This is a genomic window from Variovorax sp. 770b2 (assembly GCF_900115685.1).
Classification (GTDB): domain Bacteria; phylum Pseudomonadota; class Gammaproteobacteria; order Burkholderiales; family Burkholderiaceae_C; genus Variovorax.
Genome location: NZ_FOXJ01000001.1, coordinates 57,128 through 114,798, shown reverse-complemented (window position 1 = coordinate 114,798; position 57,671 = coordinate 57,128). Strand labels below are relative to the sequence as shown.

At 66.9% G+C, this 57,671-nt stretch carries 43 protein-coding genes and 3 tRNA genes (2 of these 46 running past the window's edge); 10 read left to right on the top strand and 36 right to left on the bottom strand.

Features of this window, described 5'->3' with window-relative positions; translation table 11 throughout:
* The 7 genes from BM133_RS00480 to BM133_RS00450 all read right to left on the bottom strand — a co-directional run.
* Nucleotides 1-537: the start of a non-ribosomal peptide synthetase gene (locus BM133_RS00480; RefSeq protein ID WP_093430876.1), read on the bottom strand. 3,558 nt of this gene lie to the left of the window's left edge; the window shows 537 of its 4,095 coding nt (coding positions 1-537); the start codon lies at nucleotides 535-537; its stop codon lies off the left edge, out of view.
* Entirely contained in the window at nucleotides 537-8,417 is a 7,881-nt protein-coding gene (locus tag BM133_RS00475) for a non-ribosomal peptide synthetase (RefSeq protein WP_093430874.1), read from the bottom strand. The genes BM133_RS00480 and BM133_RS00475 overlap by 1 nt, the downstream gene beginning before the upstream one ends.
* Nucleotides 8,418-8,457: 40 nt before the next feature.
* On the bottom strand, nucleotides 8,458-20,241 hold the full coding sequence (locus BM133_RS00470; RefSeq protein ID WP_093430873.1) for a non-ribosomal peptide synthetase: 11,784 nt from the start codon (nucleotides 20,239-20,241) through the stop codon (nucleotides 8,458-8,460).
* Nucleotides 20,242-20,243: 2 nt separating this feature from the next.
* Nucleotides 20,244-20,987 carry a thioesterase II family protein gene (locus tag BM133_RS00465; protein ID WP_093430871.1) on the bottom strand — a complete coding sequence of 248 codons (744 nt, stop codon included), beginning with the start codon at nucleotides 20,985-20,987 and terminating at the stop codon, nucleotides 20,244-20,246.
* Nucleotides 20,987-21,238, bottom strand: a complete 252-nt coding sequence (locus tag BM133_RS00460) for an MbtH family protein (RefSeq protein WP_093430870.1) — start codon at nucleotides 21,236-21,238, stop codon at nucleotides 20,987-20,989. The genes BM133_RS00465 and BM133_RS00460 overlap by 1 nt, the downstream gene beginning before the upstream one ends.
* Nucleotides 21,239-21,439: 201 nt before the next feature.
* Entirely contained in the window at nucleotides 21,440-21,688 is a 249-nt protein-coding gene (locus BM133_RS00455) for a DUF4880 domain-containing protein (RefSeq protein ID WP_093430868.1), read from the bottom strand.
* Between the two features lie 109 nt (nucleotides 21,689-21,797).
* Nucleotides 21,798-22,337 carry a sigma-70 family RNA polymerase sigma factor gene (locus BM133_RS00450; protein WP_093434922.1) on the bottom strand — a complete coding sequence of 180 codons (540 nt, stop codon included), beginning with the start codon at nucleotides 22,335-22,337 and terminating at the stop codon, nucleotides 21,798-21,800.
* 324 nt (nucleotides 22,338-22,661) lie between these two features.
* On the opposite strand from BM133_RS00450, the gene BM133_RS00445 reads away from it, so the two are divergent.
* Together BM133_RS00445 and BM133_RS00440 are read left to right on the top strand one after the other, a co-directional pair.
* A complete protein-coding gene (locus BM133_RS00445) occupies nucleotides 22,662-23,468 on the top strand; it encodes a 4'-phosphopantetheinyl transferase family protein (RefSeq protein ID WP_093430867.1) in 807 nt (268 codons plus the stop codon).
* A complete protein-coding gene (locus tag BM133_RS00440) occupies nucleotides 23,465-24,313 on the top strand; it encodes a plasmid replication/partition related protein (RefSeq protein ID WP_093430865.1) in 849 nt (282 codons plus the stop codon). The genes BM133_RS00445 and BM133_RS00440 overlap by 4 nt, the downstream gene beginning before the upstream one ends.
* A gap of 34 nt (nucleotides 24,314-24,347) precedes the next feature.
* Here the strand turns inward: BM133_RS00440 and BM133_RS00435 are convergent, their stop codons facing one another.
* Nucleotides 24,348-24,932 (bottom strand): BPSL1445 family SYLF domain-containing lipoprotein, encoded by a 585-nt coding sequence (locus BM133_RS00435; RefSeq protein WP_093430864.1) that lies wholly within the window; start codon nucleotides 24,930-24,932, stop codon nucleotides 24,348-24,350.
* A gap of 274 nt (nucleotides 24,933-25,206) precedes the next feature.
* Here BM133_RS00435 and BM133_RS00430 point away from each other — a divergent pair, with 274 nt between their 5' ends.
* Complete coding sequence (locus tag BM133_RS00430; RefSeq protein WP_093430862.1) at nucleotides 25,207-25,893, top strand: DUF418 domain-containing protein; 687 nt, start codon at nucleotides 25,207-25,209, stop codon at nucleotides 25,891-25,893.
* A 16-nt stretch (nucleotides 25,894-25,909) separates the two neighbouring features.
* On the opposite strand, the gene BM133_RS00425 is transcribed toward BM133_RS00430, so the two are convergent.
* Both BM133_RS00425 and BM133_RS00420 read right to left on the bottom strand, forming a co-directional pair.
* On the bottom strand, nucleotides 25,910-27,739 hold the full coding sequence (locus BM133_RS00425; protein WP_093430861.1) for a bifunctional metallophosphatase/5'-nucleotidase: 1,830 nt from the start codon (nucleotides 27,737-27,739) through the stop codon (nucleotides 25,910-25,912).
* 85 nt (nucleotides 27,740-27,824) lie between these two features.
* Nucleotides 27,825-28,202: a hypothetical protein gene (locus BM133_RS00420; protein WP_256219022.1), complete on the bottom strand. Its 378-nt coding sequence runs from the start codon at nucleotides 28,200-28,202 to the stop codon at nucleotides 27,825-27,827.
* A gap of 159 nt (nucleotides 28,203-28,361) precedes the next feature.
* On the opposite strand from BM133_RS00420, the gene BM133_RS00415 reads away from it, so the two are divergent.
* Nucleotides 28,362-29,156: a 2-keto-4-pentenoate hydratase gene (locus tag BM133_RS00415; protein WP_093430857.1), complete on the top strand. Its 795-nt coding sequence runs from the start codon at nucleotides 28,362-28,364 to the stop codon at nucleotides 29,154-29,156.
* 8 nt (nucleotides 29,157-29,164) lie between these two features.
* Entirely contained in the window at nucleotides 29,165-30,052 is an 888-nt protein-coding gene (locus BM133_RS00410) for a LysR family transcriptional regulator (protein ID WP_093430856.1), read from the top strand.
* Between the two features lie 15 nt (nucleotides 30,053-30,067).
* On the opposite strand, the gene BM133_RS00405 is transcribed toward BM133_RS00410, so the two are convergent.
* The 18 genes from BM133_RS00405 to folC all read right to left on the bottom strand — a co-directional run bounded on the left by BM133_RS00405 (nucleotide 30,068) and on the right by folC (nucleotide 47,774).
* The gene (locus tag BM133_RS00405) at nucleotides 30,068-30,979 is read right to left on the bottom strand and encodes an NAD(P)-dependent oxidoreductase (RefSeq protein ID WP_093430854.1); all 912 of its coding nucleotides are present in this window, start codon (nucleotides 30,977-30,979) and stop codon (nucleotides 30,068-30,070) included.
* A gap of 4 nt (nucleotides 30,980-30,983) precedes the next feature.
* The gene (locus BM133_RS00400; protein WP_093430853.1) at nucleotides 30,984-32,435 is read right to left on the bottom strand and encodes an aldehyde dehydrogenase family protein; all 1,452 of its coding nucleotides are present in this window, start codon (nucleotides 32,433-32,435) and stop codon (nucleotides 30,984-30,986) included.
* Nucleotides 32,436-32,457: 22 nt separating this feature from the next.
* Nucleotides 32,458-33,858 carry an amidase gene (locus BM133_RS00395; protein WP_093430851.1) on the bottom strand — a complete coding sequence of 467 codons (1,401 nt, stop codon included), beginning with the start codon at nucleotides 33,856-33,858 and terminating at the stop codon, nucleotides 32,458-32,460.
* Between the two features lie 4 nt (nucleotides 33,859-33,862).
* Entirely contained in the window at nucleotides 33,863-35,356 is a 1,494-nt protein-coding gene (locus tag BM133_RS00390) for an ABC transporter substrate-binding protein (RefSeq protein ID WP_093430850.1), read from the bottom strand.
* A 41-nt stretch (nucleotides 35,357-35,397) separates the two neighbouring features.
* Complete coding sequence (locus BM133_RS00385; protein WP_093430848.1) at nucleotides 35,398-36,210, bottom strand: ATP-binding cassette domain-containing protein; 813 nt, start codon at nucleotides 36,208-36,210, stop codon at nucleotides 35,398-35,400.
* Nucleotides 36,207-37,196 (bottom strand): ABC transporter ATP-binding protein, encoded by a 990-nt coding sequence (locus BM133_RS00380; protein ID WP_093430847.1) that lies wholly within the window; start codon nucleotides 37,194-37,196, stop codon nucleotides 36,207-36,209. Before BM133_RS00380 ends, BM133_RS00385 begins: the two co-directional genes overlap by 4 nt.
* A gap of 3 nt (nucleotides 37,197-37,199) precedes the next feature.
* Nucleotides 37,200-38,084 (bottom strand): ABC transporter permease, encoded by an 885-nt coding sequence (locus BM133_RS00375; protein WP_093430846.1) that lies wholly within the window; start codon nucleotides 38,082-38,084, stop codon nucleotides 37,200-37,202.
* Entirely contained in the window at nucleotides 38,081-39,031 is a 951-nt protein-coding gene (locus BM133_RS00370; RefSeq protein WP_093430845.1) for an ABC transporter permease, read from the bottom strand. The genes BM133_RS00375 and BM133_RS00370 overlap by 4 nt, the downstream gene beginning before the upstream one ends.
* 32 nt (nucleotides 39,032-39,063) lie before the next feature.
* Nucleotides 39,064-40,143, bottom strand: coding sequence for a tartrate dehydrogenase (locus BM133_RS00365; RefSeq protein ID WP_093430844.1), 1,080 nt, complete (start codon nucleotides 40,141-40,143; stop codon nucleotides 39,064-39,066).
* Nucleotides 40,144-40,453: 310 nt separating this feature from the next.
* Nucleotides 40,454-40,530 (bottom strand) — tRNA-Asp (locus tag BM133_RS00360).
* A 69-nt stretch (nucleotides 40,531-40,599) separates the two neighbouring features.
* A tRNA-Glu gene (locus BM133_RS00355) sits at nucleotides 40,600-40,675 on the bottom strand.
* 54 nt (nucleotides 40,676-40,729) lie between these two features.
* Nucleotides 40,730-40,805, bottom strand: a tRNA-Ala gene (locus BM133_RS00350).
* A 72-nt stretch (nucleotides 40,806-40,877) separates the two neighbouring features.
* On the bottom strand, nucleotides 40,878-42,266 hold the full coding sequence (gene gltX / locus BM133_RS00345) for a glutamate--tRNA ligase (protein WP_093430843.1): 1,389 nt from the start codon (nucleotides 42,264-42,266) through the stop codon (nucleotides 40,878-40,880).
* 9 nt (nucleotides 42,267-42,275) lie between these two features.
* A complete protein-coding gene (locus BM133_RS00340; protein ID WP_093430841.1) occupies nucleotides 42,276-43,496 on the bottom strand; it encodes an O-succinylhomoserine sulfhydrylase in 1,221 nt (406 codons plus the stop codon).
* An 8-nt stretch (nucleotides 43,497-43,504) separates the two neighbouring features.
* Nucleotides 43,505-45,007 carry an amidophosphoribosyltransferase gene (gene purF / locus BM133_RS00335; RefSeq protein WP_093430840.1) on the bottom strand — a complete coding sequence of 501 codons (1,503 nt, stop codon included), beginning with the start codon at nucleotides 45,005-45,007 and terminating at the stop codon, nucleotides 43,505-43,507.
* A gap of 12 nt (nucleotides 45,008-45,019) precedes the next feature.
* Nucleotides 45,020-45,505, bottom strand: a complete 486-nt coding sequence (locus tag BM133_RS00330) for a CvpA family protein (protein ID WP_093430838.1) — start codon at nucleotides 45,503-45,505, stop codon at nucleotides 45,020-45,022.
* An 18-nt stretch (nucleotides 45,506-45,523) separates the two neighbouring features.
* On the bottom strand, nucleotides 45,524-46,405 hold the full coding sequence (locus tag BM133_RS00325) for an SPOR domain-containing protein (protein WP_093430837.1): 882 nt from the start codon (nucleotides 46,403-46,405) through the stop codon (nucleotides 45,524-45,526).
* A gap of 61 nt (nucleotides 46,406-46,466) precedes the next feature.
* Nucleotides 46,467-47,774 carry a bifunctional tetrahydrofolate synthase/dihydrofolate synthase gene (gene folC / locus BM133_RS00320; RefSeq protein WP_093430835.1) on the bottom strand — a complete coding sequence of 436 codons (1,308 nt, stop codon included), beginning with the start codon at nucleotides 47,772-47,774 and terminating at the stop codon, nucleotides 46,467-46,469.
* Nucleotides 47,775-48,093: 319 nt separating this feature from the next.
* On the opposite strand from folC, the gene BM133_RS35060 reads away from it, so the two are divergent.
* From BM133_RS35060 to BM133_RS00305, 3 genes are all read left to right on the top strand, one after another.
* The gene (locus tag BM133_RS35060; protein ID WP_177224677.1) at nucleotides 48,094-48,399 is read left to right on the top strand and encodes a hypothetical protein; all 306 of its coding nucleotides are present in this window, start codon (nucleotides 48,094-48,096) and stop codon (nucleotides 48,397-48,399) included.
* Nucleotides 48,396-49,529 (top strand): tyrosine-type recombinase/integrase, encoded by a 1,134-nt coding sequence (locus BM133_RS00310; RefSeq protein WP_177224676.1) that lies wholly within the window; start codon nucleotides 48,396-48,398, stop codon nucleotides 49,527-49,529. Before BM133_RS35060 ends, BM133_RS00310 begins: the two co-directional genes overlap by 4 nt.
* Before the next feature lie 75 nt (nucleotides 49,530-49,604).
* A complete protein-coding gene (locus tag BM133_RS00305; RefSeq protein ID WP_093430832.1) occupies nucleotides 49,605-49,874 on the top strand; it encodes a hypothetical protein in 270 nt (89 codons plus the stop codon).
* Here the strand turns inward: BM133_RS00305 and BM133_RS00300 are convergent.
* From BM133_RS00300 to BM133_RS00270, 7 genes are all read right to left on the bottom strand, one after another.
* The gene (locus tag BM133_RS00300; RefSeq protein ID WP_093430831.1) at nucleotides 49,871-50,071 is read right to left on the bottom strand and encodes a hypothetical protein; all 201 of its coding nucleotides are present in this window, start codon (nucleotides 50,069-50,071) and stop codon (nucleotides 49,871-49,873) included. The two genes, BM133_RS00305 and BM133_RS00300, sit on opposite strands and share 4 nt — an antisense overlap.
* A gap of 561 nt (nucleotides 50,072-50,632) precedes the next feature.
* Entirely contained in the window at nucleotides 50,633-50,965 is a 333-nt protein-coding gene (locus tag BM133_RS00295; RefSeq protein WP_093430829.1) for a hypothetical protein, read from the bottom strand.
* Nucleotides 50,946-51,257, bottom strand: coding sequence for a hypothetical protein (locus BM133_RS00290; protein ID WP_093430827.1), 312 nt, complete (start codon nucleotides 51,255-51,257; stop codon nucleotides 50,946-50,948). Before BM133_RS00290 ends, BM133_RS00295 begins: the two co-directional genes overlap by 20 nt.
* Entirely contained in the window at nucleotides 51,241-53,052 is a 1,812-nt protein-coding gene (locus tag BM133_RS00285; RefSeq protein ID WP_093430825.1) for a hypothetical protein, read from the bottom strand. The genes BM133_RS00290 and BM133_RS00285 overlap by 17 nt, the downstream gene beginning before the upstream one ends.
* A 3-nt stretch (nucleotides 53,053-53,055) precedes the next feature.
* Nucleotides 53,056-54,291 (bottom strand): hypothetical protein, encoded by a 1,236-nt coding sequence (locus BM133_RS00280; protein ID WP_143100043.1) that lies wholly within the window; start codon nucleotides 54,289-54,291, stop codon nucleotides 53,056-53,058.
* A 12-nt stretch (nucleotides 54,292-54,303) separates the two neighbouring features.
* Nucleotides 54,304-54,735: a hypothetical protein gene (locus tag BM133_RS00275; RefSeq protein ID WP_093430821.1), complete on the bottom strand. Its 432-nt coding sequence runs from the start codon at nucleotides 54,733-54,735 to the stop codon at nucleotides 54,304-54,306.
* Nucleotides 54,732-55,277, bottom strand: coding sequence for a hypothetical protein (locus BM133_RS00270; RefSeq protein WP_093430819.1), 546 nt, complete (start codon nucleotides 55,275-55,277; stop codon nucleotides 54,732-54,734). The genes BM133_RS00275 and BM133_RS00270 overlap by 4 nt, the downstream gene beginning before the upstream one ends.
* Nucleotides 55,278-55,441: 164 nt before the next feature.
* Between BM133_RS00270 and BM133_RS00265 the strand changes: the two genes are divergently transcribed.
* A complete protein-coding gene (locus tag BM133_RS00265) occupies nucleotides 55,442-56,359 on the top strand; it encodes an STM4504/CBY_0614 family protein (protein WP_093430817.1) in 918 nt (305 codons plus the stop codon).
* 356 nt (nucleotides 56,360-56,715) lie between these two features.
* On the top strand, nucleotides 56,716-56,874 hold the full coding sequence (locus BM133_RS35055) for a hypothetical protein (protein WP_177224675.1): 159 nt from the start codon (nucleotides 56,716-56,718) through the stop codon (nucleotides 56,872-56,874).
* A gap of 387 nt (nucleotides 56,875-57,261) precedes the next feature.
* Here the strand turns inward: BM133_RS35055 and BM133_RS34385 are convergent, their stop codons facing one another.
* Nucleotides 57,262-57,671: the 3' portion of a hypothetical protein gene (locus BM133_RS34385; protein ID WP_143100042.1), read on the bottom strand. Its footprint extends 31 nt past the window's final position; only the last 410 of its 441 coding nucleotides appear in the window; its start codon lies beyond the right edge, outside the window; its stop codon occupies nucleotides 57,262-57,264.

Here is a 57,671-nt window from a genome sequence, read left to right as displayed (position 1 = left end):
CACCACCAGCACATGCACATCGGCGGCCAGCCGCAGGAGCCCCACGCGCAGCAGCGGGCCGCGCGTGAGGTCGAAGGGCGTGTCGGTCAGGCGCTGCGCCGCGTCGCGCGCGCCATCTTCCGCGGCCTGCGGCGCGAGGCCTGCCAGGTCGATCATCTCGACGTCGAAGTCGATGCGCTCCAGAATCCGCTGCTCGCTCAGCCCCTGCCCATCGGGACGGAACACGGTGTGCAGCGACGCATGGCGCTCCACCAGCGCCGCGAAGCTCGCCTTCAGCGCCGCCACGTCGAGCGCACCGCGCAGCTTCAACGCGCCGTTGATGTGGTACGCCGTGCTCCGGGGGTCCAGTTCCCACAGGAACCACTGGCGCAGCTGCGCGTACGACAGCGCCGCCGCGTCCTGCGCGCCGGCGGCCGGCACGATCGGCAGCCGCGCGAAGTCCACGCCTTGCTTGCGCAACGCATCGAGAAAAATCTTCTGCTTGTCCCGCGGCAGCCTTGCGAAGCGGTCGGCAATGGCCTGTTTTTCGATCTGCATCAATCCTCCAGCTCTGCGAGCAACGCGGCCATCTGCGCGAGATCCGTGGCCTCTTCTTTTTCCACCGTGCGCGACACCGCCTGCAGCGCCTCGGCCAGCGCGGCCAGCGTCGGATGCTCGAAGTACACCTTGAGCGGCACCTGCATCGACGAGAACTGCCTGTGCATGCGCGTCTGCACGCTGAGCACCGACAGCGAATGCCCACCGAGTTCGAAGAAGTCGTCGTGGCGGCCGACCTTCGCGACCTCGAGCACGTCGGCCCACGCGGCTGCGAGTGCGATTTCAATCTCCCCCTGCGGCGCCTCATAGGCCCGCTCGCTGGCCCGCTCGGGTTCGGGCAGCGCCTTGCGGTCCACCTTGCCGTTGGCATTCAGCGGCAAGGTCGGCAGCACCACGAAGGCCCCCGGCACCATGTAGTCGGGCAGCACCTGGCCCAGCCGCACGCGCAGGCCCGGCGTGTCGATCGCCTGGTTTGCCTGCGCCGACAGGTACGCCACCAGCATCGTCGCGCCCGCCTGCTCGCACGCAATGACCGCCGCCTCGCGCACCCCGGGCTGCGCCAGCAGCTGCGCCTCGATCTCCCCCAGCTCGATGCGGAAGCCCCGCACCTTCACCTGGTGGTCGATGCGGCCCAGGTAGTCCAGCTGGCCCTGCGCGTTCCAGCGCACCAGGTCACCGGTGCGGTACAGGCGGCTGCCGTCCTCGGCCGCGATGAAGCGCTCGGCCGTGAGGCCGGCACGGTTCAGATACCCACGCGCCAGGCCTTCGCCCGAGACGTGCAGCTCGCCCGCCACGCCCAGCGGCACGGGGTTCAGCTGGGCATCGAGCACGCGCAGGCCCAGGTCGGGGATCGCAAGGCCCACGGGGCTGCGCTGCGGGCCGATGTCCGCCGTGGTCTCGGTGATGCCGTACATGTTGACCAGTTGGGGCTGCTGGTCGCCGTGGTGTTCGATCCAGCCGCGCAGGCGCTGCGGCTCGAGCGCTTCGCCGCCGAAGATCACGACGCGCAATGCCAGATCCTTTTCCATGGCCTGCGGCAGGCTGGCCAGTTGGCCGAAGGCCGAGGGCGTCTGGTTGAGCACCGTCACACGCTGCGTGCGCAGCAGCTGCAGGAAGTCTTCGGGGGAGCGGCTCACCCAGTAGGGCACCACCACCAGCTTGCCGCCGGTGCACAGCGCCCCGAAGATCTCCCACACCGAGAAGTCGAAGGCGTAGGAGTGGAACATCGTCCACACGTCCTTCGGACCGAAGCTGAACCATGCGTCTGTCTGCGACAGCAGTCGTGTCACGTTGCGGTGGCACAGCTGGGCGCCCTTGGGGCGACCCGTGGAGCCGGAGGTGTAGATCACATACGCGAGGTTGTCGGGGCTCAGTGCCACGCTCGGATTCGTGTCGGACCGATTGCTGAAGTCCGCGGTGTCCAGCGGCAGCACGGCCACGCCAGCGGGCAGCGCGACCGACTCTTGAAGGTGGCTCTGGGTGAGCACCAGCGACAGCCGGCTGTCCTGCACCATGTAGGCGATGCGGTCGGCCGGGTACTCCGGATCGAGCGGCACATAGGCGCCGCCGGCCTTCAGGATGCCCAGCAGCGCCACCACGAGCTCGATGCCGCGCTCCACCGCCACGCCCACGCGGGTCTCGGGACGCACGCCCAGTTCGATCAGGTGATGCGCCAGCCGGTTGGCCCGGCGGTTGAGTTCGCCATAGCCCAGCGTCTGCGCCTCGAAGGACAGCGCGGGCACCTCGGGGTGCAGTGCCGCCTGGCGTTCGATCAGACGGTGCAACAGCGTCGCCTCGTCCGCATCTTCGCGGCCATCGACCTTGGCGCCCCACTGCTGCAACTGCGCCTGCTCCGCATCGTCCAGCAGTTCCAGCGTCCCCAGCGCACGCGACGAATCTGCGACCAAGCCTTCGAGCAACTGATTCATGTGCCGCGCAATGGCCGCGGCCTCGCGCTCGCCGATCACCGACCGGTCGTGGTTGAACTGCAGCACCAGCGCGGGCGAGAGCACCACCTTCACCGTCATCGGATAGTGGGTCTCCTCGTGCTGACCGATCACCTCGACCGTCATGCCGCCCGGCATGTTCTCGCGCAGCGCCTGGTCGGCCGGATAGTTCTCGAACACCACGAGGGTGTCGAACAGCCCCGGCCCCGCCGAACCGGCCCAGCGCTGGATCTCGTAGAGCGGCGTGTGCTCGTGCTCGCGCACGTCCACGTTCTGCGCCTGCAGTTCGCGCAGCCAGGCGCCCACGGCCTGGCCGGGCTGCGGCGTGCAGATCACCGGCAGCGTGTTGATGAACAGGCCCACCAGTTGCTCCACGCCCGCCAGTTCGCCAGGGCGCCCGGACACGGTCGAACCGAAGGCCACCGCGTGCTGCCCGCTGTAGCGCTGCAGCAGCAGCGCCCAAGCGGCCTGCACCAGCGTGTTCATGGTGACGTGCTCGCGCTTGGCGAACGCCACGAGCCGCCCGGTGGCCTCGGCATCGAAGGCATGGCGCAGGGTGTCGTAGCCCGTCCCCGCGATGGCCGGCTTGGGCAATGCATCGACCAGCCGCGTCGGGCCTTCGAGGCGGCTCACCTCGCGGCGCCAGTGGGCTTCGCTGGCCGCGGCGTCCTGGGCCTGCAGCCAGCCGATGTAGTCGCGGTAGCGGCCCGCGAGCGCGGGCAGCGCCTGGCCGCCGTAGTGGCGCAGCACCTCGCCCAGCAGCTGCGAGGTGCTCCAGCCGTCCAGCAGCAGGTGGTGCACGGTCCAGATGAAATGATGGCTGCGCGCACCGGTGCGCACGAGCACGAAGCGCGCGAGCGGCGCCTCCGCCAGCGCGAGGCCGCGCGACTGCTCGGCCTCCGCCAGCGCGGCCATGTCGTCACGTGAGGGGTTCCGCTCGCGCCAGTCTTCTTCGCGCCACGGCAGTTGCGCGTTGCGGTCGATCCATTGCAGCGGATGTCCTTCGCGCTGCAGGAAGCCGGTGCGCAGCACGTCGTGGCGCTTGAACACGGCCTCCCAGGCCGCGCGAAAGCGCGCGGCGTCGAGGTCCTTGAAGTCCAGCCGCAACTGGTTCTGGTAGGCGCCGCCGCCCTGCTCCAGCAGGGTCTGGAACAGCATGCCCGACTGCATCGGCGAGAGCGGATACAGGTCGGCCAGGCGCGCGGCCGGCACCGGCAGCGCGTCGAGCGCCTGCTGGTCGAGCCTGGCGAGCGGAAAGTCCGAGGGTGTCATGCCGAGGGGTCCACCTGCGCAGTGGCGCACCAATGCCTCGAGCTCGTCCCGGAAGCGTCGCGCCCAACCCAGCACCGCTTGGGCGTCGTGGCGCGCGCGGCTGAAGCTCACGCTCAGTCTCAGCTGCCCATCGAACACCTGGCCGTTGACCGAGAACTCGTGCGTGAGCGGTGCGCCGTCGTCCACCTGCGCGCCGCCCTCTTCCCGCGCCGGAATCCACTGCGCGCCTTCTCCCACGTCGTCACGGAAAGCGCCGTCGAACTGGCCCAGGTAGTTGAACACCACCTGCGCCTTCGGCAGCGCCTGCAGCGCCTCGCGCTGCGCGGCATCGCCCGCATGCTTGAACACGCCGTGGCCCAGTCCCTTGTTCGGAACGCGGCGCAGGCTCTCCTTCACGCGCTTGATGGCATCGCCGATCTCGCCCTGCGGCGCGAGCGCCACCGGGAACAGCGCGGTGAACCAGCCGACGGTGCGCGACAGGTCGATGTGCTCGAAGAGGTCCTCGCGGCCATGGCCTTCGAGATCCACCAGGATCTGCGAATGCCCGCCCCATGCGCACAGCGCGCGGCCGAGCGCCGTGAGCAGCAGGTCGTTGGCCTGCGTGCGGTAGGCCGCGGGCGCATCCTTCAGGAAGGCCTCGGTGCTCGCCCGGTCCAGTTGCAGCTCGATGGTCTGCTGGTCCTTGACGGTGTTCGATGCCTGCGGATTCGCGCAGGGCAGCGCCGCCGGCACCTCCGCCAGCGTGCGCCAGTGGTCCAGCTCGCCGGCATGGCCGGCTGCGTAGCCCTGCAACGCCAGGGACCAGTCCTTGTAGCTGCTCGTCTTCTCCGGCAGCACGATGGGCGAACCCGCGAGGCCCTGGCGGTACGCCAGCTGCAGATCTTCGAGCAGCACGCGCCACGACACGCCATCGACCACCAGGTGATGGATCGCCAGCAGCAGCCGCGCCTCGCCGCCCGGCAGCTCGACGGCCAACGCGCGAATCAGCGAGCCATGCCCGATGTCGAGGCTGCACTGCGCCTCGTCGCACAACGCTTCGAGCTGCGCGGCATCGGCTGCGCGGCGCACCCAGAGCACCTCGTCCAGTTCGTTGTCGGACGTGGTTTCGTAGCCCTGCTGCCAGGCGCCCGCCGCGTCCTGGCGAAAGCGCAGGCGCAGGCCGTCGTGATGCTGCACCACGGCCCGCAGCGCCTGGCGCAAGGCCGGCAATTGCAGCGGCTCGCGGCTTTGCAGTAGCACCGACTGGTTCCAGTGGTGGCGCGCGGGCATCGCCATCGCGAAGAATTCACGCTGGAACGGCAGCAGCGGCACGGCGCCTTCCGCCGCACTTGCGGCCGGCCGCTTCACATCGCCCGCCGGCTCGATCGCGCCCGCGAGCAGCGCCACCGTCTGGCGCTCGAAGATCTGCTTGGGCGTGGACTTCCAGCCCGCCAGGCGCAGCCGCGCGACGATCTGCAGGCTCAGGATCGAATCGCCGCCGAGCTCGAAGAAGTTGTCGTTGCGACCGACCTGCGCAAGGCCCAGCACCTCGCACCAGACCTTGGCGAGCGCCGCCTCGGCCACACCTTGCGGCGCCTCGTGGACACGCGCCGCCTCGGCCGTCGGCTCAGGCAGCGCGTGGCGGTCGACCTTGCCGCTCGGGGCGAGCGGCAGCGTGTCGATCACCATGATCACCGCGGGCACCATGTAGTCGGGCAGCGCGCGCGCGAGCCGCTCCTTGAGCACGGCCGCATCCGCGCGCTGGCCGGCCCGGGGCGACACGTAGCCCACCAGCCGCGTGCCGTTCGGCCCGTTGGCGGCGTTCACGGCGACCGCGACGGCCTGGCGCACCTCGGGCTGCGCGAGCAGCAGCGCCTCGATCTCGCCGAGCTCGATGCGAAAGCCCCGCACCTTCACCTGGTGGTCGATGCGGCCCAGGTATTCGAGCTGGCCGTCTTCGCGCCAGCGCACCCAGTCGCCGGTGCGGTAGAGGCGGCCGCCGCCTTCAGGTGTTTCGTCGAACGGGTCCGCCACGAAGCGCTCCGCGCTCAAGCCCGCGCGCTGCAGGTAGCCGCGCGCGAGGCCCGTGCCGCCCAGGTACAGCTCGCCGGCCACGTTGCGCGGCACGCGGTTGAGATCGCCGTCCAGCACATAGGCCTTGCGGCCTTGCACGGGCCGGCCGATGGGCGCATAGCCTTCGGTGAAGCTCGCATCGGCGGCCACCTTCCAAAGCATCGGCGTCACCACGGCTTCGGTCGGCCCGTAGCCGTTGATGAGGATCCGCGGCTTGAGGTACCGGCGCACCGCCTCGAAACTCTCGCGCGACATCGCCTCGCCGCCGAACGAATACAGCTGCACCGGCGGGCAGTTGCCGGTGTCGCGGGCCCAGTCGGCCAGCTGGCGCAGGTAGACCGGCGGAAAGCCGGCGTTGGTCACGCCGTGGTGCGCCATGGCATCGAGCGTCTGCTCGGCCGTCCAGAGCGACGCGTCGCGCAGCAGCAGCGAGGCGCCGCAGCACAGCGCGGTGAAGAGCCGCTCGTGCGCGCCGTCGAACGAGAACGACAGGAAGTGCAGCTCGCACGAGCGCGGCCCCATCTCGTAGAGCACGGCCGTGTCGACGCAATGCGCGGCGAAGGGCCCGTGCGCGACCATCACACCCTTGGGCATGCCGGTGGAGCCGGAGGTGTAGATGATGTAGGCGAGGTTGCCGGCGTGCACCGGCACCTCGGGTGCGGATGCATCTGCGCCGTCGAGGTCCGCGGTGTCCAGCTCCAGCACCTGCACGCCGCCCTTCACCGGCACGCGCGAACGCAGGTGGCTCCGCGTCACCAGGAGTGCGATGCCGCTGTCCTCGACCATGTAGGCCAGCCGGTCCACGGGGTACTCGGTGTCCATCGGCACATAGGCGCCGCCCGCCTTCAGGATGGCGAGCAGGCCGACCACCATCTCCATCGAGCGCTCCACCGCGATGCCCACGCGGACCTCGGGCTTCACGCCGAGCGCGACCAGCCGCCTCGCCAGGCGGTTGGCGCGGCGGTCGAGTTCGCCGTAGCTCATCGTGCGGTCGCCGAAGATCAGCGCGGTGGCGTCGGGGCGCTCCCTCGCATGCCGCGCCATGAGGCGGTGCACCGGCTCGGCGTTGCCGTCAGCGCGCAGGTTGACGCCCCATTGCACGAGCTGGCGCGTTTCGTTGGCGGCCAGCAGGTCCAGGTCGCCGATGTGGGCGTCGGGGCGGTCCGCAAGCGCGGCCAGCACGGCGACGTAGTGCGCCGCCATGTGTTCGAGCGTCTGTGCATCGAACAGCTCGCGCGCGTAGTCGAAGTTCAGCCGCACCTGGCCCGCGCCGTCCTCGGTGCCGCTGAGCGTGAGCTCGAAATGCGCGGGCTGCTCGCCCAGCGCGTAGCCCTGCAGCGCGAGGCCGGGCAGGTTCTCGAGCGCGCCGTGGTCTTGCCGCTGGTGATTGAACATCACCTGGAACAGCGGCGCCGTGCTCAGGCTGCGCTCGGGCTGCAGGGCTTCCACCAGTTGCTCGAACGGCAGGTCCTGGTGCGCCTGTGCGCCCAGCGCCGCCTCGCGGGTGTGCGAGAGCGCCTGCCGCAGGGAGGTGCGGCCATCGAGTTCGTTGCGCAGCACCTGGGTGTTGACGAAGAAGCCGATGACACCTTCGGACTCCACGCGATGGCGGTTGGCGATCGGCACGCCCACGCGGATGTCGGGCTGCGCGGTGTAGCGGTGCAGCAGCACCTGGAAACCCGTGAGCAGCACCATGAAGAGCGTGGCGCCCTCGGCCTGCGCGCGTCTGCGCAGCGACGCGGCCAGCGCCGGGGTGAGCGCGATGTCGTGGCGCGCGGCGCGGTATTTTCCGTCGGCGCGGCGCGGATGGTCCGTCGGCAGTTGCAGCACCGGATGGGCGGCCCCCAGCTGCGCCTTCCAGTGTTCGAGCTGGCGGTCTTTCTCGCCGGCTTCGAGCCAGTGCCGCTGCCACAGCGCGTAGTCGGCGTACTGGATCGGCAGCGGCGCAAGCGCCGGCGCCTGGCCCTGCACGCGCGCCCGGTACTGCGTGACGAACTCGTCCACCACGACGCGCATCGACCAGCCGTCGGACACGACGTGGTGCATCACGACGACCAGCACGTGTTCGTTCTCGCCGAGGCGGATCAGCCCGACGCGCAGCAGCGGGCCGGCGGTCAGGTCGAAAGGCGTGTCGCAGATGCGCCGTGCTTCCTCGGCGGTGCGCGCTTCGCGCTCCGTGCTGCCGAGGGCGGCCAGGTCGATGAAGGAGATGTCGAATCCACCATCCGGCAGCACGCGCTGCTCGACCACGCCTTGCGCATCGGCCGCGAACACCGTGCGCAGCGACTCGTGGCGCGCGACCAGCGCGGCGAAGCTCGCCTTCAGCGCATCGACATCGAGCCGCCCTTCGAGCTTGAGGCCACCCGAGACGTGGTACGCCGAACTGCCCGGCTCCAGCTGCCACAGGAACCATTGGCGCATCTGCGCATACGACGGCGGGCAGGCCGCCTGCACGGCCTCCTCGCGCGGGGTGATCGGAAACTGCCCGATGGTGAAGCCCTCGGCGCGGATCTTCTGGTACACCGCGCGGCGCTGCGCCGCGTTCAGCCGCGAGAAACGCTTGCCGATCTGGTCGTGGGTGGTGGCGGGAACGGGACTGGGGCTCGTCATCTGGGGTGTGATCCGTACGTTGGCTTCGCGTTGCCGGGGTTCATGCAGCTTCTTCCATGCTGGCCATGAAGGCATCGATATCGGAGAGGGCATCGGCGAGCGGCTTTCTCTGGCCGGCGCCGTTGATCAGGGCGGCCATGCCGCCCAGGGTCGGGTGCTGGAAGATGTCCTTGATCGACAGCTGCGCATGCATCGCGCTCTCGACGCGGGCCACCATCTGCACGGACATCAGCGAGTGGCCGCCGAGCTCGAAGAAGTCGTCGTGGCGGCCGACGCGCGCCATGCCCAGCACCTCGCACCAGATGGCTGCGAGGGCCGTTTCGACTTCACCCTGCGGCGCCTCATAGGCCCGCTCGCTGGCCCGCTCGGGCTCGGGCAGCGCCTTGCGGTCCACCTTGCCGTTGGCGTTCAGCGGCAGCGTGGGCAGCACCACGAAGGCCGCCGGCACCATGTAGTCGGGCAGCACCTGGCCCAGCCGCACGCGCAGGCCCGGCGTGTCGATCGCCTGGTCTGCCTGCGCCGACAGGTACGCCACCAGCATCGTCGCACCCGCCTGCTCGCGCGCAATGACCGTCGCCTCGCGCACCTCGGGCTGCGCCAGCAATTGCGCCTCGATCTCCCCGAGTTCGATGCGGAAGCCCCGCACCTTCACCTGGTGGTCGATGCGCCCCAGGTAGTCCAGCTGGCCCTGCGCGTTCCAGCGAACCAGGTCGCCCGTGCGGTACAAGCGGCTGCCGTCCTCGGCCGCGATGAAGCGCTCGGCCGTGAGGCCGGCACGATTCAGGTACCCGCGCGCCAGGCCTTCGCCCGAGACGTGCAGTTCGCCCGCCACGCCCAGCGGCACGGGGTTCAGCTGGGCATCGAGCACGCGCAGGCCCAGGTCGGGGATCGCAAGGCCCACGGGGCTGCGCTGCGGGCCGATGTCCGCCGCGGTGATGCGGCGGTAGGTCACGTGCACCGTGGTCTCGGTGATGCCGTACATGTTCACGAGCTGGGGATGCTGGTCGCCGTGGTGTTCGATCCAGCCGCGCAGGCGCTGCGGCTCGAGCGCTTCGCCGCCGAAGATCACGACGCGCAATGCCAGATCCTTTTCCATGGCTTGCGGCAGGCTGGCCAGTTGGCCGAAGGCAGAGGGCGTCTGGTTGAGCACCGTCACGCGCTGCGTGCGCAGCAGCTGCAGGAAGTCTTCGGGGGAGCGGCTCACCCAGTAGGGCACCACCACCAGCTTGCCGCCGGTGCACAGCGCCCCGAAGATCTCCCACACCGAGAAGTCGAAGGCGTAGGAGTGGAACATCGTCCATACGTCCTCGGGGCCGAAATGGAACCACGATTCGGTCTGGCTGAGCAACCGTGTCACGTTGCGGTGGCACAGCTGGGCACCTTTGGGGCGACCGGTGGAGCCGGAGGTGTAGATCACATACGCGAGGTTGTCGGGGCTCAGTGCCACGCTCGGATTCGTGTCGGACCGATTGCTGAAGTCCGCGGTGTCCAGCGGCAGCACGGCCACGCCAGCGGGCAGCGCGACCGACTCTTGAAGGTGGCTCTGGGTGAGCACCAGCGACAGCCGGCTGTCCTGCACCATGTAGGCGATGCGGTCGGCCGGGTATTCCGGATCGAGCGGCACATACGCACCGCCGGCCTTCAGGATGCCCAGCAACGCCACCACGAGCTCGATGCCGCGCTCCACCGCCACGCCCACGCGGGTCTCGGGACGCACGCCCAGTTCGATCAGGTGATGCGCCAGCCGGTTGGCCCGGCGGTTGAGTTCGCCATAGCCCAGCGCCTGCGCCTCGAAGGACAGCGCGGGCGCCTCGGGGTGCAGTGCCGCCTGACGTTCGATCAGACGGTGCAACGGTTCCGCATCCCCACGGTCTTTCGCATACGCGCTCCACGCCGCGAGCTGTTGCTTCTCCTGCGCTGGCATCGGATCGATTTCGCAGACCGGCTGCACGGCCGGCTTCGCCAGCGCATCGACGATCCCCTCCAGCGCCGAATGCACCAGCCCGCAGACGTACGCGGCCCCCACCGGCTCGTGGATCTGCGCCACGAGCTCGAAGCCCTCGCCCAGGTCGTCGATCGACAGGGTGAGCGGGTAGTTGGTGCGCTCGTCGGCACCGAGCACTTCCATGCCTTCGAGCAGCAGCGTGCCCTCGGCCTGCTCCTGCGTGTAGCGGTAGTTGAGCAGCGCCGAGAACAGTGGCGCGCCGCCCGGCAGCGCCGTGCAACGCTGCGCCAGCGCGAGGCTCGCGTGCTCGTGGTGCAGCAGCTGCGTGAGCGCATCGTGCGTCTGCTTCACGCAGTGCGCCACATCGCGCGCACCCAGCTTCACACGCAGCGGCAGCGTGTTGATGAACATGCCCCAGGCCCGGTCGGTACCCTCGCCACCCTGCATTCGCCCGAACAGCACCGTGCCGAACACCACGTCGTCCTTGCCCGTGGCCTTGCCCACCACCAGCGCCCACGCCAAGTGGAACAGCGTCGCCGCCCCCACCCCGTGGCGTTGCGCCTCGCGCCGCACCTGCTGCGCCAGCTCGGGCGCAAGTCGCAGGCGTGCCTCGTGCACCCGCGTGCCGTCGCCCTGCACGTCCAGCAGGTTGAACGGCGCCGTCGGCTCGTCCACATCGCCCAGCATCCGGCGGAAGAACGCCTCGTGTTCCTGTTGGCTCACGCCAAGCCGCGCCTGCCCCACGAAGCGCCTGAAGGGCACCGGCTCGGGAAGCTCCGCCTGGCGGCCCTGCTCGATCAGCGCGATCTCCTCGACCAAGAGGTCCAGCGTCGTGTGGTCCAGCACCAAGTGGTGGCTGGGCAGCTGCAGCACCCAGCGGTTGCTCGCGTCGTCGTGCGCAGCGACCGCGCGGATCATCGGCGCTTGGCGCACGTCGATGCGGTAGTGCGAGGGGTGGACGTGGGCCGCGAGCTGGCCTGCGATGTCTTTGGCCATGTCCACGTCCTGCAGCCATTGCAGCGTCAATGTCGCGCCGCGCTGCACCACCTGCACCGGCTCCTTCAACCCCTCCCACAGCACCGCGGTGCGCAGGATGTCGTGGCGTGCGATCACCTGGTTGAAGCTGGCGATGAAGCGCTCCAGCCGCTGGCGGCTGTCGAAGCTCAGGCCCAGCGGCGTGACGTAGGCATCGCCCTCGGTCTGCAGCAGGTGATGGAACAGCATGCCCTCTTGCAGAGGCGCCAGCGGGTAGATGTCCTGGATGTTGATTGCACCGCCCTGCACTGCCGATTCGATGCGCGCGATCTGCGGTGCATCGAGGTCGATCAGGGTGACCATTTGCGGCTCGATGGATTCGCAGCCCGCAGGGATGCCGTTGGGCGGGACGACGACTTCGCGGTCCTTCGGCCCATCAGCCCCTTGCACCAAGGCTTGCGCAAAGGCAGCAAGCTGCGGATGCTGGAACAGCGTGCGCACCTGCACCGACCAGCCCAGCGCGCGCACGCGCTCCAGCAGCCGCAGCGCCAGCAGCGAGTGACCACCCAGCTCGAAGAAGCCATCGTTGCGGCCCACGCGCGCCACGCCCAGCACGTCGGCCCATATCGCGGCCAGCGCCTCTTCCACTTCACCCTGCGGCGCTTCGTAGGCGTCCGCGTTCTCCAGCCCGGGTTCGGGCAGCGCCTTGCGGTCGACCTTGCCGTTGGCATTCAGCGGCAGTGCGCCGAGCACCACCACCGAGGAGGGAACCATGTAGTCGGGCAGCACCTCTGCCAAACGCTGGCGGAGTTCGGCCGAGCCGATCTCGCGGCCCGCATGCGCCGAGACGTAGCCCACCAGGCGCGCGCCCAGCGGCCCCTCTCCGGCCACCACCACTGCCTCGCGCACCTCGGGCTGCGACAGCAGCTGCGCCTCGATCTCCCCCAGCTCGATGCGAAAGCCCCGGATCTTCACCTGGTGGTCGATGCGGCCCAGGTACTCCAGCTGGCCTTGCTCGTTCCAGCGGACCAGGTCCCCTGTGCGATAGAGCCGCCCGCCCTTGTCGTCGAACGGATCGGCCACGAAGCGCTCCGCACTCAACCCGGGCCGGCCGAGATAGCCGCGCGCCAGCAGCGCACCGCCGATGCACAGCTCGCCTGCCGCGCCCTGCGGCACCAGGCTGAAGTCGGGGCCGACCACGCGCAATGCACGGCCTGCCAGCGGCACGCCGATGGGCATGCGCAGTGGCACGCCTTGGTCGCCCGCCTGCAAATACGGCGCGCAATCCAGCACCGAGGCCGTGACCGTCGCCTCGGTCGGCCCGTAGGTGTTGAGCAGCGCGATGTGCGCGAGCCCCGCCCTGCGCCAGGCGTTGAGCCCTTCGGGCGGCATCGCCTCGCCGCCCGCATGGACCTGCCGCAGCGCGCCGTACGGACGCGCGCCATGGCGCGCGAAGTCTTGCGCGAGCAGCAGCCAGTAGGCCGTGGTGAGGTCGGCCACGCTGATGCGCTTGTCGATGAGTTCGCGGTAGAAGGTCTCGCTGTCCCACAGCGCGGGGCCGCGCAGCACGATCGCGGCGCCCGCTGCGAGCGGCGGGAAGGTCTGCTCGATGAAGCCGTCGAAGTTCAGCGTCGAGAACTGCAGCATGCGGTCCGACGGCACGAGGCCGAAGAACCGGATGGATTCCTGCGCATGCTGCACCAGCGCGCCGTGCGAAATGCCGACGCCCTTGGGCCGCCCGGTGGAGCCCGAGGTGTAGATCAGGTAGGCCAGGCCGTCGCGATGCAGCGCGACCTGCGGATCGCGCGCAGGCTGCGCAGACAGGTCGAGCGCATCGAGTGCCAGCGTCGGCAGCGAACCGCTGGACGCAAGGCGTCCGGCAATGTGCGACTGCGTGAGCAGCAGCGAGATGCCGCTGTCGCCGACCATGTAGGCCAGGCGATCGGCCGGGTACTCCGGGTCGAGCGGCACATAGGCGCCACCGGCCTTCAGGATCGCGAGCAGGCCCACCATCATCTGGACGGAGCGCTCCACCGCGATGCCCACGCGGTGCTCGGGCTTCACGCCGAGTTCGATCAGGCGATGCGCGAGGCGGTTGGCCCTGGCGTTGAGTTCCGCGTAGCTCAGCGTTGCATCGCCGAACACCAGCGCGGGTGCCTCTGGCGCCTCTTTCGCATGGCGCTCGAACAGCCGGTGCACAGGCTGCGCATCGTCGTAGCCTTGCGGGTTGACACCCCATGCCGCGAGCTGGTGCTTCTGCGATGCGGGCACCAGGTCGAGGTCGCATGCGAGCTGCGCGGGCTGCTTTTCCAGGGCCCGGGCGATGGACGCGATCGCCGCATGCATCAGGCCGCACACGCGCTGCGCGTCCACGGCCTGGTCGATCAGCGCGACCAGCTCGAAACCGTCGCCCACATCGTCCACCGACATGTCGAACGGGTAGTTGGTGAACTCGCGGCCGCCGAGCACTTCCATGCCTTCGCCCAGCGGCGTCTTCGACGACTTCACCGGCCGCGAATTGAAGCGGTAGTTCAGCAACGCGGAGAACAGCGGCGTTCCGCCAGGCAGTGCCGTGCAGCGCTGCGCCAGGGAAAGGCCGGCATGCTCGTGATGCAGCAGTTGCGCGAGCGCTTCATGCGTCTGCTTCACGCATTGCAGGACGCTCCGGGTTCCCAGGCGGATCCGCAGCGGCAGCGTGTTGATGAAAAGCCCGACCGCGCGCTCCGCGCCCTGGCCACCCTGCATGCGCCCGAACAGCACCGTGCCGAACACCACGTCGTCCTTGCCCGTGGCCTTGCCCAGCACCAGCGCCCACGCCAGGTGGAACAGCGTCGCCGCCCCCACCCCATGGCGCTGCGCCTCGCGCCGCACCTGCTGCGCCAACTCCGGCGCCAGCCTGAGCTTCGCCTCGTGCACCCGCGTGCCGTCGCCCTGTACGTCCAGCAGGTTGAACGGCGCCGTCGGCTCGTCCACATCGCCCAGCATCCGGCGGAAGAACGCCTCGTGTTCCTGTTGACTCACGCCCAGCCGCGCCTGCGCCACGAAGCGCCTGAACGGTACCGGCTCGGGAAGCTCCGCCTGGCGGCCCTGCTCGATCAGCGCGATCTCCTCGACCAGGAGGTCCAGTGTCGTGTGGTCCAGCACCAAGTGGTGGCTGGGCAACTGCAGCAACCAGCGGTTGCTCCTGTCGTCGTGCGCGGCTATTGCGCGGATCATCGGCGCCTGGCGCACATCGATGCGGTAGTGCGAGGGATGGACGTGGGCCGCGAGCTGGCCTGCGATGTCCGAGGCCATGTCCACGTCCTGCAGCCATTGCAGGTTCAGCGTCGCATGCTGCTGCACCACCTGCACCGGCTCTTTCAATCCCTCCCACAGCACCGCGGTGCGCAGGATGTCGTGGCGTGCGATCACCTGGTTGAAGCTGGCGATGAAGCGCTCCAGACGCTGGCGGCTGTCGAAGCTCAGGCCCAGCGGCGTGACGTAGGCGTCGCCTTCTGTCTGCAGCAGGTGATGGAACAGCATGCCCTCTTGCAGAGGCGCCAGCGGGTAGATGTCCTGGATGTTGATTGCACCGCCCTGCACTGCCGATTCGATGCGCGCGATCTGCGGTGCATCGAGGTCGATCAGGGTGACCATCTGCGGTTCGATCGCCTTGCAGCCTGCGGGAATTCCATTGGCGGGAACAACGACTTCATTGCCTTGCCGCTCCTGCGTCAGTGCCTGCGCAAAGGCGGCAAGCTGCGGATGCTGGAACAGCGTGCGCACCTGCACCGACCAGCCCAGCGCGCGCACGCGCTCCAGCAGCCGCAGCGCCAGCAGCGAGTGACCACCCAGCTCGAAGAAGCCATCGTTGCGGCCCACGCGCGCCACGCCCAGAACGTCGGCCCAGATCGCGGCCAGTGCTTCTTCCACTTCACCCTGCGGCGCTTCGTAGGCGCCCGCGTTCTCCAGCCCGGGTTCGGGCAGCGCCTTGCGGTCGACCTTGCCGTTGGCATTCAGCGGCAGTGCGCCGAGCACCACCACCGTGGAGGGAACCATGTAGTCGGGCAGAACCTCGGCCAAACGCCGGCGCAGTTCGGCCGAGCCGATCTCGCGGCCCGCATGCGCCGAGACGTAGCCCACCAGGCGCGCGCCCAGCGGCCCCTCTCCGGCCACCACCACTGCCTCGCGCACCTCGGGCTGCGACAGCAGCTGCGCCTCGATCTCCCCCAGCTCGATGCGGAAGCCCCGGATCTTTACCTGGTGGTCGATGCGTCCCAGGTACTCGATCTGTCCTTCGGCGTTCCAGCGCACGAGATCCCCCGTGCGGTACAGCCTGCCGCCGCTGCCGAACGGGTCGGCCACGAAGCGCTCCGCGCTCAGCCCCGGTTTGTTCAGGTAGCCCCGCGCAAGACTCACCCCGCCCAGGTACAACTCCCCCGCCACGCCCCTTGGCACCAGGTTCAGCTCCGCATCGAGCACATAGCCCTGCGTGTCGCTGATCGGCTGGCCGATCGGCACCAGCGCCTGTCCGTCGTCCCGGCAGGTCCAGCGCGTGACGTGGATGGTGGTCTCGGTCGGGCCGTACAGGTTCTGCAGCGTCGCGCCGCTCAAACGCTGCAAGGCCTCCTTCTGCGTCTCCGAGGGCATGGCCTCGCCCCCGCAGATGATGTGCTTCAGGCGCGTGCTCGCCTCGATCCCCGGGTGCGCCAGGAAGGCCTGCAGCATCGCCGGCACGAAGTTCAGCGTGGTGATCTGGTGGCGCTGGATCAGCTGCACCAGCCGCTCGGGATCGCGGTGGTCGCCCGGGTTGGCCACCACCAGCCGGGCCCCGGCGGTCATGGGCCAGAACAGCTCCCAGCACGAGACGTCGAAGCCGAACGGGGCCTTGTGCAGCACGGTGTCTTCGCGGCCCAGGCCGTAGACGCGCTGCATCCAGGCCATGCAGCTGTGCAGGGCGTCGTGGCGGATGGCTGCGCCCTTGGGGCGGCCGGTGGAGCCGGAGGTGTAGATGACGTAGGCGAGATGTTCGCCGTGCAGGGCAACGTTTGGATCGCTCTCCGGTTCGTGGGCGAGATCGAGGCCCTCGACTTCGAGGAAAGTGAGACCTTCGCGGGAGGCGATGTGATCGCGCGTGGCGCGGTGGGTCAGCAGCAACTCGATGCCGCTGTCCTCGACCATGTACGCCAAACGCTGCGTCGGGTATTCGGGGTCCAGAGGTAGATAAGCACCACCGGCCTTGAGGATGGCCAGGATGCCCACCACCATCTCCACGCTGCGCTCCATGGCGATGCCCACGAGGACATCGGGGCCCACGCCCAGGGAGATCAGGCGGTGGGCTAGGCGGTTGGCGCGGCAGTTGAGTTCGAAGAAGCTCAGGGCTTCATCGGCGAACAGCAGCGCGGTGGCCTGCGGCTGGCTGCGGGCATGGCCTTCGATGAGGCGGTGCACCGGCTGTAGGCCGGGCTCGCGGTGCGGGTTCACGCTCCACTGCGCGAGCTGCGCCTTCTCGAAGGCACCCAACAGATCGACATCGCCGACAGCCTGTTCGCCCCGGCTGGCCAGTGCACCAAGGATCGCCACGTAGTGACCCGCCATCCGCTCGATGCTCTGTGCATCGAACAACTCGGCCGCATAGATCAGGTCGAGCTTCAGTCGGCCATCGGGCCGCTCGCGCGCCTCGAGCACCAACTCGAATTGCGCCTGCAGGTCCGGCAGCGCATGGTCGCTCACCGCGATGCCGCCGAGCCGTTCAAGCGCCCGATGGTCTTCGAACAGGTGGTTGAACATCACCTGGAACAGTGGGCTGCGGCTCATGCTGCGTTCGGGCTGCAGCGCCTGCACCAGTTGCTCGAACGGCAGGTCCTGGTGCGCCTGCGCGCCGAGCACGGCTTCGCGCGCCTGGGCCAGCGCGCGCGCGAGGCTCGTGCGCCCGTCGATGGCGTTGCGCAGCACGAGCGTGTTGACGAAGAGGCCGATGACGTTCTCGAACTCCACGCGGTTGCGGTTGGCGATGGCGGTGCCGATGCGGATGTCCTGCTGGCCCGTGTGACGGTGCAGCAGCACCTGCAGCCCTGCGAGCAGCACCATGAAGAGCGTCGTGCCGTCGGCTTGCGCAAGGCCGCGCAACTGGCCGAGCAAGGACGCGGGCAGCTCGAAGGCATGGCGCGCCGCGCGGTAGCTGGCTTCGGGCTGCCGCGGTCGGTCGGTGCGAAGCTCGAGCACCGGATGCTCCTCGCCGAGCTGCGAGCGCCACCAGGCCAGCTGGCGCTCGCCCTCGCCGGCCGCGAGCCATTCGCGCTGCCAGACTGCGTAGTCGGCGTACTGCACCCGCGTTGCGGGCAGCACGGCCGCGCTGCCATGCAGGCGCGCGAGGTAGCCGGCCGCCAATTCGTCGATCAGCACCTGCATCGAGGCGCCGTCGGACACGATGTGGTGCATCACCACGGCGAGCACCTGGCTGTCGTCCGCGGTGCGGATCAGTGCGGCGCGCAGCAGGCGGCCCTGCGCCAGGTCGAAGGGCGCGGACTTGAGGCGGTGGGTTTCATGCGCCAATCGCGCGTTCTGTTCGCCGGCGGGCAGGCCGCGCAGGTCGATCAGCGCCAGCGGCAGCGCGCCTGTCGCAGCAATCCATTGCACGGCCGTGTCATCGGGCCCGACGCGGAACGTGGTGCGCAGCGATTCGTGGCGTGCGACGAGGTCGCCGAGCGCCGCTTGCAACGCTAGGAGGTCGAGCGATCCGGCCAGGCGCAGCGCGCCGCTCATGTGGTATGCGGCGCTCTGCGGATCGAGCTGCCAGAGGAACCATTGGCGCTCCTGCGCGTGGGACAGCGGCAGCGCCTGCTGCCTGCGCGCTGCGGGCAACGTGGCGATGGGGACCGGGCGGCTGTGCGCGGCCGGCGCGCCCAGCGCGAGCTGCTCGCGGACGGCAGCTGCGCACTCGTGCAGCCGCGGCCTCTCGAACAGCATGCGTGCCGGGAAAACGATTTCCCATTGCGACGAGATACGCGCCGCGGCCTGCGTGGCCGTGAGCGAACTGCCGCCGCGCGTGAAGAAATGGGCGTCGCGCGCAAACGGCTTGTCGGACGGTGCCCTCAGCACCTCGCGCCAGATCGCATCGACCGCGCGCTCGATCTCGTCGAGCACGGGCGCTTCGGCCTGCGCCTCGGCAGGACCGCCCTTGACGAAGACACCGCGCTCGTAGATCGCGTAGGCATCCGCGCTGCGATCGAGCCAGCCCGCGCGGCAGGCGCTGCGCTGCAGCTTGCCGCTCGTGGTCTTGGGCATGCCGCCCGGGTTGAGCAGCAGCACGGCCGAGAGCGCTTCGCCGAACACCTCGCTGACCGCGGCGCTCAGCGCCTCGACCAGCGCCTGCGGCGGCACCAGCTTCTGCATGCTGCGCGACACTTCGGCCGCGGCGCCGATGCCTTCGCCATCGGATCCGCTGGCGGCGAACACCGCCACGCGCCCCTTGCGCACCGCGTCCACCTCGGCCTCGATGACGCGCTCGATGTCCTGTGGATAGATGTTGTGGCCGCGCACGATGATCAGGTCCTTGATGCGGCCGGTCACGTAGAGCTCGCCGTCGCACACGAAGCCCAGGTCGCCGGTGCGCAGCCACCGCCGGCCCGCATGCTCGACGAAGGTCTCCGCGGATTCGCGCGGCTTGCCCCAGTAGCCGGCGCCGATGCTCGCGCCGCTCACCCAGATTTCGCCGATGCGGCCGGGCTCGGCCACCACCGACAGCGTGGCGGGATCGACGATCTCCACCACATGATCGACCGCCACCGCGCCGCAGCCCACGAGCAGCGTGCCTTCCTCGCGCGGCGCGCCCCTGCCCGCAGCAAGGCCGTCGGCGTCGAAGCCGCGTGCGACCATGCCGGCGCCGCGCTGCCCGCCTGTCACGAACAGGGTCGCTTCGGCGAGGCCGTAGCAGGCGTAGACCGCGCCTGCATCGAAGCCCGCGGGGGCGAAGCGCTCGATGAAATCGAATTCGGTATCGGCGCGCACCGGCTCGGCGCCGGTGTAGGCCACGCGCCAGCTCGAGAGATCGAGCTGCGCGATCTGCGCGTCCTTCACGCGCTCCAGGCACAGGCGGAACGAGAAGTCCGGGCCGCCGCTGAGCGTGGCGCGATGGCGCGAGATCAGCTCCAGCCAGCGCACCGGGCGCTCGAGGAAATAGCGCGGCGACGTCAGCACCAGCGGGATGCCGCTGTACAGCGGCTGCATCAGGCCGCCGATCAGGCCCATGTCGTGATAGAGCGGCGCCCACGAGACGAACTTGTCGTCCGGACCGATGCCCATGCCGACCTGAATGGCATGCTCGTTGGCCATCAGGTTGCCGTGCGTGACGATCACGCCCTTGGGCGCCGAGGTCGAGCCCGAGGTGTATTGCAGGAAGGCGACGTCGTCGTCGCTCGGCTCGAAGGGCTGCCAGGCGTCGGCCAGCGCGATGTCGACCGCATCGACGGCGACCATCTGCACATCGCCGAACTGGTTGCCGGCCGCCGACATCGCGGCGCTCAATGCGGACGACGTGAGCACGCAGCGCGCCTGTGAATCGGCCGCCACGCCGGTGAGCCGCGCCAGGTGCTGGGGCCGCGTCGATTCGGGCGGAAACACCGGCACCGCGATCACGCCGCAGTAGAAGCAGGCCAGCATGCTCACCGCATAGTGGTCGCCGTTGTCGAGCATGACAAGCGCGCGGTCACCCTTGGCGAACTGCTGCTGCAGGCGCGCTGCGAGCGCGCGCACGCGCCGCTCGAAGACGGCATAGGTGAAGGGCTGCTCGCTCAAGACGCCATCGACCTCGTCGACCACGGTGAGCCAGACGTCGTGCGGACGCCGCTCGGCCAGCGCGCGCAGGTGCGCCACGAAATTACGCGGTTGCCGGCCGACGGATCCCGTCGCGAGCAGTTCAGTCATATCTACCCTTGATGCGCTAGCAGTTGCGCTTGATGAAGATGCGTCGGCAGACGCCGTGCGAGGGCCGCGAGGAAGGCGGGCTCGTGTTGCCGGAGAAAGAAGTGGTTGCCCTCGAACCAGTCGAGCGTGAAAGCGCCGCAGGTCTCTTCGGACCAGGCGGCCATCGCCGGCGCCTCGATGTCGTCCTGGCGTCCTGCGAAGGCGTGGACGGGCAGCGGCAGCGGTGGCCGGCCGGGCGTGTGGACGTGGCTGCGGCAGACGCGGCGGTCGGCGCGCAGGGTGTCGAGCGTGATGCGCATGAGTTCTTCGCTTGCGAACACTTCTTCGGGCGTGCCGCCTTGCTTCTGCAACTCGGCGGTGAGCGCCGCGTCGTCTTCACCGCCGTCGAAACGCCCGGGGTCGCGCCGGGAAGGCGCCTCGCAGCCGGACGCCAGCAGCGCGCGTGGCAAGGGCCGCCGCAACGACTGGAGCCGGCGGGCCACGCCATGGGCGAGCAACGCGCCCATGCTGTGGCCGAAGAGCGCGAAGTCGCCGCGCATCGCTTCGGCCTGCTCGGCGCAGATCCGCGCGACCAGTGCATCGAAGTCTTCGATGAAAGGCTCGTCCATGCGCGCGCCGCGCCCCGGCAGCTCCACCGGCACGATGCACACCCACGACGGCAGGAAACGCCGCCACCGCCAATACATGGAGGCGCTCGCGCCGGCGCATGGCAGGCACAACAGCGCGAGAGGCGCCTGGGCGCTCATCAACCGGCCGCGGGTTCCGTGGCCGGTGCGCCTGCCTGTTGCTGCATCCAATCGCGCAGCGATCTGGGCCGCATGTCGGTCCAGTGGCTCTCTACGTAGGCGAGCACGGTCTTCTTGTCGCCCCGCACGCCCTCGACGGCGGTCCATCCGCCGGGAACGGCCTTCCAGTGGGGCCAGATGGAGTACTGGTCTTCGTGATTGACCAGAACGATGAAGGCCTCGTCTTCACGGTCAAAACAGCTCGTCGACATCGGTGCATCCTTGTGTGATTGAACAGAGAGAGAAAGGAGCGCACCGCGGCCGGTCGCGGACCGGACGGAATCCCAGCACCCCTGCCAAGAGGACGCTTCAGAAGCCGATCTGTTCATTTTTCGCGGCAGGACGGCGAGCGCCGTGGACGTGCCGGTGCCGGAACGCGCGCCGGAGGCGCGTTCGCGATGGATGCGAAGGGGTTACTTGCCGGCGCGAGGCTCGGCGTCGTCGTCCGGCAAGTCGTCGCCGAAATCGTTGACCGGAGGAACGAACCCCGCGAGGAGCCAGAGCCGGGCGGCCTTGTCGTAGGCCAGGCGGTGCGCGGGCTCCGCGAGAAGCCAGGCTGTCATTGCGGCGCGCGCGGCCTCGTCGAAGCTTTCGCGGTCGTGCTCGCGCTGCACCCAATCCCATGCGGTGTTCCAGATGGGATCGCCCGTTTCCTGTGTCATTCGTGAAGCTGCTCGCGTTGTCCGTCGGAGCCGGGTCTTGAACGACCCGGCCGGTCCAGCGCGCATTCTCGCGGGAAACGGGCGCGGCCCCGCTGCGTAGAAGCCGCAGCTAGCGCGCGTCGCTCTCCAGCAGCAGGTGGCCGCACGACTTGATCGCGTTGGCGGCTTCAGCGATCAGCCCGTTCACCAGGCCCAGCGCACAGCCCAGGCGTGCCGCGATCTCCCGCTGCGTGAGGCCTTCGAGACGGTAGAGCTCGAACACCAATCGCGTTCGGGGCGAGAGGCCGGACAGGACCCTGTCGATCGCGGTGATCACCTGGCGCTCGCACAGCATGCGGTCGGGGGTCGAGGCGGTTGTCGGCATGTCGAGCAGCTCCACGTCCACGTCGAAGGTGCGGTAGCTGGCTTCGACGCGGTGACGGCGGCAATAGTCCAGCGCCATGTTGCGCACCACCTGGCAGCAATAGCCGATGGGACGCTCGGCCTGGCGGACGCAGGGGCCGTCGGCGATCTTCAGGTAGGCGTCCTGCACGACGTCGTCGGCCAGATCCGCCGTGTTGACGATCTTCCGGGCGACACGCCAGAGTTGCGCACGATGGGCGATGAAAACCTCAGCGAGCGACGGCTCGGACGAATGCGGCGACTGCATGTTCAACACCTCTTCCTCCAGTTCCAGTGGGCGAGCCGAAATGGGCTGCAGGTCCGATTTACTACTTTCGATGCACAAATCGAAATAAGAATCATTGCTATTTATAGGCGGATTTTGAGGCATTTCCATGACCCTTCCGGATCGACACTCAAACAAACGACATGAGGAGCCCCGAGAAAATCCGCCGCAGCGGATCGGATGGCCGAGCGATCCGCGAGAGAACGCGGAACCCGGCACAGGGGGACCGAGATAATAGCTGACTTGCGCTTCGTGCAAACATTTGGAAAACAAGATTGAAGATTGCGGCCAAGCGCTGCCACTCCCATGCACCGCGCCGCCCCCCTTCTTCCTTTGCCTGCGGGCGATATCCATCTCTGGTTCTGCCCCCATGGCGAGACCGGCGATCCCGCGCTCGACGCCGCCCACCACGCGCTGTTGACGCCGCAGGAGCTGCAGCAGAAAGATCGTTTCCACTTCGCGCGCGACCGGCATCGCTACCTGCTGACGCGGGTGCTGGTGCGTTCGGTCCTGTCGCGCTATGCGCCCATCGAGCCGAACGACTGGCGCTTCGCCAACGGGCCCTTCGGCCGCCCCCACATCGATGGCCCCGAGACCGAAGAGACGCGCGGCCTGGACTTCAACCTGAGCCACACCGCCGGCCTCATCGTGCTGGCGATTGCGCGAAACATCGAACTGGGCGTCGATGTCGAGAACACCCGCCGCTCCGCCGTGCTCGAGGCCGTCGATCACTACTTCGCCCCCGCCGAAGCCAGTTCGCTCAATGCCTTGCCGGCCGCCTTGCAGCCGCATCGCTTCTTCGAGCTATGGACCTTGAAGGAGAGCTATATCAAGGCGCGCGGCATGGGCTTGCAGATCCCGCTCGACAGCTTCGCCTTTGCGCTCGATGTCCCGGGCGACATCGGCTTCTCGCTCGCCGATCCGCGCGGCAACACCGCATGGCACTTCCAGCAACTGCAGCCCACGGCCGATCACATGGTGGCCCTTTGCAGTTCCACCGACGCGCGCATCGTGTGCCGAGAAACGTCGCCCCTGCAATGGGAGCGCCCGCTGGAAGTCCGCACGACGCGCGCATCTAAAATTCCGCCCCTTTCCCCGATCCCTCCCTCATGAACATCGTCGTCAACGAAGAACTCAAAGCCTATATCGATCCCATGTCTCCGGAGGAATACGCGGCGCTGGAGCGAAGCATCCTCACCGAAGGCTGCCGCGACGCGCTCGTGCTGTGGGGCGAGGTGCTGGTGGACGGTCACCACCGCTACGGCATCTGCCAGAAGCACGGCCTGCCGTTCCAGACGGTGCAGAACACGCACTTCAAGACGATGGAGGACGTGCACCTCTGGATGATCGACCAGCACCTTGGCCGCCGCAGCATCTCGGACTACCAGCGCGGCGTGCTGGCGCTCCGAAAGAAAGTCATCGTCGACGACCAACGCTCCCGCGCGCTGTCGGAAACGTCGTCGTCCGAAGACCCACCATTCGATGTCGATGCTCCCGCCGGCGAATCTGCGGCAGACAACGCCCTGCCCCCGCCTGCGCCGCTGAACAGCCGCGAATCCATTGCCAAGGCCGCGCGCCTGAGCAGCAGCCAGGTCGTGATGATCGAGAAGATCCAGAAGCAGGCCGCGCCCGAACTGGTGGCCGCGGTGAAGTCGGGTGTGATCTCGATCAACACCGCCGCGGCTGTCGCCAGCCTGCCTGCCGAAGAGCAGATCTCGGCAGCGAACGCGGGCAAGGACGAACTCAAGCAGGCCGCCAAGCGCGTGCGCGAGGCCAAGCGCAAGCCGCGTGCAGAGTCGGCGGAGTCCGCATCGGACGATCAGCCCGCCAACCCCGGCGCAGCCGACGCAGTCGACATGCTGGAGCAGCGCGTGGCCGAACTCACGCGCGAGAACGACGCCCTGCGCAGGCAGGTCGCCGATCTGCAGGCGCAACTGGCAGAGCAGTTGGCCGGCTGACGGGCGAGGCGCAGACCCCGCGCCGGTGTTTGCCTTACAGCTGGATCTCGGTGATCTTCGCGCCCGACAGCGAGACCCCGGCTTCCAGCCCCACGTTGGTCAGCACGAAGCCCACCACGGGTTGCCGGATCGTGTTGGTGTCGACGCTGCCGTTGGCACCGATGGTGGCGACAGCCACCGTGGCGTCGGCGCCGGCCGTCCAGCCCCTGCTGCCGCGGAACTTGTCGAGCGCGGCCTGCGTGGTGAACAGGTAGATCACGGCCTTCGACTGCGCGCCAGCCTGGAAGCCCACCGAGCCCGCGGTGGTGCTGTAGTACGACTGCGTGCGGCCGTTCACGCGCAACGCGCCGCGCCCGTATTCGGCACCGACGCCCAGGCTGGCCCCGACCACGGCCGGGAACACCAGCACGCCGCTGGACTTGGCGACCAGTTCGCGCGAGCCCCTCACGGAGTCATACAGCTTGGACAGCGAGGCGTCGACCTGCGCGTCGATGGACGTGCGCGACGACGCGCTGCTGGCCTGGTCCTGCGGGCGCGTCGTGGTGCATCCGACGAAAGCCAGGCTGCAGGCCGCAACGACGGAAGAAAACGCGAGAGTGCGGAGGTTCATGGTGCTCATGATGATTCCTTTGCAAAGACATGGATCGGCGGAAAAGCCTCTGCCTGTGGCGGCAGATCGGGCCATGCTAAAGCGGCCGAAACACGATAAATCCGACGTGGGAATCCCGCCTACGCGAAGTCAGGCCGCGTGCCTTCGCGGGTGTCGGTGCCGGGCGAAACCGGGGCTCTGGAATCCGTTTTTCCGCCACGGTGCCGGTGAAGGAAACGCAATGTTGAGGCAATGCTGATTCATAGCATGGCAGCCGAACCCACCACAAACCACACGTACTTCGATGACCTCCGAGACTGTCCGGCCGTTGCCTGCATCGCCAACGGGCATCGCGCGCCTTTCCCTGCCGGATGCATTGCGTGGCTTCGGCTTGTTCGGCGTGCTGATGATCAACCTCTTCGGCCTCCTCCCCGGTCATGCGGTGTCCGGCTTGCTGGTGCTGATGGTCGCGAGCCTGTGGCTCGGTCGCGCCGCTGTGCTGCGCGAGTCGGTTGCGCATCGCCGCTTCTGGCAACACCTGCTGCGCGCGAGCCTTGCGCTCGGCCTGATCGCCGCCGCGGGCGCATCCGCCGCCCCGGTACTGCGCGATGTCGCGTTGCTCGCGCTGGGTGCGTTCCTCGCAGCGTCCTTCGTCCTCCTGTTCCAGCGCGCCGCATGGCGCCGCTGGCTGCAGAAACTGGCACCCACCGGCCGGATGGCGCTCACGAACGGCGTGGCGCAAGCGCTGTTCAGCCTGTGCCTCCTGCACGGCACCAATCTCACCTTCGATCCGATGAGCCTGCTGCTGTGCGGCGTCGCGATCTTCGCGCTGCAGGCCGCCTCCAGTTGCTGGTGGCTGGCCCGCTACAACGCCGGCCCCGCCGAATGGCTGTGCCACAGCCTGGTCTCGCGCAAGCCGCAGCCGATGCGCCGCCGCACCGCGCGCCTGGATCACCGACACGCCGACGTGCTGGTCCGCTGGCCCGTCTGATCGAGGCCGCGCTCGCTCAAGGCAGGAGCGTGATGCGATCGGTCACCGGTGGCGCGAGCGGGCTGTTCGCCTTGATGTAGGCCTCCAGCGCGTCCACGTCCTGGTCGCCGCCGAGCACGTCGGTGCCCTGGTTGAACACGGTGAAGTTGTCGCCACCGGTGGCCAGGAAGCTATTCATCGTCACCCGGTAGTTCGCCGCCGGATCGATGGCGGTTCCGTTCAGTGCCATGTTGCTCACGCGCGCGCCGCCGGGCGCCGAGGCGCTGTAGCTGTAGGTCAAGCCGCGCGAAGGCAGCAGCACCTTCGGGGCGGCCGGCGTGTTCGAGCCGCTGTTGAACTGCTGCTCCAGCACGGCCTTGATCTGCGCGCCCGTCATCGTCTTCACCACCAGGCTGTTGCCGAAGGGCTGCACCGCGAAGATCTGGCCGTAGGTCACGCTGCCGCCCTGTGCGGGCGCCAAGTCGGCGCGCACGCCACCCGGGTTCATGAAGGCGATCTGCGCGGCGCCCTTGCCCGCCGGGCTGGTGGCGGCCAGCTGCGCATCGGCGATCAGGTCGCCCAGCACGCTTTCCTTGGATGGCGTCAGCGTGCGCGTGGCCGTGGCGGTGAGCGAGCCCACGACGCGCTGCACCAGCGGCCCGGCGATCGCAAGGTACTGGCTGATGAGCGCGACCACTTCCTGGTTCTTGCCGAACACGGGGTACTGGTCGGTCAGCGCGACGGTGGTGGGGCCGCTGGTGAAGGCCTCGCCCTGCACGATGACGTTGTCGGCCGCCTTGGCCGTCACCTTGCGCGTGCGGGTGTCGATGGTGAGGTCGATGTCGGTGAGCAGCGTGCCGTACTGGCCCGCGCTCGTCAGCAGGAAGGGCTTGGCCGGGTTGGTCTTGCCGTAGTCGCAGACGTACGAGCGGTGCGTGTGGCCCGAGATCACCACGTCGACCGCCGTGTCCAGCTTGTTCAGGATCGGCAGGATGTCGCCACTCAGGCCCGCGCAGCTCTTGTCGTTGTAGCCGACCGTGGTGGTGCCGCCTTCGTGGATCACCACGACGATGGCGTCCGCGCCCTGCGCCTTCAGTTGCGGGATCAGCGCGTTGGCCGTGTCCGCCTCGTCCTTGAAGCTCAGGCCCGCAACGCCGGCGGGCGTCACGATGTTGGGCGTGCCCTTGAGCGTCATGCCGATGAAGGCCACCTTCACCGTGGCGCCGTCCTTGGTGAAGCTCTTCATGCCGGTGGCGGGGAACAGCGTGTTGCCATCGGTCTTCACCGTGTTGGCCGCGAGGAAGCCGAAGTTCGCGCCCGGAAAGGCCTTGTTCACGCGGCAGGGCTCGAGCGCCGTGTTCTTGGCACAGCCGCCGTTCTTCATGCGCAGCAGCTCGGTCTGGCCCTTGTCGAACTCGTGGTTGCCCACGGCGTTGAAGTCGATCTTCATCGCGTTCACCGCTTCGATGGTCGATTCGTCCAGGAACAGCGCCGACACCAGCGGCGAGGCGCCGATCATGTCGCCGGCCGACACCACCGCGTTGTTCCCGTTCTTCGCCTTGAGCGACGCGATGGCCGACGCCAGGTAGGCCGCGCCGCCCGCGGGCACCGGCACCGTGCCGCCGCCGGCGGCAGGCGCGGTGATCGAGAGATTGGGCGGCTCCAGGTTGCCATGCAGGTCGTTGAAGGCGATGAGCTTCACCTCGATGCTGCCGGGCGTGGCCGGCGCGGGAGGAGGCGCCGGTGCGGGCGGGGGCGCCGGCGGAAGAAAGGGAAAGAAATTGCCCGAGTTGTCGCTGCCGCCGCAGGCGGACAACGTGGCCAGGACGACACCCGCGAGCGCGAGATGCTTCAACGATGAATGCATGGATCTTCTCCTCCGTATTGGAATGCAGCGCATGCTGGCCACGGGACATGACGGCGGCGTGACCAGCCCTCGTCCGCGCGGGGGCTCAGGGCAACGCCACCAACTCCATCGAAACCTCGGGGCCGAACGCGCTGCGCAGCAGTGCGCGGGCCCGGGTACTTCGATCGTCGGAGAGCGACTGTACCGCCAGCCATCCGTCCTTCGGCCGCCGCTGCAGGTGCCAGCCTTCCTGCCCGAGGCGGATGAGTTCGGCCAGCGCCGCGGCGTCCGCCACCGGCAACGCGGAAGGCACGATGTCGAGCCAGTCCACCACCTGGTCGGTCTCGCCGCCGAGCCGTGCAGCCGCACCCTCGGCCAGTGCGCGTTGCGTGGCCACATCCCTCACCGCGCCCTGCAGGACGATGCCGTTGCCGTGCCAGCGGATCTCCAGCGCAGCGCCTGTCACCTGCGGAGTTTTCGCCATGAAGTGCCATGCAACCGCCAGCACCATCAGGCAGGCAACCGCCCATGCGCCGAGAGCGGGTCGCAGGTGAATGCGGCGTTGTGTTTCCAAGGCCGCGAGGGTGCCACGCGCAGCGTGACATGGTTGTGACCGCGCCCCCGTGGCATGTAGACTGATTCGATGACCCCCGAAGCCCTGCTCGCCCACTACGACACGGCCGCGCCGTGGCCTGCCGACCGTCCCGCCCGCGGCCCCGCCGACGTTGCCGCCGCCTACCAGGACGCACTCGCGCTGCGGGCCCTCAGGCTCGCGCGCGGCGAGCGGCCGGTGGGCTACAAGATCGGCTTCACCAACCGCACGATCTGGCAGCGCTACGGCGTGTTCGGGCCGATCTGGGGACCGGTATGGAACACGACGCTCACGCGCTGCGATGGCCGGGGAACGGTGGACCTCACCGGCACCCTTCAGCCCCGGATCGAGCCGGAAATCGTCTTCGGCATTGCCGCAACACCGCCGCGCGATGCCACGCTGGAACAGCTCTTCGGCTGCATCGAATGGCTGGCGCCTGGTTTCGAGATCGTGCAGTCGCACAGCGCCTGGAAATTCACCGCCGCGGAAACCGTGGCCGACGGCGCCTTGCATGCGCGCCTGCTGGTCGGCCGCGAAACACCCGTTCGCCAGTTCGCGGGCACCGGCGCCGAGCTCGACGACAAGCTGGCCGCGACGCGCCTCCGGTTGTTGAAGGGCGATGCGCCCATCGACGAAGGCACCGGCGTCAACGTGCTCGACGGTCCGCTGCACGCGCTCCGCCACTTCGTGCAGGAACTGCAAGCCTGCCCCGGCGCACCCGCGCTGCAGCCCGGCGAGGTGATCACCACCGGCACCTGGACCGACGCCTGGCCCATCGTGCCCGGCGAAACCTGGCGCGCCGAATTCGAGGCGCCGTTCGATTCGCTCGAGATCACCCTGCGCTGAACGGATCGATGCGGCCCGACCTCGACTCCCTCGCACTCTTCCTGAGCGCCCTGGAATCCGGCAGCCTGTCGAAGGCGGCCGAGGAGCACCACCTCGTGCTGTCGGCCGCGAGCCGGCGCATCCGCATGCTCGAGACGGAGTTCGGCGTGCCGCTTTTCCAGCGCACCTCCAAGGGCGTGACGGTGACCGGCGCGGGCGAGTCGCTGGCCATCCACGCGCGGCTCATCCTGCGCGACGTCGACCGCATGCGCGCCGATCTCTCGGACTACGCACAGGGCGCGACCGGCCGCGTGCGGCTGCAGGCCAATGCATCGGCGATGGGCCAGTTCCTGCCCGACGACGTGGCGAGCTTTCGCCGGAGCTATCCGGAGATTCGCGTCGACGTGGAAGAGCACCGCAGCGTGTGGATCGTGCAGGCGATCCGCGACCGGCATGCCGATGTCGGCGTGATCACCGGCGACACGGCGGACACCACGCTCAACTTCATCCCCTATCGCATGGACAGGCTGGTGGCCATCGTCCACCGCAAGCACCCGTACCGCAACCGCGAGGTGTCGTTCGCGGAGTTGCTCGATTTCGATTTCGTGGGCCTGGAGAACGACTCGGCCATTGCCCGCACCATCGAGGACGCGGCGGTCGCCGCACGCAAGGTGCTGCGCCTGCGCGTGAAGGTCAAGAGCTTCGAGGCGGTGTGCCGGATGATCGAGGCCGGCATGGGCGTGGGCATCCTGCCCGAGGGCGCGGCGGCCACCTACCGCAAGGAAATGGGCCTGCGCTTTTTGAACCTGTCGGACGCGTGGGCGTCACGCCGCATGTACCTCTGCACGCGGCAGGAGACGCTGACTTTTCCGCAGCGCCGCCTGGTCGATCATTTGCTCTCGCGCTACGTGCCGTAGCGCGAGCAAGGCGCTTTACTTCTTCAGCGCTTCGACGAGGTCCAGCACCATGCGATCGGGACCGAAGGTGTCGATGCCGTGCGTCAGCAGCTTCTCGACGGCTTGCGCGATGCCGTGGCTGGCCGACGATTGCTGCGCCATGTCGTTGTAGTAGCCCAGGTCCTTCTTGGCATTGGCCATCGAGAACTTCAGCGAATCGGTGCTGCCGGTCAGGAGCTTGGGCTTGACGCGTTCCAGCGCCACGCCGTTGCCGCCGCCCTTGGCCAGCACCTCCACGAACACATCGGGCGCCACGCCGGCGCGCTCTGCGCAGGCAGCCGCTTCGCACAGCAGCGCGACGGTGCCGAGCGACACGAAGTTGTGCAGCAGCTTCATCGCATGGCCCGCGCCGATGCCGCCCACGTGCGTGATGTTCTCGGCAAAGCAGCGCAGGAGCGGCAGGCACGAGGCCAGCACCTCTGCATCGCCGCCCACCAGCAGGTTGAGCCGGCCTTCTGCGGCTTCCTTGGCGGTGCGCGTCATCGGCGCATCGAGGAACTTGCCGCCCCTGGCCTGCACGGCCTCGGCGACCTTGGTGGTGGAGTCGGGCACGGCGGTGGAGCAGTCGATCACCACGGTGCCGGGGCGCAGGCTGGCGAGCGCGCCCCCCTTTCCATCCTTGCCGAGCATCACGGCCTCGACCTGCGGCGTGCCGGTGACGCAGAGGATCAGCACGTCGACATCGGCGGCCAGTGCCGTCACGTCCGACACCGCCGTGGCGCCGGCCGCGAGCAGCGCGCCGACGGGCTGGTTGCCGGGGTGATCGAGGATGGTCAGCCGGTGGCCGTGCTTGACGATGTTCTGCGCGATGCCGCTGCCCATCAGGCCGACACCGACCAGGCCGACGCGGCGGGACTCTTGTTGTGCTTCTTGTGCGTTCGTATTCATGGGTTCACCCGTGTTTGATGGCGATGGTCTTGAGGGTCGTGAAGCCTAGCAGGGCTTCGAAACCCTTCTCGCGACCGAAGCCACTCGACTTGACGCCACCGAACGGCAGTTCCACGCCGCCCGCCGCGCCGTAGTTGTTGATGAAGACCTGCCCGCAGTGCAGCTTGTTCGCCACGCGCAGTTGCCGGCCGCCGTCGCGCGTCCACACACCGGCCACAAGGCCGAAGTCGGTGCCGTTGGCCAGGCGAATGGCCTCGGCCTCGTCGGCGAAGGGCATCACGGCCAGCACGGGGCCGAAGACCTCGCGCTGCGCGAGTTCGCTGTCGGCGGGCACGTCGCGGAACAGCACGGCCTCCTGGTAGTAGCCGCTGGCCGATGCGTTCGGCGACACCGTGCCGCGCGCCGCCACCTTCAGGCCGTTCGCCTCGGCGGTCGCGACCATGTCGCGCACCTGGCGGAACTGCTTTTCGTTGATCAGCGGGCCCATGTCGAGGTCGTCGGCGGGCGGGCCCGAGCGCACGGCTGCAAAGCGTTCGGCCAGCCGCTTCACGACCTCTTCGTATACCGATTGTTCGACCAACACGCGGCTGCCGGCCGAGCAGGTCTGGCCGGCGTTCTGGATGATCGCGTTGAGAAGCACGGGCACGGCCGCATCGAGGTCGGCGTCGGCGAACACCAGCTGCGGCGACTTGCCGCCCAGCTCCAGCGTGACGGGGCAATGCCGCTCGGCAGCAGCCAGGCCGACGCTGCGGCCCGTGACGGTCGAACCCGTGAACGAGATGTGGTCGATGCCCGGATGCGCGCACAGCGCCGCGCCCGCCTCCCGGCCATACCCGGTCACCACGTTGAGCGCGCCGGCAGGAAAGCCCACCTCGGTCGCGATTTCCGCCAGGCGCAGCAGCGACAGGCTCGCGTCCTCTGCCGGCTTGACCACGCAGGCGTTGCCGGCCGCGAGCGATGCGCCCACGCTGCGGCCCGCGATCTGCATCGGGTAGTTCCAGGGAATGATGTGCCCGGTCACGCCGTGCGGCATGCGCACCGTGAGCACCGTGTAACCGCGCTCGTAGGGCAGCGTGTCGCCGTGCAGCTTGTCGCAGGCGCCGGCGTAGTACTCGAAGTAGCGCGCGAGCGCGGTGGCGTCGTTGCGTGCCACGCGCAGCGCCTTGCCGGTGTCGCGGGCTTCGAGCTGCGCGAGTTCCTCGTGGTGGTGCATCACCGCGGCGCCCAGCCTGGCCAGCAGGCGGCCGCGTTCGAGCGCGGTCATCGCGCCCCAGGGGCCGTCGAAGTTCTCGCCCATGGCGCGGCGTGCTGCGCGGACGGCAGCGTCCACATCCGCTGCGGTGCCGCGTGCGATTTCGCCGAAGCGCTGCCCGTCGCTCGGGTCGATCACGGCGATGGTTTCGGCGCCCTGCGAAGCCACACGGCCGCCGTCGATGTAGTGGGTTGCTGCGGTCATCTCGTCTCTCTTTGGATGGGGTTCACTGGAGTTCGGGCCAGGGCTTCTGCGCGTCGCGGATGAGCTCGAAGGCGCGGCTGAACTGCAGAACGCCCAGGTCGTCGAAGCGCCTTCCCGCAACCTGCAGGCCGATGGGCAGGCCCTCGTCCGAGTAGCCGCAGTTGACCGACGACGCCGGCTGTTCCGACATGTTGTAGGGGACAGTGAAGCCGATGTGCTCCAGCGACCGCAGCGGGTCGTTCGTCGGCGAGGCGTGTTCCGCGGGCGCGGGCATGTTGGGCGACACCGGCGAGATCACGAAGTCGAAGCCCACGGTCGCCGCGATGGTGGCCGCGCGCGTGGCGATGAACTGGCTGTAGGCATCGAAGATGTGCGCGCCCGAGAAGCCGGCCGCGCTTTCGGCCCAGGCGTCGATGTAAGGCAGCATCTTCGCGCGGCGCTTGGGCGCCATGGCGCGCAGGTCGGTCAGCGAGCGCATGCGCCAGAAGTGGTCCATGCCCTGCAGCATCTTCGGCGTCATGAAGGGCTTCATGTCCTCGACGTGGGCGCCGGCTGCCTCGATCTTCTTCGCCGCGCGCAGCACCGCCTCGCGGATCTGCGGATCGAGCGGCAGGCCGCAGCCTGCGTCCATCAAGAGGCCCACGCGCTTGCCCGCGAGGAAGGAGGCATCGACGTCGAAGGCCAGCCAGTCGATGACGGGCGGCGGCAGCTCCGAGTAGTCGCGGCTGTCGGGCTGGGCGACGGACTGCATCATCAGCGCGGCGTCTTCCACGGTGCGCGTCATCGGTCCGGCGCAACGGCCCATGTAGGGCGTGCTCAGCGGAATGCGGCCGAAGCTAGGCTTGAGCGTGAAGATGCCGCACCAGCTCGCGGGCAGGCGCAGCGAACCGCCGATGTCGGTGCCCGCATGCAGCGGGCCGTAGCCCGCGGCGGCGGCCGCACCGGCGCCCGCACTGGAGCCGCCGGGCGTGCGCGAGAGGTCCCACGGGTTGCGCGAGAGTTCATGGAAGGTCGAGAGACCGGACGACAGCATGCCGACGTCGGGCATCGTGGTCTTGGCCACGAGCACGGTGCCGTCCTGCTTCAGGCGGGCGGCCGGTGGCGAATCGTCCGCCATCGGCACGAGGTCGTAAGCCGCGGTGCCCAGCGGCATCGGGTCGCCCGCGGTCGCAAGGTTGTCCTTGATGGTCACGGGCACGCCGTCGAGCGCGCCGCGCGGCGTGCCGGCCAGCCAGCGCGCTTCCGAAGCGCGCGCCTGCTCCAGTGCGAGTTCGGGGCGGAAGAGCCAGGTCGCGTGCAGCTTGGGCTCCAGCGCCGCGATGCGCTCGTTGACCGCGCGCACCACCTCGACCGGCGAGAGTTCCTTGCCGCGATAGGCCGCGCCGAGTTCGGCGGCGCTCAGGGAATACAGGGGCTTCGTCATGGCATCAGCTCCAGGAAATGGCGGCCAGGTCGTTCACCACGATCGGCATGCTGGCCCACAGGCCCTTGACCTCCTTGCGCGCGATGGTGGGAAACACCGCCTGGTAGAGAAAGCCGTTGACCGCATCGGTCGCGAGTTGCCGCTGCGCCTCGGCCAGCAGGTCGGCGCGGCGCTTCTTGTTCTCTTCGTTCTGGATCGCGACGAACGTGTCGCGGAATTTCTTCGAGTCGTAGCCCCAGTAGTAGTCGGGCTCGGTGTACTTCACCAGGTCGAAGGGCTCCACGTGCGCGACCATCGTGAGGTCGAAGTCGTGCGCGCCGCCGAAGGTGCCGCTCAGCCACTGCGCCCACTCGACGTTCTGGATCTTCACGTGGATGCCGATCTGCGCCAGCTGCGCAGCGATCATCTCGCCGCCCTGCCGTGCGTACGAAGGCGGCGGCAGCGTCAGTCGCAGTTCGAGCGGCGTCTTCACGCCGGCCTCGGCCAGCAGGCGCTTGGCCTTCTCGACGTCGTAGGGGTTCATCGCGGTCGTGTCGATGAAGCCCGGCGAACCCATCGCGTAGTGGCTGCCGATGGGCTTGCCGAAGCCATCCGCCGCGCCCTGGACGATCGTGTTGCGGTCCAGCGCCGCCAGGATCGCGCGGCGCACGCGCACGTCGTCCAGCGGCTTCTTGCGGTTGTTGATGGTGAGGATCACCTTGCCGCGCGTGCCCACCTCCAGCACCTGGAAGCGCGGGTTGCCCTTGAACTGCGCGACCGAGCGGGTGCCCGCGCGCGGGAAGATGTCGATGTCGTTCGCCATCAACGCGGCGGTCTGCGCGGCGGTGTCGGACATGAAGCGGAAGACGAACTTCTCGACCTTCGCAAGGTTCGGGTCACGGTACGTCGGCGACTTCACCAGCGTGCACGAGGCGCCGCGCTGCCAGGCGCCCAGCTTGTAGGGGCCGGTGCCCACGGGCGCGGTCGCATTCGTCTCGGCGCTCTTGGGCTCGACGATGCAGGCGGTCGACTGTCCGAGCATGAACGGCAGGTCGGGGTTGGACAGCGTGCTGTTGACGCCCACCGTGTACTCGTCGAGCACCACGGTGCCGATCTCGCTGAAGAAGCGCTTGTCCTTGTTCGTGCTCTTGGCGCCGCCCGCGCGGTCGAACGAGAACTTGACCGTGGCCGCGTTGAAGGGCTGCCCGTTCTCGAAGCGCACGCCGCGGCGCAGCTTGAAGACGAAGGTCTTCATGTCGGGCGACGACGACCAGCTCTCGGCGAGCATCGGCGTGACCGAGCCGTCGGCGTTGACCTTGGTGAGCGTCTCGAAGATGTTGTATTGCGCGATCTCCGCAATGGCCGACGCGGCGCCCGTGGTCGGGTCCAGGCCCGGCGGCTCCAGCGGCATGCCGATGCTCAGCATGTTCTTGCCCGTCTGCGCCTGTGCCAGCGGGAGGAAGGCGCCCGGGATCGCCGCGGCCATGGCGGTGCCCATGAGGGTGCGTCGCTTCAACATTCGTTTATCTCCTGGAAGTGAGGTGAGTGACCCCGCGCGGTTCAAGCCACGGGCGTCTGCATGACGGCGGACAGCAGCGTCCGCGTGTAGGGGTGCTGCGCGTGGCGGAACAGGTGGCCCGGCGCGCCCTGCTCCACGATCTGGCCCTTGAAGACCACGGCCACGTCGTCGCACAGGTGGTTGACCACCGCGAGGTCGTGGCTGATCAGGAGATAGCTGATGCCGAACTGCTGCTGCAGGTCCTGCATGAGGTTGAGCACCTGGGCCTGTACCGACACGTCGAGCGCGCTGACGGGCTCGTCGGCGACGATGAGCTTGGGGCGCGTGATCAAAGCGCGCGCGATCGCGATGCGTTGTCTCTGCCCGCCCGAGAACTCGTGCGGATACTTGTCCATGTCGGTGGTGCGAAGGCCGACAGCAGCCAGCGATTCGGCGGCGCGTTCGCGTTGCTCTTTGCGCGAGACCTCGGCCAATGCTTCGAGCGGCTCGGCGACGATGCGGGCGACGGTCTGGCGCGGATCGAGCGAGCCATAAGGGTCTTGAAAGACCATCTGGAAGTCGCGTCGTGCGGTGCGCAGCTCGCTCTTGGGCAGCGTGTGCAGGTCGCGCCCGAGCAACTTCACGCTGCCCGAGGTCGGCGTGTCGAGCGCCATCACCAGACGCGCAATGGTCGACTTGCCCGAACCCGATTCACCGACGATGCCCAGGCTGCGGCCGGCTTCGACCTTGAAGCTCACGCCGTTGAGTGCCTTGACGGTGGGCGGCGGGCCGAAGAGTTTTTCGCGCGGCAGGTCGTAGTGCCGCACGAGGTCGGTCACCTCCAGCAGCGGCTGGGTTGTGGTGGACTTGCTCATGCGGGTACGGCGCTTTGCGCCGCGATTTCTTCCAGGCGAAGGCAGCGCACCGCATGGCCGCTCGGCTTCATCGCCAGCGGCGGCTTCGTCGTGTAGCACATGTCGGCCGTGAAGCTGCAACGCCCTGCGAACGCGCAGCCGCGCGGCAGGTCCACCAGCTCAGGCACGCTGCCGCGGATGGTGGCCAGCCGCCCCGTGCGTGGTGCTCCGAGCACCGGCCGCGCCGCGAACAGGCCGCGCGTGTAGGGATGTGCACGCTCGGCGAACACGGCCTTCGTCGGGCCGCTCTCGACCATGCTGCCGCCGTACATCACGAGCATTCGCTGCACGCTGTTGGCGATCACGCCCAGGTCGTGCGAGATCAGGATCAGCGCCATGCCCATCTCTGCGACCAGGCTCTGGATCAGGTCCAGCACCTGCTTCTGGATGGTCACGTCCAGCGCGGTGGTGGGCTCGTCGGCAATCAAGAGGTCGGGGCCGCAGGCCAGCGCCATCGCGATGCCGATGCGCTGGCGCTGCCCGCCCGAGAACTGGTGCGGATACGCATCGAGCCGCGAAGCCGCATCGGGAATGCCCACGCGTTCCAGCAAGCCCAGCGCCTCCTGCCGCGCCTGGGCCTTGGAGAGCCCGCGGTGCAGCCGCAGCGGCTCGCCGACCTGGCGCACGATGGTGTGCACCGGGTTGAGCGCCGTCATCGGCTCCTGGAAGATCATGCCGATGCGGTTGCCGCGGATCTGGCACATCGCCTTTTCGGGCAGTCCGACGAGTTCCTGCCCATCGAGGCGGATGCTGCCGCCGACCTTCGCGGTCGAGGGCAGGAGGCCCATGAGCGACATCACGGTGATCGACTTGCCGCAGCCCGATTCGCCCACGATGCCCAGCGTTTCGCCGCGCTCCAGCGAGAAGGAAATGCCGCGCACCGCTTCGGCCGGGCCGCGCTGGGTCTGCAGGCCGATGTGCAGGTCGTTGACTTCGAGAAGGGGCATGGTTCAGCGGGCTCGTGCAAGGCGCGGGTCGAGCAGGTCGCGCAGACCGTCGCCGAGCAGGTTCAGGCCCAGCACCGCCAGCGCGATGGCCATGCCGGGGAACACGGCCAACAGCGGCTGCTGGAACATGAGCGTCTGCGCCTCGCTGAGCATGCGGCCCCACGACGGCTGCGGCGGCTGCGTGCCGAGGCCCAGGTACGACAGCGCCGCTTCGGCCAGGATCGCGATGGCGAAGCGGATGGTGATCTGCACGATCAGCACCGCCGAGATGTTCGGCAGCACGTGCTGCATCGTGATCGAGAACGAGCCCTTGCCGCAGGCGCGTGCCGCCGCGATGTACTCGCGCGACCAGATCGCGTTGGCCGAGGCGCGCGTGATGCGCGCGAAGGTAGGGATGTTGTAGATGCCGATCGCGACGATGGCGTTGACGATGCCCGCGCCGAACACGGCCGTCATCATGATCGCCGAGAGGATGGCGGGGAACGCGAGCGAGAAATCGGCGAAACGCATGATCGCCTCTTCGACCCAGCCACGCCGCGCAGCCGCCAGCAGGCCCAACGCCGTGCCGACCACGAGGCCGATGCCCACGGCGATCACGCCCACGAGGATGGAAGCGCGCGCGCCCACCAGCAGCAGCGAGGCCACGTCGCGCCCGAAGGCGTCGGTGCCCAGCCAGTGCGCGGCCGAGGGCGCCTGCATCTTGTTGGCCATGTCCATCTCGTAGGGCGACCACGGGGTCCACACGAACGACACGAGCGCGGCCAGGAGCAGCAGCAGCGCGAGCACGGCGCCGATGACGAAGCTGCGGTGGTGCAGCGCGCGGCGCCAGAAGCCCGGCACGGTGAGCGCGGCTGCGCCGGGAACAGCGGGAGCAACGACGGCGTTCATATGTCGCTCGCCTTGATGCGCGGGTCGATCACTGCGTACAGCACGTCGACCACGAAATTCACGATGACGACAAGCGCCGCGAGCAGCATCACGCAGTTGCGCACCACGACCAGGTCGCGGTTGCTGATGGCCTGGAAGATCAGCCGGCCGAGGCCCGGCAGGTAGAACACGTTCTCGATCACGATGGTGCCTGCGAGGAGTTCGGAGAACTGCATGCCCATCACCGTGATGACGGGGATCATGGCGTTGCGCAGCACGTGCAGCCACAGCACGGCGCGCTGCGACACGCCCTTGGCGCGCGCGGTGCGCACGAAGTCTTCGCGCATCACTTCGAGTACGGCCGAACGTGTGATGCGCGCCAGGATCGCGGCCTGCACCACCGCGAGAGACAGCGCCGGCAGCAGCAGCGATTTCACGCCGCCCAGCACGCCCTCGCCCCATCCGTCGAAGCCGCCCGCGGAGAACCACTGCAGCTTCACCGAGAACACCAGGATCAAGAGGATCGCGAACCAGAAATTCGGGATCGCGATGCCCACCTGCGTCATGCCCATCAAGCCGACATCGCCCATCTTGTTGTGGCGCGCGGCCGCAGTCACGCCGACGACGAGCGCCAGCACGGTGGTGAGCGTCATCGCGAGCACCGCCAGCGGCACGGTGAGCGCGAGGCGCTCCAGGATCAGGTCGAGCACCGGCGAGCCATAGGCGTAGCTGTCGCCCAGGTTGCCGGTGAGGATGCCGCCGATCCAGTGCCAGTAGCGCGTCCACGCGGGCTGGTCCAGGCCCAGCTTCGTGGCGAGTGCGGCCACCGCGTCGGACGAGGCGTCGGGTCCCATGAGCATCTGCGCGGCGTTGCCGGGCAGGATCTCCAGGACGAGGAACACGATGACCGACGCGCCGATCAGCGTGCCGACCAGCGTTGCCAGGCGCTTGAGCAGGAAGAGGCCCATCTATCTGTCCCTATGCCTCGCGTTGAGGCGGGTCATGCAATGCAGCTGGCGACGGCGCGGCCCACGTCGACCGTGTTCGCCGTGCCGCCCATGTCGCGCGTGCGCGGGCCTTCGCTCAGCACGGTCTCGATGGCCGTGAGCACGGCCGCAGAAGCCTCTGCATACACGGGGTCGCCGTTGCCCAGGTGGTCGAGCATCAGCGCGGCCGACCAGATCTGGCCGATCGGGTTGGCGATGCCCTTGCCCGCGATGTCGGGCGCCGAACCGTGCACCGGCTCGAACAGCGACGGGAACGCGCGCTCGGGGTTCAGGTTGGCAGAAGGTGCGATGCCGATGGTGCCTGTGCATGCGGGGCCCAGGTCGGAGAGGATGTCGCCGAAGAGGTTGGAGGCCACGACCACGTCGAACCAGTCGGGGTGCTGCACGAAGTGCGCGCACAGGATGTCGATGTGGTACTTGCTCGTGGCGATGTCCGGGTGGCGCTTGGCCATCTCGGCCAGGCGCTCGTCCCAGTACGGCATGGTGATCGAGATGCCGTTCGACTTGGTCGCTGCCACGAGGTTCTTGCGCGGGCGCTTGCTCGCGAGTTCGTAGGCGTACTTGAGGATGCGGTCGACGCCGTGGCGCGTGAACACGGCCTCCTGGATCGCCATTTCGCGCGGCGTGCCTTCGAAGAGGCGCCCGCCGACCGAGGTGTATTCGCCTTCGGTGTTTTCGCGGACCACGAGAAAGTCGATGTCGCCGGGCTGGCGGTGCGCGAGCGGTCCGGGCACGCCGGGCATCAGGCGCACGGGGCGCAGGTTCACGTACTGGTCGAACTCGCGGCGGATCTTGATGAGCAGGCCCCACACGGCGATGTGGTCAGGCACCTTGTCGGGCGCGCCGACGGCGCCGAAGTAGATGGTGTCGTGGCCCTTGATCTGGTCGTCCCAGTCGGTGGGCATCATGAGCCCGTGGCGCACGTAGTGGTCGGAGCCCCAGTCGAAATGATCGAAGCTGAAGTCGATGCCGAACTTGCGGCTCACCGCGTCGAGCACGCGAAGGCCTTCGGGCATCACCTCGACCCCGATGCCGTCACCCGGGATGACGGCGATTCTGTGTTTTCGTTGCATCGGATACCTGCTTGAAGACTGTTTCACGAACAAGTCTAGAAGCAGGTGGCGTGCCACCGGATGGGGGTTCGCACGTACTTTGTCTTGCCATTATCAGAAGGCTCGACGACACGGCTCAAGAGCTGATCGGCATTCCATGACGGGCAAGAATGCGCCATTGCCTACGAATTTGGCGAAGGCTTCGAGTCCGGACAACGGGGCTCGAACTGCTTTTAATGGGGTGGAGTCCGGGGTCGTTGCGCTCGATATGTGCGGCAGACCCGGAAAGTGAAAAGCCCCTGCAACTCATTGAATTGCAGGGGCTTCTGACTGGCGGAGTGGACGGGACTCGAACCCGCGACCCCCGGCGTGACAGGCCGGTATTCTAACCAACTGAACTACCACTCCTGGTAGACAACGTTCACTCCTTGCGGAGCCAAGTGCTGACGACTTGTGCCTGCTTCACTTGCATGAAACTGGCGACCCTACGGGGATTCGAACCCCGGTAGCCACCGTGAAAGGGTGGTGTCCTAGGCCTCTAGACGATAGGGTCAAAACCTTAGGAACCGTGCTGCGATCAGCACTTATCTTCTTCTCGACACTTTGATGGTGGAGGTAAACGGGATCGAACCGATGACCTCTTGCATGCCATGCAAGCGCTCTCCCAGCTGAGCTATACCCCCATTTGACTTTCAGGCTTTTCTTTTCAGAATCACCCTGTGTCGGTGTCGAGCCTCAAATTATAGACCGAAAAATCAGGCCCTTTTCAAACGCTCCACAACTTTTTCGCGAGAAAAGATGGCGAGCACCGAATCGAGGGATGGTGTCTGCGGTGTTCCCATCACGAGGACGCGAACCGGCATGGCCAACACGGGCATTTTCACAGAATGCGCGGCCAGAACTTCCTTGATGGCGGCGGCGATCGAAACTTTTTCCCACGTCACGCGCTCGAGCTTCTCGGCGAGCGTCGCGATGACGGGCTTCACTGCATCGGTGACGTGCTGCGCGCGATCGGCTTCGCTGGGCGTCACGTCCGTGTAGAACGCAGCGGCCCAGTCGGCCAGTGCGACCGTGGTTTCGCAGCGGTCCTTGAAGAGCGCGCAGATGGCAACGAGCCGGTCGTCGGCCTCGATGCCGCGCTTCTTCAGCTGCGCGGCCACGAGCGGGGCGAGTTCCGCATCGGCCTTCGCCTTGATGTACTGCGCGTTGACCCATGCGAGCTTTGCCGCGTCCCATTGCGCGGGGCTCTTGGAGAGGTGCGAGCCGTCGAACCAGCTCACCATCTGCTCGCGCGTGAAGAGTTCGTCGTCGCCGTGGCTCCAGCCCAGGCGCGCGAGGTAGTTCAGCATCGCTTCGGGCAGGTAGCCGTTCTCTTCATAGGCAGTGACGCTCACCGCACCGCGGCGCTTGGAGAGCTTCTGCCCGTCGTCGCCCAGGATCACCGGCACATGGCCGAACTGGGGCAACGCTGCGCCGAGCGCGCGGAAGATGTTGATCTGCCACGGCGTGTTGTTGATGTGCTCGTCGCCACGGAACACGTGCGTGATGTTCATGTCCCAGTCGTCGACCACCACCGCGAAGTTGTAGGTGGGCACACCGTCGGGCCGCAGGATGATGAGGTCGTCGATCTCGCGGTTGTTGATGGTGATCTCGCCCTTGACCAGGTCGTTCCACGTCACGTCGCCTTCGGGCGGATTGCAGAAACGCACCACCGGCGGCACGCCTTCGGGCACGGGCGGCAGCACCTTGCCCGGCTCGGGGCGCCAGCGGCGGTCGTACAGCGTCTTCTCGTTGCGCGCGCGTTGCGCTTCGCGCATCTCGTCCAGCTCGGCCGGCGTGCAGTAGCAGTGGTAGGCCGTGCCGGCCGCGAGCATCTGCGCGATGACTTCGCGGTAGCGCTCCAACCGTTGCATCTGGTAGATCGGGCCTTCGTCGTAGTCCAGGCCGAGCCAGTGCATCGAGGCGAGGATCTGGTCGGTCGAGTCCTGCGTGGAGCGGGCCACGTCGGTGTCCTCGATGCGCAGCACGAACTCGCCGCCGTGATGGCGCGCGTAGGCCCACGAATAGAGCGCGGTGCGGGCCGTGCCCAGGTGAAGAAAGCCGGTGGGAGACGGAGCGATGCGGGTGCGAACTTTGCCGGTCATGAAATCGATTCAGGTATTCAGGGTGCCCAGGCCACGCGAGAGGTCGGCCGTGATGTCGTCGATGTATTCCAGACCGACCGCCAGGCGGATCAACCCCTGGCTGATGCCCGCCGCCTGGCGCTGCACTTCGGTGAGGCGGCCATGCGAGGTCGTGCCGGGGTGCGTGATGATGGTCTTGGTGTCGCCCAGGTTGGTGGCGATGCTCACCACGCGCGTGCTGTTGATCACGTGGAAGGCATTGGCGCGCGCTGCTTCGGGCGTGTCGCCGACCACGTCGAACGACACCACCGCCCCGCCCTGCCCCGACTGCTGGCGCATCGCAAGCTCGTGCTGCCCGTGCGAAACAAGGCCGGGGTAGTAGACGCGCGCGATGCCGGGCTGCTGCTCGAGCCATTGCGCGACGGCCAGCGCATTCGCGCATTGCGCCTTCATGCGGATGCCGAGCGTTTCCATGCCCTTGAGCACGACCCATGCGTTGAACGGCGACAGCGCCATGCCGGCGGTGCGCACGACGGGGCCGAACACGTCGACGATGAGCTTCGACGGACCGCAGATCGCACCGGCCATCACACGGCCCTGGCCATCGAGGTACTTGGTACCCGAATGGATGATGAGGTCGGCGCCCAGTTCGACCGGCCGCTGCAGCGCAGGCGTGCAGAAGCAGTTGTCGACCGCGAGCAGCGCACCGCCGCCATGCGCCAGGTCCGCGAGTGCCTGGATGTCGCAGACTTCCGTCAGCGGATTGGTCGGCGTCTCGGCGAACAGCAGCTTGGTGTTCGGCTTCATCGCCGCGCGCCATTCGGCCACGTCGGTCTGCGAGACGAAGGTGGTCTCGACGCCGAACTTGGCGAACTCCTTGCCGAACAGGTTCAGCGTGGAGCCGAACACCGAGCGCGAGCAGATCACATGGTCGCCGGCCTTCAGCAGGCCCATGCACATCATGAGGATCGCGCCCATGCCGGTCGAGGCGCCGATGGCGGCCTCGGTGCCTTCGAGCGCGGCCAGGCGCTGCTCGAAGCTGGCCACCGTCGGGTTGGAGGTGCGCGAGTAGGTAAAGCCCTGCTCGGTGCCGGCAAAGCGGCGTGCCGATGTCTCGGCGTCGGGCTGCACGAAGCCGCTGGTCAAAAACAGCGCTTCGGAATGCTCGCCGTGCTGGCTGGGCGCCAGCCCGGTGCGCAGCGCGAGCGTGTCGCGGTGCAGTCCGGGCGGCAGGGTTCGTTCGTCGGTCACTTCAACTCTCACTCGCTGTGATTGGGGAGCGCGAGGCGCGAAGAATCTTCTTCGGTCTCCTCGATGCGGGGGCGGTTGCCGTTCATGCGCGAGATCGCCTCGGTGTCAATGTCGCCCGTCACGTACACGCCGTCGAAGCACGAGGCGTCGAAGCCGTCCAGCTTGGTGTTGAGCGAGCCGATGGCGCGCTTCATGGCATCGACGTCCTGGTAGATCAGCGCGTCGCAGCCGATCAGTTCGCGGATCTCTTCGACGGTGCGGTCGTGCGCGACCAGCTCGTCCTTGGTCGGCATGTCGATGCCGTAGACGTTGGGGTAGCGCACCGGCGGCGCGGCGCTCGCGAGGTAGACCTTGCGGGCGCCGGCATCGCGCGCCATCTGCACGATTTCGCGGCTGGTGGTGCCGCGCACGATCGAATCGTCCACCAGCAGCACGTTGCGGCCCTTGAACTCGCTGGCGATCACATTGAGCTTCTGGCGCACCGACTTCTTGCGCACGCCCTGCCCCGGCATGATGAAGGTGCGGCCCACGTAGCGGTTCTTCACGAAGCCTTCGCGGTACGGCACGCCCAAAAGGTGCGCGAGCTGCGTGGCGCTCGGGCGGCTGGATTCGGGAATCGGGATGATCACGTCGATCTGGTTCGGCGGCACGGTGGAGACCACGCGCTTGGCCAGCGTCTCGCCCAGGTTCAGGCGCGCCTGGTAGACCGAGATGCCGTCGAGCACCGAATCCGGACGCGCGAGGTACACGAATTCGAAGATGCAGGGGTTCAGCGTGGCCGACTCGGCGCACTGCATCGAATGGACCTTGCCTTCCAGGTCGATGAACACCGCTTCGCCGGGGGCGATGTCGCGTTCGAACACATGGCCCGAGCCTTCGAGCGCGACCGATTCGCTGGCCACCATGACGTTGCCGTCGGCGCTGCGGCCCATGCACAGCGGACGGATGCCGTAGGGGTCGCGGAAGGCGAGCAGGCCATGGCCCGAGATCAGCGACACCACGGCATACGAGCCGCGCAGGCGCTTGTACATGTTCTTGACCGCGGCGAACACCTCGGCCGGATGCAGCGGCACGCCGCGCGAGGAGCGCTCCAGCTCGTGCGCGAGCACGTTGAGCAGCACTTCGGAGTCGCTCTCGGTGTTGGTGTGGCGGTGGTCGGTAGAGAACAGCTCCGAACGCAGCGCGTGCGCGTTGGTGAGGTTGCCGTTGTGCACCAGCACGATGCCGAAGGGCGCGTTCACGTAGAAGGGCTGGGCCTCTTCTTCGCTGTAGGCGTTGCCGGCGGTCGGGTAGCGGACCTGGCCCAGGCCCACGTTGCCCGGCAGGCCGCGCATGTTGCGGGTGCGGAACACGTCGCGCACCATGCCCTTGGCCTTGTGCATGAAGAACTTGCGTTCCAGCAAGGTCACGATGCCGGCCGCGTCCTGGCCGCGGTGCTGCAGGAGCAGCAGCGCGTCATAGAGCAACTGGTTGACGGGTGCGTTGCTGACAACGCCGACGATTCCACACATGAACGATTCCTCTCAGGGCAGGTAGCTTGCCAACTTTTCAGGCAGCGCGGGTTTCAGGCCCTGCAATGCCGCATCGAGAACACCGGCACTGAGCGAGTCGCGCCACCAGGCACTGTCGCTCAACACCAGCAAATGAACAACGACTGCCAGCACGAGCAGGGCCACTGCGCCCCGCGCCGCACCGAAGGCAGCTCCCAAAATCCGGTCCACGGGCCGAAGGCCCACGACGGTGATCAGCTTGCGCGTCAAGGCCGCCACGAGCCCCGCGCCGAACGCCACCGCCACGAACACCAGCACGAAGGCCAGTGGATAACGCCACGTGGCCTGCGGCTCGCCGAAGGGCAGCCACGCCGCCACATCGGAGGCCAGCCACTGGGCCGCGATGAATGCAGCCACCCAACCCACCAGCGAGATCACTTCGAACACCAGCCCCCGCATGAGGCCGAACAGCATCGACACCACGATGAGCGTGACGGCGATCCAGTCGAGCAGGGCCACGGCAACAGGCGCCTGCGCTTACAACGTGAGGATCGCGGCCGGCAAAGACAAGCCCTTGACCTTCTCCGCCGCCTTGTCCGCCTCGGCACGCGAGGCGAAGGGGCCGACACGCACCCGCGTGCGCTCGCCATCGGCCGTCTTGGCCACGTGGACGTAGGTCTTCAGGCCCGCCCGCTCCAGTTTCTGCCGGACCTCGCGCGCCTTGTCGGCATCGGCGAAGGCGCCGACCTGCACGATGAAGCGGCCTGAGGCCTCGTCGCCGGCGGCCGGCTTGGGCGTGGCGCTGATGGGCTTGCCCTCGAGCAAGGCGCGGGCGCGGGCGCCATCGTCCGCAGAGGCGGCTGGCTTGGTCTCCGGCTTGGGTTTGACCTCCGGCTTCGGCTCCGGCTTGGGCTTGGGTTCCGGCTTGACCTCGGGCTTGGGTTCCGGCTTTGGCTTGGCCTCGGGTTTCGGCTCGGGCTTGGGTTCCGGCTTGGGTTTGGGCTCGACGGCTGGCGGCGTGCTGGCCGCCGGCTTGCCCGGATCGATCACGGTGCCGTCGGCGGTCTCGGTGATCATGCCGCCGGCCGATGAGGCTGCCGCCACGCGGGCGCTGTTGTCGGGCGCAGCGGGCGCGCTGCTTGTTGCAGGTGCCGTTGCGGGTGCAGCGGGCACGGGCAGCGGCTTGACCTTGTTGCGGTCCGGAATCTCGATGGGGATGTCGACCGACACGGGACGCGGCTGGGTGTCGAACAACAGCGGGAACCCGATCACGCCGACCAGCACCAGCACCGCGGCGCCCAGCAGGCGATGGCGTGCGCGCCGACGCATGGATTCGACACTTTCCGCCGGGACGGCCGCCGGGGCGTTGCGTCCTTCGTTGCCTTGTGGGCCGCGCGTGCGGAACTTGAAAAACGCCATGAAGTTCGATCCCTGAAGGAGTGCAGCGAGGTGATGCCAGGTGGTGCGGTCGACCCGTCGGTCAGCCGCCCGGCGACAGGTGTTTGGCTTGCAGCCGGGGGGTGCCGTTTTCGAGCACGCCACCCACGGTGAAGAACGATCCGAAGACCACGATTCTATCAGCGGGGTCTGCGTGCTCGATGGCTGCGCGCAACGCCTGCATCGGCCCTGCATGCACGCTACCGGAGGCATCGGCGCGGGTGTTCTGCGCCTGCCAGGCGGCCAGCAGATCGGCCGCCTTGGCGGCACGCGGCGTGGGCAGGTCGGTGAAGTACCAGCGGTCGATCATCGGGCCGATGCGCGCCAGGATCGGCGCCAGGTCCTTGTCGGCCATGACACCGAACACGCCATGCGTGGTCGGAAAGAAACCCATCGCATCGAGGTTCTCGGCCAGCGCGGCGACGGCATGCGCGTTGTGCGCCACGTCGAGCACCAGCGCGGGCTCGCCCGGCACGATCTGGAAGCGGCCCGGCAGCTCGACCATGGCGAGGCCGTTGCGCACCGCCTGCGCCGTGATCGGCAGTTGCGGACGCAGGGCCTCGAGCGCCGCGAGCACGCCCGCCGCATTGATGAGCTGGTTGGCACCGCGCAGCGCCGGATAGGCCAGGCCGCTGTAGCGCCTGCCGCGGCCCGACCAGCCCCACTGCTGCTTGTCGCCCGATACGTTGAAGTCGGTCCCGAAGCGCCAGAGGTCGGCGCCGATGGCGCTCGCGTGGTCGATCACGCTCTGGGGGGGCATCGGGTCGCTCACGATGGCGGGCTTGCCGGCGCGCAGGATGCCGGCCTTCTCGAAGCCGATGCTTTCGCGGTCGGGGCCGAGGTATTCCATGTGGTCCAGGTCGATGCTGGTGATGACCGCGCAGTCGGCATCGATGATGTTGACCGCGTCGAGCCGGCCGCCGAGGCCGACTTCCAGGATCGCCACATCGGGCTTTTCCTGGATCATGCAGTGCAGGATGCCGAGGGTGGTGAACTCGAAGTAGGTCAGGGGCATGTCGCCGCGGGCCTTCTCCACCACGTCGAAGCTTGCTATCAGTTTGGAAGCATCGACCGATTCGCCCTTCAGGCGCAGCCGCTCTTCGAAGCGCACGAGGTGGGGGGATGTGAACACGGCGGTGCGGTAGCCCGCGTGCGTCAGGATCGACTCAAGCATGGCGCAGGTCGAGCCCTTGCCGTTGGTGCCCGCGACCGTGATGACGGGGCAGCCGAACGTGAGGCCCAGGCGCCCGGCCATCTCCTTGGCGCGTTCGAGGCCCAGTTCGATGTTCTTGGGATGGAGTTGCTCGGCGCGCGCGAGCCAGTCGTTAAGGGTTTCCATGGAGGCCGGCATTGTCGCCGACCCGCCGGGCGCGGCATCATGGCGGCCATGACAACCCTATACGGCATCCCGAACTGGGACGAAAGGGCTTCATAACGGGTCATAACCGCGCATCCGTTTTCAACGCTTCTCCGAGTGGGAGCGGCTAAAAAGCAACGGACGGCTCATAACCGTTCCTAACCGCTGATTAGCCCGCGCTCTAGCGTCTCGCCTAGCGCGCCTCAACAGTACACACTAACTGTCGGTGTGAATCCATAGACGACAACCAATTCATCCACTCAGAATTCGTTGTCGGGCGAACGTTTTGATTCGCCACTACCGGAAGCCCGACATGACCAACTTCACTCTCACGCTCTCCACCGGCACGCAAAAGGTCGCCGCCACCAAGTACGCCCACGCGCCGCGCTCGGCCCCGTTCGCCGCCACCCTCGACGGTAAGCCAACGGACGCATGGACCACCGAAGGTCGGGGCAGCGCGTACATCTACTTCAAAGACGGCGCCACCCTGTATTACGTCAAGGTGCTCGCCACCGACACAGTTGCGGCCAAGACCAGCCTCGTGATCGAGAGCGAGGGCTACGCGCCCAAGGTCGTCAAGACCACCAACAGCCGCACGCGGAAGGTGGTGAAGGCATGAAGCGGATGCATTTCACCGAGGCGAACGTGCGCGCTCTCAAGATCGATGGCGAATACGCCGACGATGAGGTCCAGTACCTGCGCCTGTACGTTACGGCCGGAGGCACCGCCAAGAAGTGGGGCATCTACAAGTGGATCGCCGCCCGGAAGCACGCGGTTCGGCGGTCCCTGGGTGACTACATCGACGTGCCGGTGGACGAGGCTCGCCAGAAGGCCGTCGCCGAGTACGCAGGCCTAAAACAAGATGCCAAGGCGGCGCCCAAGGCAGTCGTCACCACGATTGGCGCAGCGCTAGATGAATACACCAGATCGTTAGTCCTCAAAAAGCGGAAGCAGCCGCGGTGGGCTGATGAAACATTTCGCCGCAAAGGCGTCTACGACGACTGGCTGGAACGCCCTATGGAGGACATCACCGCCATTGAACTAGAAGGCCGCCAGAGCAAGATTACAAAAGAGCGCGGCCCTGCTGCGGCGACTCGGGCGCTCAAGGGGTTCCGAGCCGTCTATGCATATGCGATCCGGCGCAAGCTGTATCGGGGGGACAACATCGGCACGGACCTTGAAATGGTCGAGTCGGAGCCACGCGAGCGGGTGTTGAGCACCCGAGAGCGTGGGCAAGTACTTGCGGCGCTGGAGACGGGCGAGTTCAAGTTCACTATCTGGCGCCCTTTCTTCAGGCTGCTCCTACTCACTGGCGTTCGCTGGGGAAATCTTGCAGCGGCCAACTGGAAGGATATTGACCTTGACGCAGCAATCTGGACCATCCCGCGCTCGGAAAGCAAGATGAAGAACAGCATGCGAGTCCGGCTACGCGCTGAAGCGGTGGAGTTGTTCCGTGAACAGGTCGGCAAGGACAAAACGTGGGTCTTTCCGAGCCCCAAGAAGAGCCGCAGCGGTCACATCACCGAACCCGGATACGCATGGCTGCGAGTGCTAGAAGCGGCAGGGATCGAGCACGCCACGCCCCACGATCTGCGCCGGACGTTCGGGTCGGTTCTCCTGCGAGAGGGAACGCCATTGGAGGTGGTGAAGGAGACGCTGGGCCACAGAAACATCCAGACTACCGAACGGCACTATGCCTTCTTGGATGACGCGACCGTGCGCAAGTATCTGGATGGCATCCCTGGCTAGCTTGAGAAGGGTAGGCCCGATTGCGCCCTTTAGTTGTGCGTGTCATAAATCGTTACCAACGACGAGGAGCGAGCTATGGCATGGATCGGTGTTAACGACCTTCAATTCAAATACTCTTGGACGGCGATTCCCCCAGACGACGCAAGAGTCACCGGCAAACCAGACTCAACATTTCTGAACCGAGGGGAAGGATATGAAGTCCTTGCCTTTCTCAACCGCGTATCGAGCGACAAGGCAGGCGCACTGAAGGGAGAGCGGATGATTAAGAGCCACCTCCCAGGAGACATTCGCAGTCATAAGAACGTTTTGCAATGGCTGATCGATAACTGGGGCAAATACATCTAGTCGCTCTGGACGCGGCGCTGTCGGCGCGGATCAATCCAAAGATTCGCCGGATCAATCTCACGGCGCAGGTATTTGATCTTGATGTTCAGCGCGGTGTCGGGGTCAAGCCCAACATAGCAACAGTGATGAATGAACGTCGGGCTGAGCACATAGTCCAAGTCACCGTCTCGCAACCCTTGCAGGACGACCGCGAGCATTAGTTCCTGGCAGGCTGTGATGGGCGTGTTCGGAAGTCCGGCCGCTAGAGGAGCCCCGCGACGCCCGGGGCTACCTACCCCCTCCCCTTCGGATTTCGACGCTGCAGCAGCACGGATTTCTGGCTGCACAGGCGTCGCTACGGACGATCTTCCCGGGCCGGTACCCGCGAGCGCGTCGAATTTTGGGGAGAACACCGTTGAACCCTCAATAACCTAGACGAGAGTGACGCATACCGCGCCGTTCGCCGCAAACGGCAGTCCCTGCGACCAACTAGCCACCGCTCCCGTGCTCACGCAGAGGGCTCCTGTCGGGCTCATCGGCAGGCCATTGCAGAACTGGCTATTGGCCGGAAGGCCCGCTGTGGCGTCCACGTAGACCAGTTGCCCAGTGGCGGTGAACGACAGGCCGTTTGTAGTCGCCTGTGCAGCCGCGGTGGACGCACGTACTGCGGGAGCAGTGGAGACGCGAAGGGCACTGAGGTAGCTGTCGGTGGCGCCTACGGCGCTGGTCGTCATCTGGACACGACCATTGACCAACGGGAATGGAGTCACGTGGTGCCCTTAGTGAATGTGCGGAGACAGGGTCTCCACCGCCTCGGCGCTTGCGGCCAAGCCGGGAGCGTGGTGAATGATCGTCATGAACTTTGGATCGAAGCCATCGCGGTCCAGCATCACCAGCGACGACAAAAGTGCCTCGCCCAGCGCGGTGCACTCATCAATCGCATCGAGCCGGTGAAGCGCTGCCATCCAAGACCCATCGGGGTTGGTTCTCGTCGGCTCGGCCCAGTAGACGCCCTCGGCATCGTGGTACAGGTCATTGCGGCAGAGCACCCCCGACACTAGGAACGCGCCGAGATACGCAACGTGGGTTAGCTCACCAGCGGGCGTCTTCATCGGCGCTATCTCGCTTTGCCAGCCTCGCTGCAACCTGCGCGGCTGTGTCGTTGATCGCCGCGCGCTCCAGATCGGGGGCACGCTCATCCGGGTTGTGGATCTGATTCGTCCAGACCGCACGCGCAGGGCGTTCGATCTGTCGGCGCGCTTCAACCAATCGATTGGCCTCCGCGATCATCCACTTCTGCATGTCAGTCTGCGACATGCCAGCGACCCGCTTTGATTGGACCTGCTCCGCCTCATCGTCTCGCGCATCGATGGCCGCATGGAGAACATCAGTTGCTCGGAGCATCTTGACCTCCTTGGACCGCCATCGAGCGTCCAATTTGGGAGGCCAATTGCTGACCTACCTCGGAAATGCGGTCCCTGAACTGCGGATGTTGTTTAGCGAACTTGACCAACCACTCCGCCTGCTTGTGAGGGGCCATGTCGATCAGTGCGTTGTAGACCCCGGGGGCCAGATCACCGCGAAGCCCCTTGACCATGAGCCCGACCCCAGCGCTGGAATAGAGCGCGGCGGCAACCGCAGCAGGGGCCGCATGTCCGGCAAGCGCCGCTCCCCCACCACCAATCGCCAGCGCCAATAGTGCGCGTCCGGCCGTGCCGCTGTCGGGGATCGTGCTTGGGAGAACATTCTGGCCCGCCCGATTCAGTGCGCTGGGAGCTTGATCGAATTTGGACGCCCCCCGATTGAGTTGCCGAGGCGTGAACTGGCCTGCGCCAGTTTTGTCTGCCGCGCTGACGATGGGGAGCAGGTTCCGGTACGCGGTGCGGGCCTGACCTAGCGTTTTTGTAGCCTCCGGCGTGAGCCCCTCCACCGTCTCGCGCAGGGCGGATTGAAGCGCATAGAACGCCTCCCCAAGCGAATGATCCGAAGGGTTTTGCGACTTGGTGAACTCCCGGGCGTAGTGACCTATCTCGCCATCGATGCGATTGGCAATCTCTCCCGGGATCGCGCCGCCCCGCTGCGTCGCCTCCTGAGCGGTGGGCAGAATCTTTCCCGACACATACCGCCGAATCAAGCCGCCTTGCTCGGTCGTGAGAAGCGGGATGTTGTCGATGTCGTCAAGAGCTTTGACAAGAGCTTGCTTTACGAGTTGCGGACGAATGACCGTCTGGGGCAACACCTTGTCGTAGGTGTTCGAAATGGCACGCTGGGCCTGCTCGACGGCCTCTGCACCAGAACCCTTGACCGTCACGCCCAGCGGCTTCAACGCTACGTTGATTTCGGCGTTGCCGTACTCACTGAGGGAGCGAGTGCGAGCGTATTTGAGCGCATTGCCCACCAGCGGCAGAGAGGTCGCCGCATCCTCAAGGTGGCGGACGGTACTGCCGATGGGGCCATCCCCGAATAGTTGGCCCGGTGTCGGTCGTACACCCGCATCCACCAGCGTTTGCGCATCCTTGGAGATCAGCGATTTGCCCAAGCCGATCGCACGCCCCAAAACCCGCCCGCCGACAGCTCCAGCCGCGCCCCACGTGGCCGCGTCCGCAGCTTCGCCGGGAGAGGCTGTGGCGGCCGCGTAGCCCGCATTCGCCCCCACGTCGCCAATCAAGCCCGAGAGCCCTTGGAGAGCTTTCGGCAGCGCCATCCGAGCGCCTTGGGCCAGCTTGGCGCTCGCCCCAGCGATGGGAACCGCGGTGACAGCGAGTTCAGGCAGAACACGGCCTACACCAGCAGCGGGGCCAGCAGCGGCGTATGCCCTGTTCGCTTCGACAGACTCAGGGCTGACGTATGCGCGTGCGTCGCGGGCTACCGGATGATCGCTGGGGACCGGCGACGCAGGACCGGCGACCACCTCTTTGTCTAGCGAATCGACCATGTCGCGGACACCCTTGCGAGCGCCCACCGCCACGTCACGGACGACACCACCGAGCTTTTCAGCGAACCCACCAGCAAACTGGTTCTCCAGCGTTTGGCGGAGCGTCGGCGCTTGGCTGCGACCCTCGTTGGAGTAGTTCTCGCCGGGGGCGTCGGTGTAGGTCTTGGTGGGGAATTGCTTGCGCAAGACGGACGCGATAGCTGCGTCATCCATGCTGTCGGGAAACTCCCCAATAGAGCCGTTGGGCAACTCGACTTCACGCATGAATTACTCCAGCTTGCCCGTGGCCGGGTTGAACTTCATGCGAGGTTTCGGGGCGTCCTGCTTCTCTGCCGCAGTTTCCACAGCTTGGCGGATGCTCGGTCCTGCGCTCGCGGGCCGACCGGTGGGCGACGCATAGGACGATGGATCGGAGGCGCGCTCCATGAATTTGCGTACCTGCTTGAGTGCGGCGAGCCGCGTGCCAACAGGTTTGGAGCGGTCGCCCAGATTGCCGACCTGCTCCTTGTAGAACGCCAAGTCCTTGTCGGAGGTCGCGCCGCCGAGCCGTGGCACCTGGCTCGCGAGCGTGGAAGCGATCTGATCGAGACGCGCCGCCGCCTTTGCGCCATCGGTGGAGATACCTGCAGCCCCCGCGATGGTGTCGCGCAACGAGCCTGCTGCCGAGCCGGTAGCCATTGGCAACAGGCGTTCGGCCTCGTCCAGATCAGACAGACCCTTCTTGGCGTTGGAGACCTTCTCGCCCTGCTCTTGCCGCTCCTTCGTGATGCCTGCTGCTTCACGACCTACAGCGCCGAGCGGGAACTGTTCGCCCGTCAGCTTGTTAACGCGCACCGCGTTCCCCTGCGCATCCTGAACGATCTGGTAGTTGCTGGCCTTGTCGGCCCCGCCTCCACTGCCACTCGCGCGGACAGCAGTCGCGAGCGTGCGCCGGAGGTCGTTGGAGTCGCCCGCGAGGTCACGGCGCAGTTGATCGTTGCTGGCGTCGTGCTCGCGCTTGTACTGCAGGTCTTCCTGCTGCTTGCGCTGGGCCTCGGCGATGGCTGCTGCACGCGCGTCCTTCTTGTCGGCTCGGTTCGCGATGCGCTCGGGCTCGTTGATGGTCAGGTCTTTGGCGTAGTCGGTCATCAGCGAGCGCAACGCTGGAATCTGCGCACCCTTCTGCGCCCACGCCAACTTCGCTTGAATTGGGGCGGTGTCCGGGGGCTGTTGGGCCATGTGCTGCTGAACAGCGCTCGACTCGACCATGTCGTAACCGGTCTGATCGACCTCCAGCCCCTTCTTCTGGATCGCCTGCGCGATCTGCTGCGCCACGGGGGTCAGTTGCTGGGAAAGGGACGGCTTCACATAGATGCCGGAGACCATCTGCCCTTGCGGGGGCATCGCGCTGCGAGCAGCTTTTGCGGCCTCGCGCAAATCAGCCTCGCGGTCGCGAAGCTGGGCTTGTCGCCGCATCAGCGCTTCGTTGCCGAAGCTGGCGGGGAGTTCTTCATAGGTGGACATGGTCGGCTCCGGCTAGTCAGCGTTGTGGACGGTCACCGCCGCCGCGATCTGGTCGCGCAGCGTGGGTTCGGTCAGCGGTCGGTCGGCATCCGTGGTCATCCGCTTCTGCAGGTCATGGGTAGTGCCCTCGTCCTCGATGCGCTGGCTGAGCTCGCGCATGTGTCGCATCACTTCGGGGTTGTTCGCGCGGTCCGGGCGGTGGGTGTCGCGGGGGGCGAACGGGGTGGCGAGGCCGTACTTGTTGGCGACAGTGGGCTCAGCGGTCGCGTTGTTGATCGCGTCCGGCCGGGCACGATCACCGTTCTCGGCGCGCCTGAACTGCTTCAGGTCTCGTGCGACATGGGCAATTTGCTCAGGCGAAAGCTGGCGGGCGCGGAACACGACGCCGGGATTGCCGAAGAACGCCAGTTCCTCGTCCGAGGTGTAGTTCGGGGTGAAGCTCATTTGGAGTCCTTCCAAGGCTGGGGTGCGCCCTCGGCGCGGGTGCGTCCAGCGGCCTTGTCGAGCGCGGCACGCGGAAGCGAAGAAACATAGGTGGGCTCGGGAGCGGCGTCCCTGCTGAGCTTGGTGAAGTGCTCAACCTCTCGCATCGAAATGCCGAAGCTGCGAGCCATCTCTCGGGGCATGTCTACGTAGCCGCCTGCGTTCCAACGACGCATCTTTTGCTCGTCGGTCAGCGGCACGTGGTCGGGGTAGCTCTTGTCGAAGCTGAGGCGCTCCAACTCGCATTGGGCTGTTTGCTCCGGCTTTGGGAGCGGCTTCGCCGAGAGCAGTGCGGCTTCGACGGTGGTGAAGCCCGGATTGATGCTCAAGTCCGGTTTGCGGAGTGGCAGGTGGACCTTGCGCAGATGCGGGTAGTGCCGATCCAGTGAAGGTGAGTCCAGCGCAAATGCCTCAAGCAAGAAGCCTTGCGCCTTGAGTGCGTGGTACTCGTACCGTGCGAGCGCTTCATCCATCTGCTCTGCCGTCACCGCTGCGGAACTCATGCGCAGAACACCGAAGCCCGATTTCTCTGGCTCTGAATTGGGAGGCGAACTACAATTCATTACAACGCCTAATTCCGAAAATCTTATTTTCTCGGAATTAGCGCCGCCTATAAAGAGAAATCCTTATTTGCGGAATTAGGATTTCTACTTAATTGGAGCCAGAAATGGTTTTCGACCTCTACTCAAAAAGACAAAAGCGACTACGAGGTGAGAGTCCGGATTTTTACATTTACGATGAAATCCCTTTCCAACTCAAAGTTCAAATAGTTTTTCTGTGGGAACTTGGCCTTGGAGATATTGACGAAGAGAATCCCGCCGCAGCGTACAAGTTGATTGTGCAGACCCTACGGGAAGAATATGGAAACTTCTCACTCGCGAAGGTGCCATACGACGCCACATATTTCGACGAGTTGCGCACGTTCTTCCTCTCAGAGTCAGACACAGAGCGTGTACTTGACGCGATAGAGCTTTCATTCAAAGCGCTTTCGTCATTCGGACGTGCGTTCAATTACCGACGGAATCCCCAAGCCAACGAGTTGGTAGAGAAAGCGATTTCTGATTTAAACATCAGATTCAAAGAGCACGGGCTCGGATATCAATTCACAAATAACGAAATAATTCGCATCGACTCCGAACTAATTCATGCCGAAGTCGTTAAACCAGTTTTGCGATTGTTAAATCAGCCGTACTTCAAAGGCGCAGAAGACGAATATCTGGCCGCACATGAACACTATCGCCACGGTAATACTAAAGAGGCGCTGGTGGAGTGCTTGAAGTCGTTTGAGAGCGCGATGATGGGTATCTGCAAGAAGCGCGGCTGGGCATATGGCGAGAAGGACACCGCTAAGACACTGATCGACATTTGCATGGCGAACGGCCTCATCCCCACGTTCTGGCAGTCTCAGCTGAATGGCCTGCGATCAATGCTTGAGGGAGCGGTACCCACCGGACGGAACCGACTTGCGGGCCACGGCCAAGGCGCTGACCCAACCGAAGTGCCGACGCACCTGGTCAGCTACATGATGCACATGACCGCGTCGACATTGAAGTTTTTGGTCGAAGCAGACACGGCGCTGCGGTAATCCAAAGGAATTAGGTCGACAGCAAAGTCCTGTGACACAAAATACTCAATGTTTCCTCCCTCTCCGGAATGATCGTTTGAGTGCGGAAAAGTGCAGTCAGGTGCGGTTGAGAGGGAAACAGCATGCGGTTTGGCGCGTAAGTCCTTGAAAAACACTACCTGTAGTGGCTTGTAGACCCCTGGCACCCTAGATATAGTGGGCTCTGCCGAAACGAGAAAGCCGGGTGTACTAGACCCGGCTTCCAAGCCCCTCCATCGCTGTCGGGGAGTGTTCCAACAAGTTTGTCGTCACAAACATATCTTGCCATGAATGCGGTTCGGGAGACAGCACGACCCGCTCATACCCAGGAGGTAATCATGAGCAAGCAGCAAATCGGGCGCGACGCCCGCACTGGTGAGTTCATCCCGGTCCGCGAGGCGATCCGTCGCCCAACGACCACCGTTGTGGAGACGATCACTCGTCCCGCACGGCCAACGGTGACCAAGCCCGTGACCCAACCGCCTAAACGCAAGTAAAGGCCAAGCCCTCGGGCTCTGGGGCTGGTGGAGCGATCCGCCAGCCCTTTTTCATTGACATGTTTTCCGGTGCAGGCTCCGCAAGGGGGGTCAATGACATGCTCACCCACCCCCACCCGCCGTATTTGCCACACATGCAGCCGGTTCATCATCAGCAGGCCATCTGAGCCCACCCCTCCTGTTGCCAGCACACGGTCATGGCTCTGTCGCAGCAGGTGCAACGCCTAGCCTCATAGGCCTGCGCCCGGTCGCCGTCGCAGCCGTCCGGCTCACCCGGTATACCCCCTCGGTATAGCGTTGTCAGTGCAGATCAATGACTTAGCGCTGCGTGGCTAGACGGTGAGCTAGGTCCCGCTAGTGCGAAGCGATTAAAGGCTCGTAGGCGCGTTATTCCGCTTCGGGCGGGGGTAGTAGCGGATCGCCCGAATCTCGCGGCGTTCCAGCCGCTGGCAAGCGGGATTCGGCATGTTTAATTTCCGCGTCTTCCGCGAGGTCGCGGAACCTATAGGCATGCCGCTGGGCCGTGATCCATGGCATATCGTCCAGCCGAATATTGTTGTGAACCGTGATCGGCTCGGGGGCGATGCTCTTGGCCAGCACCTTATCCAGCAGCGCGGGGTTCTTCTTCAGATACTCGACACCGCCCAGTTCGCGATAGGCCACCAGAGCGTCTTTGCTCAACTGCTCGCGGAGGGAGACCTGCGGTTCCTCAGGATCGAAAAAGGCGGGTGGGGGTGGGTCTAACACGGAAACCTGCTCCGGGCGCGGCGTACCAACCTCTGCAACCGTGCAAAAGC

Excerpts from the sequence above, each read along its gene's own strand:
- BM133_RS00475 (WP_093430874.1), bottom strand. The coding sequence starts at position 8,417 with ATGACGAGCCCCAGTCCCGTTCCCGCCACCACCCACGACCAGATCGGC.
- BM133_RS00470 (WP_093430873.1), bottom strand. The coding sequence starts at position 20,241 with ATGACTGAACTGCTCGCGACGGGATCCGTCGGCCGGCAACCGCGTAAT.
- BM133_RS00465 (WP_093430871.1), bottom strand. The coding sequence starts at position 20,987 with ATGAGCGCCCAGGCGCCTCTCGCGCTGTTGTGCCTGCCATGCGCCGGC.
- BM133_RS00460 (WP_093430870.1), bottom strand. The coding sequence starts at position 21,238 with ATGTCGACGAGCTGTTTTGACCGTGAAGACGAGGCCTTCATCGTTCTG.
- BM133_RS00455 (WP_093430868.1), bottom strand. The coding sequence starts at position 21,688 with ATGACACAGGAAACGGGCGATCCCATCTGGAACACCGCATGGGATTGG.
- BM133_RS00450 (WP_093434922.1), bottom strand. The coding sequence starts at position 22,337 with ATGCAGTCGCCGCATTCGTCCGAGCCGTCGCTCGCTGAGGTTTTCATC.
- BM133_RS00445 (WP_093430867.1), top strand. The coding sequence starts at position 22,662 with ATGCACCGCGCCGCCCCCCTTCTTCCTTTGCCTGCGGGCGATATCCAT.
- BM133_RS00440 (WP_093430865.1), top strand. The coding sequence starts at position 23,465 with ATGAACATCGTCGTCAACGAAGAACTCAAAGCCTATATCGATCCCATG.
- BM133_RS00435 (WP_093430864.1), bottom strand. The coding sequence starts at position 24,932 with ATGAGCACCATGAACCTCCGCACTCTCGCGTTTTCTTCCGTCGTTGCG.
- BM133_RS00430 (WP_093430862.1), top strand. The coding sequence starts at position 25,207 with ATGACCTCCGAGACTGTCCGGCCGTTGCCTGCATCGCCAACGGGCATC.
- BM133_RS00425 (WP_093430861.1), bottom strand. The coding sequence starts at position 27,739 with ATGCATTCATCGTTGAAGCATCTCGCGCTCGCGGGTGTCGTCCTGGCC.
- BM133_RS00420 (WP_256219022.1), bottom strand. The coding sequence starts at position 28,202 with ATGGCGAAAACTCCGCAGGTGACAGGCGCTGCGCTGGAGATCCGCTGG.
- BM133_RS00415 (WP_093430857.1), top strand. The coding sequence starts at position 28,362 with ATGACCCCCGAAGCCCTGCTCGCCCACTACGACACGGCCGCGCCGTGG.
- BM133_RS00410 (WP_093430856.1), top strand. The coding sequence starts at position 29,165 with ATGCGGCCCGACCTCGACTCCCTCGCACTCTTCCTGAGCGCCCTGGAA.
- BM133_RS00405 (WP_093430854.1), bottom strand. The coding sequence starts at position 30,979 with ATGAATACGAACGCACAAGAAGCACAACAAGAGTCCCGCCGCGTCGGC.
- BM133_RS00400 (WP_093430853.1), bottom strand. The coding sequence starts at position 32,435 with ATGACCGCAGCAACCCACTACATCGACGGCGGCCGTGTGGCTTCGCAG.
- BM133_RS00395 (WP_093430851.1), bottom strand. The coding sequence starts at position 33,858 with ATGACGAAGCCCCTGTATTCCCTGAGCGCCGCCGAACTCGGCGCGGCC.
- BM133_RS00390 (WP_093430850.1), bottom strand. The coding sequence starts at position 35,356 with ATGTTGAAGCGACGCACCCTCATGGGCACCGCCATGGCCGCGGCGATC.
- BM133_RS00385 (WP_093430848.1), bottom strand. The coding sequence starts at position 36,210 with ATGAGCAAGTCCACCACAACCCAGCCGCTGCTGGAGGTGACCGACCTC.
- BM133_RS00380 (WP_093430847.1), bottom strand. The coding sequence starts at position 37,196 with ATGCCCCTTCTCGAAGTCAACGACCTGCACATCGGCCTGCAGACCCAG.
- BM133_RS00375 (WP_093430846.1), bottom strand. The coding sequence starts at position 38,084 with ATGAACGCCGTCGTTGCTCCCGCTGTTCCCGGCGCAGCCGCGCTCACC.
- BM133_RS00370 (WP_093430845.1), bottom strand. The coding sequence starts at position 39,031 with ATGGGCCTCTTCCTGCTCAAGCGCCTGGCAACGCTGGTCGGCACGCTG.
- BM133_RS00365 (WP_093430844.1), bottom strand. The coding sequence starts at position 40,143 with ATGCAACGAAAACACAGAATCGCCGTCATCCCGGGTGACGGCATCGGG.
- gltX (WP_093430843.1), bottom strand. The coding sequence starts at position 42,266 with ATGACCGGCAAAGTTCGCACCCGCATCGCTCCGTCTCCCACCGGCTTT.
- purF (WP_093430840.1), bottom strand. The coding sequence starts at position 45,007 with ATGTGTGGAATCGTCGGCGTTGTCAGCAACGCACCCGTCAACCAGTTG.
- BM133_RS00325 (WP_093430837.1), bottom strand. The coding sequence starts at position 46,405 with ATGGCGTTTTTCAAGTTCCGCACGCGCGGCCCACAAGGCAACGAAGGA.
- folC (WP_093430835.1), bottom strand. The coding sequence starts at position 47,774 with ATGCCGGCCTCCATGGAAACCCTTAACGACTGGCTCGCGCGCGCCGAG.
- BM133_RS35060 (WP_177224677.1), top strand. The coding sequence starts at position 48,094 with ATGACCAACTTCACTCTCACGCTCTCCACCGGCACGCAAAAGGTCGCC.
- BM133_RS00310 (WP_177224676.1), top strand. The coding sequence starts at position 48,396 with ATGAAGCGGATGCATTTCACCGAGGCGAACGTGCGCGCTCTCAAGATC.
- BM133_RS00305 (WP_093430832.1), top strand. The coding sequence starts at position 49,605 with ATGGCATGGATCGGTGTTAACGACCTTCAATTCAAATACTCTTGGACG.
- BM133_RS00300 (WP_093430831.1), bottom strand. The coding sequence starts at position 50,071 with ATGCTCGCGGTCGTCCTGCAAGGGTTGCGAGACGGTGACTTGGACTAT.
- BM133_RS00295 (WP_093430829.1), bottom strand. The coding sequence starts at position 50,965 with ATGAAGACGCCCGCTGGTGAGCTAACCCACGTTGCGTATCTCGGCGCG.
- BM133_RS00290 (WP_093430827.1), bottom strand. The coding sequence starts at position 51,257 with ATGCTCCGAGCAACTGATGTTCTCCATGCGGCCATCGATGCGCGAGAC.
- BM133_RS00285 (WP_093430825.1), bottom strand. The coding sequence starts at position 53,052 with ATGCGTGAAGTCGAGTTGCCCAACGGCTCTATTGGGGAGTTTCCCGAC.
- BM133_RS00280 (WP_143100043.1), bottom strand. The coding sequence starts at position 54,291 with ATGTCCACCTATGAAGAACTCCCCGCCAGCTTCGGCAACGAAGCGCTG.
- BM133_RS00275 (WP_093430821.1), bottom strand. The coding sequence starts at position 54,735 with ATGAGCTTCACCCCGAACTACACCTCGGACGAGGAACTGGCGTTCTTC.
- BM133_RS00270 (WP_093430819.1), bottom strand. The coding sequence starts at position 55,277 with ATGAGTTCCGCAGCGGTGACGGCAGAGCAGATGGATGAAGCGCTCGCA.
- BM133_RS00265 (WP_093430817.1), top strand. The coding sequence starts at position 55,442 with ATGGTTTTCGACCTCTACTCAAAAAGACAAAAGCGACTACGAGGTGAG.
- BM133_RS35055 (WP_177224675.1), top strand. The coding sequence starts at position 56,716 with ATGAGCAAGCAGCAAATCGGGCGCGACGCCCGCACTGGTGAGTTCATC.